The organism is Citrobacter braakii (genome assembly GCF_002075345.1).
GTDB lineage: Bacteria > Pseudomonadota > Gammaproteobacteria > Enterobacterales > Enterobacteriaceae > Citrobacter > Citrobacter braakii.
Genome location: NZ_NAEW01000009.1, coordinates 1 through 52,911 on the forward strand (window position 1 = coordinate 1; position 52,911 = coordinate 52,911).

Annotated in this window: 72 protein-coding genes and 2 pseudogenes (1 of these 74 only partly in view); 32 read left to right on the forward strand and 42 right to left on the reverse strand. The window is 53.8% G+C overall.

What is annotated here, in order from left to right:
• Positions 1–171: 171 nt before the first annotated feature.
• Complete coding sequence (locus BZK42_RS18270) at positions 172–1,254, reverse strand: tartrate dehydrogenase (protein ID WP_080859661.1); 1,083 nt, start codon at positions 1,252–1,254, stop codon at positions 172–174.
• Between the two features lie 103 nt (positions 1,255–1,357).
• Between BZK42_RS18270 and BZK42_RS18275 the strand changes: the two genes are divergently transcribed.
• On the forward strand, positions 1,358–2,275 hold the full coding sequence (locus BZK42_RS18275) for a LysR family transcriptional regulator (protein ID WP_016153377.1): 918 nt from the start codon (positions 1,358–1,360) through the stop codon (positions 2,273–2,275).
• Between the two features lie 85 nt (positions 2,276–2,360).
• Here BZK42_RS18275 and minE read toward each other — a convergent pair whose 3' ends face one another.
• From minE to minC, 3 genes are read right to left on the reverse strand one after another with little or no spacing between them, the layout of a single operon-like run.
• Positions 2,361–2,627, reverse strand: coding sequence for a cell division topological specificity factor MinE (minE, locus tag BZK42_RS18280; RefSeq protein ID WP_001185666.1), 267 nt, complete (start codon positions 2,625–2,627; stop codon positions 2,361–2,363).
• Between the two features lie 3 nt (positions 2,628–2,630).
• Complete coding sequence (gene minD / locus BZK42_RS18285) at positions 2,631–3,443, reverse strand: septum site-determining protein MinD (RefSeq protein ID WP_003020956.1); 813 nt, start codon at positions 3,441–3,443, stop codon at positions 2,631–2,633.
• 23 nt (positions 3,444–3,466) lie between these two features.
• Positions 3,467–4,174 (reverse strand): septum site-determining protein MinC, encoded by a 708-nt coding sequence (gene minC / locus BZK42_RS18290; RefSeq protein WP_016153376.1) that lies wholly within the window; start codon positions 4,172–4,174, stop codon positions 3,467–3,469.
• A gap of 126 nt (positions 4,175–4,300) precedes the next feature.
• Between minC and BZK42_RS18295 the strand changes: the two genes are divergently transcribed.
• The 3 genes from BZK42_RS18295 (at position 4,301) to BZK42_RS18305 (ending at position 5,862) form a co-directional block, all read left to right on the forward strand.
• Positions 4,301–4,594, forward strand: a complete 294-nt coding sequence (locus tag BZK42_RS18295) for a YcgL domain-containing protein (protein WP_016153375.1) — start codon at positions 4,301–4,303, stop codon at positions 4,592–4,594.
• A gap of 69 nt (positions 4,595–4,663) precedes the next feature.
• Positions 4,664–5,323 carry a fumarylacetoacetate hydrolase family protein gene (locus tag BZK42_RS18300; protein ID WP_016156786.1) on the forward strand — a complete coding sequence of 220 codons (660 nt, stop codon included), beginning with the start codon at positions 4,664–4,666 and terminating at the stop codon, positions 5,321–5,323.
• A gap of 92 nt (positions 5,324–5,415) precedes the next feature.
• Complete coding sequence (locus BZK42_RS18305) at positions 5,416–5,862, forward strand: cysteine cluster protein YcgN (protein ID WP_016153373.1); 447 nt, start codon at positions 5,416–5,418, stop codon at positions 5,860–5,862.
• Between the two features lie 29 nt (positions 5,863–5,891).
• Here the strand turns inward: BZK42_RS18305 and BZK42_RS18310 are convergent, their stop codons facing one another.
• From BZK42_RS18310 to nhaB, 3 genes are all read right to left on the reverse strand, one after another.
• Complete coding sequence (locus BZK42_RS18310) at positions 5,892–6,233, reverse strand: TehB family protein (RefSeq protein WP_016153372.1); 342 nt, start codon at positions 6,231–6,233, stop codon at positions 5,892–5,894.
• A 110-nt stretch (positions 6,234–6,343) separates the two neighbouring features.
• On the reverse strand, positions 6,344–6,874 hold the full coding sequence (dsbB, locus tag BZK42_RS18315; protein ID WP_003844060.1) for a disulfide bond formation protein DsbB: 531 nt from the start codon (positions 6,872–6,874) through the stop codon (positions 6,344–6,346).
• A 141-nt stretch (positions 6,875–7,015) separates the two neighbouring features.
• Positions 7,016–8,560 (reverse strand): Na(+)/H(+) antiporter NhaB, encoded by a 1,545-nt coding sequence (gene nhaB / locus BZK42_RS18320; RefSeq protein WP_080859662.1) that lies wholly within the window; start codon positions 8,558–8,560, stop codon positions 7,016–7,018.
• Between the two features lie 236 nt (positions 8,561–8,796).
• Between nhaB and fadR the strand changes: the two genes are divergently transcribed.
• Positions 8,797–9,516, forward strand: a complete 720-nt coding sequence (gene fadR / locus BZK42_RS18325) for a fatty acid metabolism transcriptional regulator FadR (protein ID WP_016153370.1) — start codon at positions 8,797–8,799, stop codon at positions 9,514–9,516.
• Between the two features lie 75 nt (positions 9,517–9,591).
• Here the strand turns inward: fadR and BZK42_RS18330 are convergent, their stop codons facing one another.
• Positions 9,592–11,124, reverse strand: coding sequence for a SpoVR family protein (locus BZK42_RS18330; protein ID WP_080859664.1), 1,533 nt, complete (start codon positions 11,122–11,124; stop codon positions 9,592–9,594).
• 322 nt (positions 11,125–11,446) lie between these two features.
• Here BZK42_RS18330 and BZK42_RS18335 point away from each other — a divergent pair, with 322 nt between their 5' ends.
• The 3 genes and pseudogenes from BZK42_RS18335 to BZK42_RS29705 form a co-directional block, all read left to right on the forward strand.
• The gene (locus tag BZK42_RS18335) at positions 11,447–12,745 is read left to right on the forward strand and encodes a D-amino acid dehydrogenase (protein ID WP_046275019.1); all 1,299 of its coding nucleotides are present in this window, start codon (positions 11,447–11,449) and stop codon (positions 12,743–12,745) included.
• Between the two features lie 12 nt (positions 12,746–12,757).
• On the forward strand, positions 12,758–13,828 hold the full coding sequence (dadX, locus tag BZK42_RS18340; RefSeq protein WP_016156782.1) for a catabolic alanine racemase DadX: 1,071 nt from the start codon (positions 12,758–12,760) through the stop codon (positions 13,826–13,828).
• A 53-nt stretch (positions 13,829–13,881) separates the two neighbouring features.
• A pseudogene (locus tag BZK42_RS29705) lies at positions 13,882–14,001 on the forward strand (hypothetical protein); the annotation flags it as partial.
• Here the strand turns inward: BZK42_RS29705 and BZK42_RS18345 are convergent.
• Both BZK42_RS18345 and ldcA read right to left on the reverse strand, forming a co-directional pair.
• Positions 13,945–15,675, reverse strand: a pseudogene (locus tag BZK42_RS18345) (potassium/proton antiporter); the annotation flags it as partial. The pseudogenes BZK42_RS29705 and BZK42_RS18345 overlap by 57 nt on opposite strands.
• A gap of 97 nt (positions 15,676–15,772) precedes the next feature.
• Complete coding sequence (gene ldcA / locus BZK42_RS18350) at positions 15,773–16,687, reverse strand: muramoyltetrapeptide carboxypeptidase (RefSeq protein WP_080859667.1); 915 nt, start codon at positions 16,685–16,687, stop codon at positions 15,773–15,775.
• Between the two features lie 98 nt (positions 16,688–16,785).
• Here ldcA and emtA point away from each other — a divergent pair, with 98 nt between their 5' ends.
• The gene (gene emtA, locus BZK42_RS18355) at positions 16,786–17,397 is read left to right on the forward strand and encodes a membrane-bound lytic murein transglycosylase EmtA (protein ID WP_080859670.1); all 612 of its coding nucleotides are present in this window, start codon (positions 16,786–16,788) and stop codon (positions 17,395–17,397) included.
• Positions 17,398–17,408: 11 nt separating this feature from the next.
• Here emtA and ycgR read toward each other — a convergent pair whose 3' ends face one another.
• A complete protein-coding gene (gene ycgR / locus BZK42_RS18360; RefSeq protein ID WP_016153364.1) occupies positions 17,409–18,143 on the reverse strand; it encodes a flagellar brake protein YcgR in 735 nt (244 codons plus the stop codon).
• Positions 18,144–18,343: 200 nt separating this feature from the next.
• Here ycgR and BZK42_RS18365 point away from each other — a divergent pair, with 200 nt between their 5' ends.
• On the forward strand, positions 18,344–18,598 hold the full coding sequence (locus BZK42_RS18365) for a GlsB/YeaQ/YmgE family stress response membrane protein (RefSeq protein WP_016153363.1): 255 nt from the start codon (positions 18,344–18,346) through the stop codon (positions 18,596–18,598).
• A 41-nt stretch (positions 18,599–18,639) separates the two neighbouring features.
• Here BZK42_RS18365 and BZK42_RS18370 read toward each other — a convergent pair whose 3' ends face one another.
• Genes BZK42_RS18370 through BZK42_RS18395 form a run of 6 tightly spaced genes read right to left on the reverse strand, consistent with a single transcriptional unit; the run spans position 18,640 to position 25,043 of the window.
• On the reverse strand, positions 18,640–20,610 hold the full coding sequence (locus BZK42_RS18370; RefSeq protein WP_080859672.1) for a TonB-dependent receptor plug domain-containing protein: 1,971 nt from the start codon (positions 20,608–20,610) through the stop codon (positions 18,640–18,642).
• 23 nt (positions 20,611–20,633) lie between these two features.
• Complete coding sequence (gene modD / locus BZK42_RS18375; RefSeq protein WP_047416626.1) at positions 20,634–21,491, reverse strand: ModD protein; 858 nt, start codon at positions 21,489–21,491, stop codon at positions 20,634–20,636.
• On the reverse strand, positions 21,488–22,300 hold the full coding sequence (locus BZK42_RS18380; protein ID WP_080859675.1) for a class I SAM-dependent methyltransferase: 813 nt from the start codon (positions 22,298–22,300) through the stop codon (positions 21,488–21,490). Before BZK42_RS18380 ends, modD begins: the two co-directional genes overlap by 4 nt.
• 9 nt (positions 22,301–22,309) lie before the next feature.
• Positions 22,310–23,071, reverse strand: a complete 762-nt coding sequence (locus BZK42_RS18385) for an ABC transporter ATP-binding protein (protein WP_080859678.1) — start codon at positions 23,069–23,071, stop codon at positions 22,310–22,312.
• Positions 23,068–24,027: a FecCD family ABC transporter permease gene (locus BZK42_RS18390; RefSeq protein WP_369707202.1), complete on the reverse strand. Its 960-nt coding sequence runs from the start codon at positions 24,025–24,027 to the stop codon at positions 23,068–23,070. The genes BZK42_RS18385 and BZK42_RS18390 overlap by 4 nt, the downstream gene beginning before the upstream one ends.
• Positions 24,028–24,053: 26 nt before the next feature.
• Positions 24,054–25,043: an ABC transporter substrate-binding protein gene (locus BZK42_RS18395; protein ID WP_143329706.1), complete on the reverse strand. Its 990-nt coding sequence runs from the start codon at positions 25,041–25,043 to the stop codon at positions 24,054–24,056.
• A 162-nt stretch (positions 25,044–25,205) separates the two neighbouring features.
• Here BZK42_RS18395 and BZK42_RS28740 point away from each other — a divergent pair, with 162 nt between their 5' ends.
• Positions 25,206–25,367, forward strand: coding sequence for a hypothetical protein (locus BZK42_RS28740; protein WP_158083366.1), 162 nt, complete (start codon positions 25,206–25,208; stop codon positions 25,365–25,367).
• Between the two features lie 5 nt (positions 25,368–25,372).
• On the opposite strand, the gene BZK42_RS18400 is transcribed toward BZK42_RS28740, so the two are convergent.
• From BZK42_RS18400 to BZK42_RS18495, 22 genes are all read right to left on the reverse strand, one after another.
• Entirely contained in the window at positions 25,373–26,008 is a 636-nt protein-coding gene (locus BZK42_RS18400) for a hypothetical protein (protein WP_080859681.1), read from the reverse strand.
• Between the two features lie 122 nt (positions 26,009–26,130).
• Positions 26,131–26,724: a Mor transcription activator family protein gene (locus tag BZK42_RS18405; protein WP_080859683.1), complete on the reverse strand. Its 594-nt coding sequence runs from the start codon at positions 26,722–26,724 to the stop codon at positions 26,131–26,133.
• Positions 26,721–27,155 (reverse strand): gp16 family protein, encoded by a 435-nt coding sequence (locus BZK42_RS18410; protein WP_080859685.1) that lies wholly within the window; start codon positions 27,153–27,155, stop codon positions 26,721–26,723. Before BZK42_RS18410 ends, BZK42_RS18405 begins: the two co-directional genes overlap by 4 nt.
• 201 nt (positions 27,156–27,356) lie before the next feature.
• Positions 27,357–27,800 carry a hypothetical protein gene (locus BZK42_RS18415; protein WP_080859687.1) on the reverse strand — a complete coding sequence of 148 codons (444 nt, stop codon included), beginning with the start codon at positions 27,798–27,800 and terminating at the stop codon, positions 27,357–27,359.
• Complete coding sequence (locus BZK42_RS18420) at positions 27,793–28,488, reverse strand: DUF2786 domain-containing protein (protein ID WP_080859689.1); 696 nt, start codon at positions 28,486–28,488, stop codon at positions 27,793–27,795. Before BZK42_RS18420 ends, BZK42_RS18415 begins: the two co-directional genes overlap by 8 nt.
• Positions 28,478–28,813 carry a hypothetical protein gene (locus tag BZK42_RS18425; RefSeq protein ID WP_080859691.1) on the reverse strand — a complete coding sequence of 112 codons (336 nt, stop codon included), beginning with the start codon at positions 28,811–28,813 and terminating at the stop codon, positions 28,478–28,480. Before BZK42_RS18425 ends, BZK42_RS18420 begins: the two co-directional genes overlap by 11 nt.
• A gap of 9 nt (positions 28,814–28,822) precedes the next feature.
• The gene (locus BZK42_RS18430; protein ID WP_080859693.1) at positions 28,823–29,101 is read right to left on the reverse strand and encodes a hypothetical protein; all 279 of its coding nucleotides are present in this window, start codon (positions 29,099–29,101) and stop codon (positions 28,823–28,825) included.
• A gap of 2 nt (positions 29,102–29,103) precedes the next feature.
• Complete coding sequence (locus tag BZK42_RS18435; protein WP_080859695.1) at positions 29,104–29,304, reverse strand: hypothetical protein; 201 nt, start codon at positions 29,302–29,304, stop codon at positions 29,104–29,106.
• Positions 29,288–29,485, reverse strand: a complete 198-nt coding sequence (locus BZK42_RS28380) for a hypothetical protein (protein ID WP_169922381.1) — start codon at positions 29,483–29,485, stop codon at positions 29,288–29,290. The genes BZK42_RS18435 and BZK42_RS28380 overlap by 17 nt, the downstream gene beginning before the upstream one ends.
• The gene (locus tag BZK42_RS28385) at positions 29,451–29,624 is read right to left on the reverse strand and encodes a hypothetical protein (RefSeq protein ID WP_158083367.1); all 174 of its coding nucleotides are present in this window, start codon (positions 29,622–29,624) and stop codon (positions 29,451–29,453) included. The genes BZK42_RS28380 and BZK42_RS28385 overlap by 35 nt, the downstream gene beginning before the upstream one ends.
• Positions 29,625–29,655: 31 nt before the next feature.
• Positions 29,656–29,844, reverse strand: coding sequence for a hypothetical protein (locus BZK42_RS18440; RefSeq protein WP_080859697.1), 189 nt, complete (start codon positions 29,842–29,844; stop codon positions 29,656–29,658).
• Positions 29,841–30,365, reverse strand: coding sequence for a host-nuclease inhibitor Gam family protein (locus BZK42_RS18445; RefSeq protein WP_080859699.1), 525 nt, complete (start codon positions 30,363–30,365; stop codon positions 29,841–29,843). Before BZK42_RS18445 ends, BZK42_RS18440 begins: the two co-directional genes overlap by 4 nt.
• Positions 30,366–30,387: 22 nt before the next feature.
• Positions 30,388–30,627, reverse strand: a complete 240-nt coding sequence (locus BZK42_RS18450) for a hypothetical protein (RefSeq protein WP_080859700.1) — start codon at positions 30,625–30,627, stop codon at positions 30,388–30,390.
• Complete coding sequence (locus BZK42_RS18455) at positions 30,627–30,914, reverse strand: hypothetical protein (protein WP_080859702.1); 288 nt, start codon at positions 30,912–30,914, stop codon at positions 30,627–30,629. Before BZK42_RS18455 ends, BZK42_RS18450 begins: the two co-directional genes overlap by 1 nt.
• Complete coding sequence (locus BZK42_RS18460) at positions 30,914–31,285, reverse strand: DUF2528 family protein (RefSeq protein ID WP_080859703.1); 372 nt, start codon at positions 31,283–31,285, stop codon at positions 30,914–30,916. The genes BZK42_RS18455 and BZK42_RS18460 overlap by 1 nt, the downstream gene beginning before the upstream one ends.
• Before the next feature lie 10 nt (positions 31,286–31,295).
• Positions 31,296–32,483, reverse strand: a complete 1,188-nt coding sequence (locus BZK42_RS18465; RefSeq protein ID WP_080859705.1) for an ExeA family protein — start codon at positions 32,481–32,483, stop codon at positions 31,296–31,298.
• A 12-nt stretch (positions 32,484–32,495) separates the two neighbouring features.
• The gene (locus BZK42_RS18470; protein WP_080859707.1) at positions 32,496–32,744 is read right to left on the reverse strand and encodes a hypothetical protein; all 249 of its coding nucleotides are present in this window, start codon (positions 32,742–32,744) and stop codon (positions 32,496–32,498) included.
• 32 nt (positions 32,745–32,776) lie between these two features.
• Positions 32,777–34,576: a DDE-type integrase/transposase/recombinase gene (locus tag BZK42_RS18475; RefSeq protein ID WP_080859709.1), complete on the reverse strand. Its 1,800-nt coding sequence runs from the start codon at positions 34,574–34,576 to the stop codon at positions 32,777–32,779.
• 2 nt (positions 34,577–34,578) lie between these two features.
• Positions 34,579–34,884, reverse strand: a complete 306-nt coding sequence (locus BZK42_RS18480; RefSeq protein WP_080859711.1) for a hypothetical protein — start codon at positions 34,882–34,884, stop codon at positions 34,579–34,581.
• 4 nt (positions 34,885–34,888) lie between these two features.
• Positions 34,889–35,842 carry a hypothetical protein gene (locus BZK42_RS18485; RefSeq protein ID WP_080859712.1) on the reverse strand — a complete coding sequence of 318 codons (954 nt, stop codon included), beginning with the start codon at positions 35,840–35,842 and terminating at the stop codon, positions 34,889–34,891.
• Positions 35,843–35,844: 2 nt separating this feature from the next.
• Positions 35,845–36,174 carry a helix-turn-helix domain-containing protein gene (locus BZK42_RS18490; protein WP_080859715.1) on the reverse strand — a complete coding sequence of 110 codons (330 nt, stop codon included), beginning with the start codon at positions 36,172–36,174 and terminating at the stop codon, positions 35,845–35,847.
• A 41-nt stretch (positions 36,175–36,215) separates the two neighbouring features.
• The gene (locus BZK42_RS18495; protein ID WP_079791690.1) at positions 36,216–36,404 is read right to left on the reverse strand and encodes a DNA-binding protein; all 189 of its coding nucleotides are present in this window, start codon (positions 36,402–36,404) and stop codon (positions 36,216–36,218) included.
• Between the two features lie 97 nt (positions 36,405–36,501).
• Between BZK42_RS18495 and BZK42_RS18500 the strand changes: the two genes are divergently transcribed.
• On the forward strand, positions 36,502–36,867 hold the full coding sequence (locus BZK42_RS18500) for a helix-turn-helix domain-containing protein (protein WP_080859716.1): 366 nt from the start codon (positions 36,502–36,504) through the stop codon (positions 36,865–36,867).
• Between the two features lie 307 nt (positions 36,868–37,174).
• Positions 37,175–37,510 (forward strand): YecR family lipoprotein, encoded by a 336-nt coding sequence (gene yecR / locus BZK42_RS29710; RefSeq protein ID WP_080859718.1) that lies wholly within the window; start codon positions 37,175–37,177, stop codon positions 37,508–37,510.
• A 41-nt stretch (positions 37,511–37,551) separates the two neighbouring features.
• On the opposite strand, the gene BZK42_RS18510 is transcribed toward yecR, so the two are convergent.
• Positions 37,552–38,322 (reverse strand): DNA adenine methylase, encoded by a 771-nt coding sequence (locus tag BZK42_RS18510; RefSeq protein WP_080859720.1) that lies wholly within the window; start codon positions 38,320–38,322, stop codon positions 37,552–37,554.
• A 243-nt stretch (positions 38,323–38,565) separates the two neighbouring features.
• On the opposite strand from BZK42_RS18510, the gene BZK42_RS18515 reads away from it, so the two are divergent.
• A complete protein-coding gene (locus BZK42_RS18515; protein ID WP_080859722.1) occupies positions 38,566–38,907 on the forward strand; it encodes a hypothetical protein in 342 nt (113 codons plus the stop codon).
• 19 nt (positions 38,908–38,926) lie between these two features.
• Here the strand turns inward: BZK42_RS18515 and BZK42_RS18520 are convergent, their stop codons facing one another.
• Together BZK42_RS18520 and BZK42_RS18525 are read right to left on the reverse strand one after the other, a co-directional pair.
• Positions 38,927–39,187 carry a hypothetical protein gene (locus tag BZK42_RS18520; RefSeq protein WP_080859723.1) on the reverse strand — a complete coding sequence of 87 codons (261 nt, stop codon included), beginning with the start codon at positions 39,185–39,187 and terminating at the stop codon, positions 38,927–38,929.
• 14 nt (positions 39,188–39,201) lie between these two features.
• Positions 39,202–40,077, reverse strand: coding sequence for a nucleoside/nucleotide kinase family protein (locus BZK42_RS18525; protein WP_080859725.1), 876 nt, complete (start codon positions 40,075–40,077; stop codon positions 39,202–39,204).
• A gap of 132 nt (positions 40,078–40,209) precedes the next feature.
• On the opposite strand from BZK42_RS18525, the gene BZK42_RS18530 reads away from it, so the two are divergent.
• The 18 genes from BZK42_RS18530 to BZK42_RS18610 all read left to right on the forward strand — a co-directional run.
• Complete coding sequence (locus tag BZK42_RS18530; RefSeq protein ID WP_080859727.1) at positions 40,210–40,569, forward strand: putative holin; 360 nt, start codon at positions 40,210–40,212, stop codon at positions 40,567–40,569.
• Positions 40,570–40,571: 2 nt separating this feature from the next.
• Positions 40,572–41,300 carry a transglycosylase SLT domain-containing protein gene (locus BZK42_RS18535; protein WP_080859729.1) on the forward strand — a complete coding sequence of 243 codons (729 nt, stop codon included), beginning with the start codon at positions 40,572–40,574 and terminating at the stop codon, positions 41,298–41,300.
• A complete protein-coding gene (locus BZK42_RS18540) occupies positions 41,290–41,931 on the forward strand; it encodes a hypothetical protein (RefSeq protein ID WP_080859732.1) in 642 nt (213 codons plus the stop codon). The genes BZK42_RS18535 and BZK42_RS18540 overlap by 11 nt, the downstream gene beginning before the upstream one ends.
• The gene (locus BZK42_RS18545; protein WP_143329709.1) at positions 41,928–42,230 is read left to right on the forward strand and encodes a DUF2730 family protein; all 303 of its coding nucleotides are present in this window, start codon (positions 41,928–41,930) and stop codon (positions 42,228–42,230) included. Before BZK42_RS18540 ends, BZK42_RS18545 begins: the two co-directional genes overlap by 4 nt.
• Positions 42,231–42,236: 6 nt before the next feature.
• Complete coding sequence (locus tag BZK42_RS18550) at positions 42,237–42,533, forward strand: VpaChn25_0724 family phage protein (protein WP_080859735.1); 297 nt, start codon at positions 42,237–42,239, stop codon at positions 42,531–42,533.
• A 1-nt stretch (position 42,534) separates the two neighbouring features.
• On the forward strand, positions 42,535–43,086 hold the full coding sequence (locus tag BZK42_RS18555; RefSeq protein WP_080859737.1) for a phage protein Gp27 family protein: 552 nt from the start codon (positions 42,535–42,537) through the stop codon (positions 43,084–43,086).
• Positions 43,086–44,771: a hypothetical protein gene (locus BZK42_RS18560; RefSeq protein WP_080859739.1), complete on the forward strand. Its 1,686-nt coding sequence runs from the start codon at positions 43,086–43,088 to the stop codon at positions 44,769–44,771. Before BZK42_RS18555 ends, BZK42_RS18560 begins: the two co-directional genes overlap by 1 nt.
• Positions 44,768–46,261: a DUF935 domain-containing protein gene (locus BZK42_RS18565; RefSeq protein ID WP_080859741.1), complete on the forward strand. Its 1,494-nt coding sequence runs from the start codon at positions 44,768–44,770 to the stop codon at positions 46,259–46,261. The genes BZK42_RS18560 and BZK42_RS18565 overlap by 4 nt, the downstream gene beginning before the upstream one ends.
• Positions 46,251–47,471 carry a PBECR2 nuclease fold domain-containing protein gene (locus tag BZK42_RS18570; protein ID WP_080859743.1) on the forward strand — a complete coding sequence of 407 codons (1,221 nt, stop codon included), beginning with the start codon at positions 46,251–46,253 and terminating at the stop codon, positions 47,469–47,471. The genes BZK42_RS18565 and BZK42_RS18570 overlap by 11 nt, the downstream gene beginning before the upstream one ends.
• Positions 47,468–48,046: a phage virion morphogenesis protein gene (locus BZK42_RS18575; protein ID WP_080859745.1), complete on the forward strand. Its 579-nt coding sequence runs from the start codon at positions 47,468–47,470 to the stop codon at positions 48,044–48,046. Before BZK42_RS18570 ends, BZK42_RS18575 begins: the two co-directional genes overlap by 4 nt.
• A 224-nt stretch (positions 48,047–48,270) precedes the next feature.
• Positions 48,271–49,395, forward strand: coding sequence for a hypothetical protein (locus BZK42_RS18580; RefSeq protein ID WP_080859746.1), 1,125 nt, complete (start codon positions 48,271–48,273; stop codon positions 49,393–49,395).
• A complete protein-coding gene (locus tag BZK42_RS18585; protein WP_080859748.1) occupies positions 49,392–49,778 on the forward strand; it encodes a capsid cement protein in 387 nt (128 codons plus the stop codon). The genes BZK42_RS18580 and BZK42_RS18585 overlap by 4 nt, the downstream gene beginning before the upstream one ends.
• A 12-nt stretch (positions 49,779–49,790) precedes the next feature.
• Entirely contained in the window at positions 49,791–50,717 is a 927-nt protein-coding gene (locus BZK42_RS18590; protein WP_080859750.1) for a major capsid protein, read from the forward strand.
• A 10-nt stretch (positions 50,718–50,727) separates the two neighbouring features.
• Positions 50,728–51,243 carry a gp436 family protein gene (locus tag BZK42_RS18595; protein WP_080859752.1) on the forward strand — a complete coding sequence of 172 codons (516 nt, stop codon included), beginning with the start codon at positions 50,728–50,730 and terminating at the stop codon, positions 51,241–51,243.
• Entirely contained in the window at positions 51,240–51,692 is a 453-nt protein-coding gene (locus tag BZK42_RS18600; protein ID WP_080859754.1) for a phage tail terminator protein, read from the forward strand. The genes BZK42_RS18595 and BZK42_RS18600 overlap by 4 nt, the downstream gene beginning before the upstream one ends.
• Positions 51,674–51,838, forward strand: coding sequence for a DUF7210 family protein (locus BZK42_RS28745; protein WP_158083368.1), 165 nt, complete (start codon positions 51,674–51,676; stop codon positions 51,836–51,838). The genes BZK42_RS18600 and BZK42_RS28745 overlap by 19 nt, the downstream gene beginning before the upstream one ends.
• On the forward strand, positions 51,831–52,583 hold the full coding sequence (locus BZK42_RS18605) for a phage tail tube protein (RefSeq protein WP_080859757.1): 753 nt from the start codon (positions 51,831–51,833) through the stop codon (positions 52,581–52,583). Before BZK42_RS28745 ends, BZK42_RS18605 begins: the two co-directional genes overlap by 8 nt.
• Positions 52,580–52,911, forward strand: partial view of a DUF6631 family protein gene (locus BZK42_RS18610; protein ID WP_080859759.1) — the 5' portion only. 136 nt of this gene lie beyond the right edge of the window; 332 of the gene's 468 nt are visible here — the first part of the coding sequence; it begins with the start codon at positions 52,580–52,582; its stop codon lies beyond the right edge, outside the window. The genes BZK42_RS18605 and BZK42_RS18610 overlap by 4 nt, the downstream gene beginning before the upstream one ends.

Sequence of the window (52,911 nt, forward strand, 5' to 3'; positions counted from 1 at the left end):
TCTTGTTAAACATTTGCAGTTGCCAGACCGCAATGTGTTTTAACAAATCAAAAGGGGTTTTAATAACTGGCCCAAAGCTGAAAGCTTTCCGGAACCCCCAGCCTAGCTGGGGGTTTTCTGTGCACAAAAAAGCCGCGTCAGTGACGCGGCTCATATTTCGTGGTTTGACCTCTAACGTAGTGCCTGACAGATGGCTTCTCCCACCTGTTGCGTGGTGGCGCTGCCTTTCATATCCGGCGTTTTCGGGCCACTGGCAATAACGTGCTCAATTGCCGCCAGAATACCGTCGTGGGCAGCCTTATAGTTGGCATCACCGTTGCCAAGGAAGTCCAGCATCATGGCGCCAGCCCAGATAGTGGCAATCGGGTTGGCGATGTTTTTTCCGTAAATATCGGGAGCCGAACCATGTACTGGCTCGAACAGGGACGGGAAGGTGCGTTCCGGGTTTAAGTTGGCAGAAGGTGCGATGCCAATCGTCCCGGTACAGGCCGGACCCAGATCGGAGAGGATGTCGCCGAACAGGTTGGAAGCAACCACAACGTCAAAGCGCTCCGGCTGCATCACAAAGCGGGCGCACAGTATATCGATATGCTGTTTATCCCAACGGATCTCAGGATAGTTAGCCGCCATTGCTTCAACACGCTCGTCCCAGTAAGGCATGCTGATGGCCAGACCATTGGATTTGGTCGCCGAGGTCAGGGTTTTGCGCGGGCGGTTTTGCGCCAGCTCGAAGGCGTAACGCAATATACGATCTACGCCGCGACGGGTGAAGATCGACTCCTGGATAACCATCTCGTGTTCCGTCCCTTCACTCACGCGTCCGCCGAGAGAAGAGTATTCTCCCTCGGTGTTCTCGCGTACGACGTAGAAATCAATGTCGCCTGGCTGCTTGCCCGCCAGTGGGCAAGGGACTCCCGGAAACAGGCGTACCGGACGCAGGTTGACGTACTGGTCGAATTCGCGGCGAAACTTAAGCAGCGAGCCCCATAAAGAGATGTGGTCCGGTACGGTGTCCGGCCAGCCAACGGCGCCAAAATAGATAGCATCAAAGGATTGCAACTGCTCATGCCAGTCATCCGGCATCATTTTGCCGTGATGGGTGTAGTACTCGCAGCTGGCCCATTCCATTTGCTCAAAGCTGAACGACAACCCCCAACGCTCGGCGGCTGCCTGTAACACATGAATGCCTTCAGGCAGCACTTCTTTACCAATGCCATCTCCGGGGATAGCGGCAATACGACAGGTTTTCTTCATAGCAGCTCTCACTTGTACGCCATCAAAATTGACTTTCCCCTTATCCTATAATTGACTGATTAAGAGTTAATCCCCCTAACTGGTGAAACATAAAACACAGATCATGAATAATCTGCCGCTGCTAAATGATTTACGCGTCTTTATGCTGGTTGCCCGTCGGGCAGGATTTGCCGCCGTTGCCGAGGAACTGGGTGTATCACCGGCTTTTATCAGTAAGCGAGTAGCCCTGCTGGAGCAGACACTGAACGTGGTGCTGCTGCACCGGACAACGCGGCGTGTAACCATCACGGAAGAGGGGGAGCGGATCTACGAATGGGCGCAGCGGATCCTGCAGGATGTCGATCAGATGATGGACGAGTTGTCTGATGCCAGGCAGATCCCGCAGGGGATGCTACGCATTATTAGTAGCTTTGGCTTTGGCCGTCGGGTGGTGGCTCCGGCGCTGTCTGCGCTGGCAAAAGCGTACCCGCAGCTAGAACTGAGGTTCGATGTTGAAGACCGCCTGGTGGATATGGTGAATGAGGGCGTCGATCTTGATATTCGTATCGGGGATGATATCGCGCCGAACCTGATTGCCCGCAAGCTGGCGACTAACTACCGTATTCTGTGCGCCTCGCCGGAATTTGTGGCGCAGCATGGGACGCCGAAGCAACTCAACGATCTCTCCACTTTTCCTTGTCTGGTTATCAAAGAGCGCGACCATCCGTTTGGTATCTGGCAAATGCGTAATAAAGAGGGCGCTCACTCAATTAAAGTTACGGGGCCTCTGTCGTCTAATCATGGCGAAGTGGTACATCAGTGGTGTCTTGATGGGCAGGGAATTGCCCTGCGTTCGTGGTGGGACGTTTGCGACAACATTGCCGGTGGACATCTGGTACACGTATTGCCCGAGTATTATCAACCAGCAAATATATGGGCGGTTTATGTTTCTCGGCTGGCGACGTCGGCAAAAATCCGTATTACGGTTGAGTATTTGCGCCGCTATTTTGCCGAAAACTACCCAAAGTTTACTTTGGAATAAATCCGCAACAGCTGGCAAGAAACTGAAAATAAAAAAGGCAGAATAATCTGCCTTTTTTGCAACTATAACTCACTGAGCAAAGCCGTTATTTAGACTCTTCAGCTTCAGGTAATGTCACGTTAAGTTCGAGGATAGAAATATCGCCGTCTTTTTGTTCAAGCTGTACGGTGACCATTTCGGGATCAATTTGTACATACTTGCAGATAACCTCGAGAATATCTTTCCTCAGTTGCGGTAAATAATGTGGCTCGGCGTCACTACGACGACGTTCCGCAACAATAATCTGCAGTCGCTCTTTAGCGATGTTCGCTGTGCTCTTTTTCCGCGAGAGAAAAAAATCCAGTAATGCCATAACTTATCCTCCGAACAGGCGTTTGAGGAAACCTTTCTTCTCTTCTTCAATGAAGCGGAAAGGACGTTCTTCTCCCAACAGACGGTCTACGGTATCAGCATAGGCTTTACCGGCATCAGCATTGATGTCGAGAATAACCGGCTCACCCTGGTTAGACGCGCGCAGGACTGACTGATCTTCAGGAATCACGCCAACTAGCTTGATTCGCAGAATTTCCAGTACGTCTTCCATGCTCAGCATGTCACCTTTATTTACGCGGCCAGGGTTGTAGCGCGTCAGCAACAAATGCTCTTTAATCGGATCTTCACCGTTTTCCGCACGACGAGATTTCGACGCCAGAATACCCAGAATACGGTCAGAGTCACGTACAGAGGAGACTTCCGGGTTAGTGGTGATAATCGCTTCATCGGCAAAATACAGGGCCATCAGCGCGCCGGTTTCAATACCCGCTGGGGAGTCGCAGACGATGAAATCGAATTCCATCGTTTTCAGGTCGTCCAGAACTTTCGCGACGCCTTCACGCGTCAGCGCGTCTTTATCGCGAGTCTGTGATGCCGGAAGAATAAAGAGATTTTCGGTACGCTTATCTTTGATTAACGCCTGATTTAACGACGCATCGCCCTGAATAACGTTGACGAAGTCGTAAACGACGCGGCGTTCACAACCCATAATCAGATCGAGGTTACGCAGGCCGATATCAAAATCAATAACGACAGTTTTCTTTCCCTTCTGGGCCAAACCTGTAGCGATGGCCGCGCTGGAGGTGGTTTTGCCAACGCCCCCTTTACCCGAAGTAACAACAATAATGCGTGCCATAGAAATTCCTTGTTAAAAAGGGATCAATTCAACGGTTGAACTGTCAAAGCGTTCTCTGCTAATTGCAGACGGGCCGCTTTGCCATAAAATTCTGCTGGGATTTTATCACTCAGCCAATAAACACCTGCGATAGACACCAGTTCTGCCGTCAGATGGGTACAAAAAATTTGCGCTTCACGATCGCCGCTTGCACCTGCCAGCGCACGGCCTCTCATCATTCCATAAACATGAATATTGCCATCAGCGATAAGCTCTGCGCCCGCACTGACGTGGCTTGTAACAATCAGATCACATTGTGGAGCATAAATGCGCTGACCGGAACGAACCGGCACATTTATTAATCGTGTTTTTGTGATGGGAGTAACGTTTTGCGGCGGAGCGACGGGAGCCGGGACCTCAACAGGCGCAGGACGAATAGCTTTTTCTTTACCTTCAGTCAGTAAAGGAAGACCCATTTCGTCGATTTCTGCCTTTAGTCTGGCGTCTTTGCATCCGCTAACGCCAATAATGCGCAATCCGGTAGACGCGACAACTTTCTGCAGCGCTGACCAGTTTACTGGGCTTTCAAGACCACTCACGTTAACCACCACGGGAGCATGTTTTAAAAAAGCCGGTGCCTGCGCGATTTTGTCTTCCAACGCCTGACGAATAACCTCGGGTTCTGCTTCATGTAAATGAACCACTGATAAGGTGAAGCTACTGCCTTTAAGCTCGATTGGCGTGTTTGACATCCTGGCCTTACTCAATTTGCTATTTATCATCCCCAGCGCGGGGTGATATTCCGAAGACTATAAGGCATGTTATAGTCAGTATTATATTGAGGCAAGCCACCATTCCGTGAATTCAGAGTAAAAGATATGTTTTGTGTGATCTACCGAAGCAGCAAACGTGACCAGACCTATTTATATGTCGAAAAAAAAGACGATTTCTCGCGCGTTCCTGAAGAACTGATGAGAGGATTTGGTCAGCCGACGCTGGCAATGATGTTACCGCTTGATGGGCGAAAAAAATTAGTTAATGCCGATCTTGAAAAAGTAAAACAGGCCCTGACCGAGCAGGGCTATTATTTACAAATACCCCCGCCGCCAGAAGATTTACTTAAACAGCATCTGGCAGCGGCAAAACAAAATACACCAGACGCTAAACGTTAAACTGCATCCGGCAGCAGCACGTTCCATCGATGCAGTACCTGAAATCTATGACTACGTTAGGGGAAAGTAATGTATCAACATCACAACTGGCATGGTGCTCTGCTGGATTATCCGGTGAGTAAGGTGGTTTGCGTAGGGAGTAACTATGCTAACCATATTAAAGAGATGGGCGGAACCACCCCGGAAGAACCGGTTCTGTTTATTAAACCGGAAACCGCGCTGTGCGATTTGCGCCAGCCGCTGGTGATCCCATCTGATATGGGGTCTGTCCACCATGAAGTTGAGCTGGCTGTGCTGATTGGCGCGACCCTGCGGCAAGCGACAGAAGATCATGTGCGTAAAGCCATCGCCGGTTATGGTGTCGCGCTGGATCTGACCCTGCGCGATATTCAGGGCAAAATGAAGAAGGCGGGGCAGCCATGGGAAAAAGCGAAGGGTTTTGATAACTCTTGCCCGCTGTCAGGATTTATTCCGGTGGCGGAATTTAATGGCGACCCGCAGGATACGATGCTTGGATTAACGGTCAACGGTGAAACTCGCCAGCACGGCTCCACGGCGGACATGATCCATCACATCGTTCCCTTGATTGCTTATATGAGCCGTTTCTTTACCCTCAAAGCGGGCGATGTGGTGTTAACGGGAACGCCAGCAGGCGTGGGACCTTTAAGCAGCGGCGACGAACTGGCCATCAGTTTTCACGGTCAAACGCTAACAACCCGCGTGCTGTAATCTCTGCTTGCCGCCTTTTCGGGCGGCAAAACTTGCATCAGCGTGCCAGACTGGTTATAAGGTGCAGCTTTATTGCAATAGCGGAAACCCTGATGAGCGACATACCTTTCTGGCAAAGTAAAACCCTTGATGAAATGACCGATGCCGAGTGGGAGTCATTATGTGACGGGTGCGGTCAATGCTGCCTGCATAAGCTGATGGATGAAGACACTGACGAAATCTACTTTACCAACGTCGCCTGTCGTCAGCTCAACATTAAAACCTGCCAGTGTCGTAATTACGAACGTCGATTCGAGTACGAGCCTGACTGCATCAAACTGACGCGTGATAATCTGCCGACTTTTGAATGGTTGCCGATGACCTGCGCCTATCGTCTGCTCGCAGAAGGAAAAGGGCTACCGGAGTGGCACCCGTTGCTGACAGGATCAAAAGCGGCGATGCACGGTGAACGTATCTCAGTTCGTCATATTGCGGTGAAAGAATCGGAAGTACGTGACTGGCAGGATCATATCCTGAACAAACCTTCATGGGCGGACTGAGCCGCCCATCGATTAGCAGGCGTTAAGGGTTAAGACTTTTTCGCCTGATACATCTCATCGGAGTGGTTGTCATCTTCCACCCAGAAGTTAATGTTGAATTGCGCATCGTCGCTTAATTCAACGCGATGCCAGTACTGCGGTGGGCTGGTTGCGAACTGACCGGCATTAATCACCACTTTCACTTCAGGTTCTTTTGCGTCTTCATTGGCAAAGCCATAATACGTTACCGTACCTTCCATCACGCAGAGCTGTCCAAACACGCCTGCTGCGGTGTTATGGTGAGAAAGAAGTGCTGCCGGGACGTTGTCTTTGGTAAAGAAGGGAGTAGAGCGTTTTACTTTCCAGTTTGCCGGGATGCGTAAATGGGACATCAGACATCTCCTTGGTGTGGCATCTATAAGATGCATTTAATATACATCTTATAGATGCCAGCAGGCAATGAATTTAAGGCAAAAAAAACGCTCCCGAAGGAGCGTCTCTGTTAGCGACCGAAGAGGTCACGTTTTTTCGGTTTAAACGGCTGTGCTATGACTACCAGCACGGCGACCACCAGGTAAGCGGCGAAGATCCCCAACAGCCACTGTGGCATTTCCAGGGTTAAAAAAGACCACTGGCGTTCAGCACAGTCACCGGATGCTAAAAACACCTGCGGCAGCCATTTGTCCAGCGGCAGCCAGCTCGGGAAGCGTGCGGCAAAATCACAGGTCATAAACGGTGATGGGTGCAACTGAATCATGGTGTGCTCATACGCTAACTGCAGTCCGCGCCAGGCACTGTAAATCCAGATAATCATCGCCACATAGCGCAGCGGCGTTTTTGGTGCGATAGCCCCCACCAGCCCCGCGCCCATCACGCCAAATAATGCGCTACGTTCGTAAATACACAACACGCAAGGTTTTAGCAGCATGACGTGCTGGAACCACAGCGCGACAAGCTCCAGCGCAAAGGCGGTTAACGCCAACAATAACCATGCACCACGACCTCGGGAGCACTGGTTTAAAAATCGCAACATAATAATTTCCCTGCAACATGCGTAGAGAGCGCAGTTTAAACCAATTCAATTTATGCGCCACTAGCAGGAATTGAAAATTTGAGTAATCGGATAATTATCATGCAAAAAGTCAAACCGGGCAGTGATTTGCCCGGTAAATTGTTATGAAAGTGTAGCTAACCAGCCCGCCTTGGTCATCCACTCAGTCACCGGAACAAGCGTGAACTCGACGCAAAGCAGACCAACCAGCGTCAGGACGAGAGTATAAGGCAGAGCCATCCACACCATGCGGCCATAAGAGAGTCGAATTAATGGCGCCAGCGCAGAGGTCAGCAGGAACAGGAATGCCGCCTGGCCGTTTGGTGTAGCAACGGAAGGCAGGTTAGTCCCGGTATTGATCGCCACCGCTAACAGCTCAAATTGGTTAAGGCTGATGGTCCCATGTTCCAACGCGGCTTTGGCTTCGTTAATGTAAATGGTGCCGACAAACACATTATCAGAGATAGAAGATAGCAGGCCGTTAAAGAGATAGAACAGCGTCAGTTGAGCATGTTCAGAGGACTGCAAAACAAACTGAATAATCGGTGAAAAGAGCTGTTGATCGATAATCACCGCAACGATAGAGAAGAACACGGTTAGCAGGGCGGTGAAAGGCAGCGACTCGGTAAACGCTTTACCAATCGCGTGTTCGTCAGTAACGCCGGTCAACGACGTGGCCAGGATAATGACGGACAGACCGATTAATCCGACTTCCGCCAGATGCAGGGCCAGGGCAACCACCAGCCAGATACCGATAATCGCCTGAACAATCAGTTTGATTTTTTCCTGACGAGTACGCTGCTGACGGCTTTGATCGTCAAACTGTTGCAGGACATCGCGGACGGTCTCCGGCAGCGTTTCGCCATAGCCAAACCAGCGCAATTTCTCAACCAGCATGCAGGTTAACAGGCCGCAAATCAGCACCGGGACGGTGACCGGCGACATGCGCAGGAAAAAGTCACCAAAATGCCAGCCAGCCGCTTTGGCGATAATCAGGTTTTGCGGTTCGCCGACCATAGTCATTACGCCGCCTAACGCTGTACCGACACCCGCATGCATCATCAGGCTGCGCAGAAAACCACGGAACTGCTCCAGTACGACCTTATTGTGCTGATCGATATGGCTGTCATCGAGCATATTGTTGTCTTCCGTGCGGGAAGAAGCGAAACGATGGTAGATACCATAAAAACCAACCGCTACGCTGATTACCACGGCAACGACGGTCAGCGCATCCAGGAATGCAGAAAGGAAGGCGGCGGCAACGCAAAATGCCAGCGACAGCAGCATCTTGGAGCGAATCGTAAGCAGTAGGCGGGTGAAAATAAACAGCAGCAACTGCTTCATAAAGTAGATGCCAGCCACCATAAACATCAGCAGCAATAGCACCTCAAGGTTAGCGGCAACCTCTTCACGCACATGTGTGGCGCTGGTCATGCCGATGATGACCGCCTCGATGGCTAGCAGCCCGCCTGGTAGCAGCGGGTAACATTTTAACGCCATCGCCAGCGTAAAAATGAACTCGGCCACCAACAGCCAGCCCGCAATAAAGGGATTGATGAAAAATATTACCGGGTTAACGACTAAGAATACGAGTAGTGCAAGTTTGTACCAGTCAGGTGATTGACCTAAAAAATTGCGCCACATAGCGCGGCCCCATGATAGCTCCATGGTGATTTCCCTACCTTTAAAAATGAAATCATGTTTTTATGTTTGACCGCAAAGCTTAGCGGGAGGAGGAAGTACAGGCAAGCTATTCACGCGACGGACAAGGCTGGCTGTGCTTCAGCGTAATCTGGAAAATGAAGCCTTGATCCACTTTTTCTTCATTGCGTCAGCTATCAGCCATGTAGCCCGTCTGGTATGATAACTGTAACTATGTTTTGCTGTGTAATGGAATTATCACTATGGTCATTAAGGCGCAAAGCCCGGCTGGGTTCGCGGAAGAGTACATCATTGAAAGTATCTGGAATAACCGCTTCCCACCTGGCACTATTTTGCCTGCTGAACGTGAACTCTCTGAACTGATTGGAGTGACACGTACCACGTTACGCGAGGTATTACAGCGTCTGGCGCGGGACGGCTGGTTGACCATTCAACACGGCAAGCCGACGAAGGTGAATAACTTCTGGGAAACCTCCGGGCTAAATATCCTTGAAACGCTGGCGCGTCTCGATCACGAGAGCGTGCCGCAGCTTATTGATAATCTGCTGTCCGTGCGTACCAACATCTCGACGATCTTTGTTCGTACCGCGTTTCGCCAGCATCCTGATAAAGCGCAGGAGGTTCTGGCAACGGCAAATCAGGTGGCCGACCATGCTGATGCATTCGCCGATCTGGACTATAACATTTTCCGCGGTCTGGCATTTGCCTCTGGCAATCCGATTTACGGTTTGATCCTCAATGGAATGAAGGGATTATATACCCGCATTGGCCGCCATTATTTCGCCAATCCGGAAGCCCGCGCGCTGGCGCTGAGCTTTTACCGTAAGCTGTCAGAACTTTGTGATCAGGGTGCTCATGAGCAGGTATATGAAACGGTGCGTCGCTATGGTCACGACAGCGGCGAGATTTGGCATCGTATGCAGAAAAACCTGCCGGGCGATTTAGCTATTCAGGGGCGCTAATCGCACCTTATCCGGCCTACGAAATGCATTGTAGGCCGGATAAGAGGTTTTCGCGTCGCCATCCGGCAATAAGATTTACAGACCGTTCATCCTCGGCGGGCAACGCTCCAGCAGCTCCACACTGCCGTCTTCATTCTGCTGCTCCAGCATCACGTCAAAACCCCAGAGCCGGTGCACATGCTTGAGCACCTCTTTGCGTCCTTTATCCAGCGGAGCGCGGTTATGCGGAATATAGCGCAAGGTGAGCGAGCGGTCGCCGCGCAGATCGACATTCCAGATTTGAATATTCGGCTCAAGGTTGCTCAGGTTATATTGCGACGACAGCCTGTTGCGGATCTCACGATATCCTTCCTCGTTGTGAATCGCGGAAATCTCCAGATAATTATGACGATCGTCATCCAGCACGGTGAACAGGCGGAAATCACGCATAACCTTCGGTGACAGGAACTGGCTGATGAAGCTCTCATCTTTGAAATCGCGCATCGCGAAATGCAGGGTTTCCAGCCAGTCAGAACCCGCTATATCCGGGAACCAGTATTTGTCCTCTTCGGTAGGCGACTGACAAATTCGTTTAATATCCTGGAACATGGCAAAACCCAGAGCATAGGGATTTATCCCGCTATACCACGGGCTGTTGTACGGCGGCTGGAATACCACGTTGGTATGGCTATGTAAAAACTCCAGCATAAACCGCTCGGTGACTTTACCTTCGTCATAAAGGTGATTAAGGATGGTGTAATGCCAGAAAGTGGCCCACCCTTCGTTCATCACCTGCGTCTGTTTCTGCGGATAAAAATACTGGCTGACCTTGCGCACAATGCGCAGCACTTCGCGTTGCCAGGATTCCAGCAGCGGGGCGTTCTTCTCCATGAAATACAGCAGATTCTCCTGCGGTTCAGAAGGATAACGTCGGGCTTCCGCAACGGTTTTCTCTTGCTCTTTCTTCGGCAGCGTACGCCACAACATATTTACCTGGCTTTGCAGATACTCTTCACGGCTTTTCTGTCGGGCTTTCTCTTCCTGTAGGGAGATTTTTTGCGGGCGTTTGTAACGATCCACGCCGTAGTTCATCAGCGCGTGACAGGAGTCGAGGAGCTTTTCGACTTCATCCACGCCGTAACGCTCTTCACACTGGGTAATATAGTTTCGCGCGAAGATCAGGTAATCAACGATGGAGCTGGCATCCGTCCAGCTACGGAACAAATAGTTGTTTTTAAAGAAGGAGTTATGTCCGTAGCAGGCATGCGCCATCACCAACGCCTGCATGGTGATGGTGTTCTCCTCCATCAAATACGCGATACACGGATTGGAGTTGATAACAATCTCATAGGCCAGCCCCTGCTGACCATGCTTATACAAACGCTCGGTTTCAATAAATTTTTTACCAAACGACCAGTGAGGATAGTTGATTGGCATCCCGACGCTGGAGTAAGCGTCCATCATTTGTTCGGAGGTGATCACCTCGATTTGGTGCGGGTAGGTATCCAGTCTGTAGAGTTTCGCCACGCGGTCTATTTCCGCCAGATAGACATCCAGCAGATCAAACGTCCAGTCGGGTCCATCGCTTAACCGTGTGCTGTCCTTGTTCATGGAATCAATCGTAGCCATTCGCGCACCCTCATTGTTGGCGGCACTCTCTGTCTGGAGTACCTCATTTCAAGCATAGATCATGGTGTTAAAAAACGTGCTGCGGCTGAAATTTTTTCTTTGCGATTTCTTGTTAGCGAGGCGTCGAAAAACGGTATGACCGCAAAATTTTATGCTGGATAAAAATAACGCACAGCAGGAGATACCAAAGCAGGGAGTTCCCCGCCATCACCGCCATATGTGAGATAAGTCACCATAAAAAAGCCATATGTTGAATAATATTTTCAACTGAGTTATCAAGATGTAATTAGATGATTGTTCTTTTACTGTTAACGGAGTGGCTATGCGAGTTGTCATACTGGGAAGTGGTGTCGTTGGCGTGACCAGCGCCTGGTACTTAAGTCAGGCTGGACACGATGTCACCGTCATTGATCGTGAGCCCGGTCCGGCACTGGAAACCAGTGCGGCGAACGCGGGGCAAATCTCTCCAGGTTATGCAGCACCCTGGGCGGCGCCAGGCGTACCGCTTAAAGCAATTAAATGGATGTTTCAGCGCCACGCGCCGCTGGCCGTTCGCCTCGACGGGACGCAGTTCCAGTTGAAATGGATGTGGCAGATGCTACGCAACTGCGACACCAGCCATTACATGGAAAACAAGGGCCGGATGGTGCGACTGGCGGAATACAGCCGTGATTGCCTGAAAGCGCTACGCGCCTCTACCGGTATCGAGTACGAAGGACGCCAGGGCGGAACGTTACAACTGTTCCGTACCGCTCAACAGTATGAGAACGCGACCCGCGACATCGCCGTCCTCGAAGACGCCGGCGTGCCGTATCAGCTCCTGGAAGCAAGCCGTCTGGCGGAAGTTGAACCGGCGCTGGCGGAAGTGGCACACAAGCTGACCGGCGGTCTGCGTTTACCGAATGACGAAACCGGTGACTGCCAGCTGTTTACCCAGCGTCTGGCGCTGATGGCGGAGCAGGCGGGTGTGAAATTTCGCTTTAATACTCCGGTCGATAAGCTGTTGAGCGATGGTGAGCAGATTTATGGCGTTCAGTGTGGCGAGGAGATAGTCAAAGCCGATGCCTATGTAATGGCGTTCGGCTCGTACTCTACGGCGATGCTGAAGGGGATCGTTGATATTCCGGTCTATCCGCTCAAAGGCTATTCATTGACCATTCCGGTGGCGCAAGATGACGGCGCGCCGGTTTCAACGATCCTTGATGAAACCTACAAAATCGCCATTACCCGCTTTGATAACCGTATTCGCGTTGGCGGCATGGCGGAGATTGTCGGCTTCAATACGGAATTGCTGCAACCCCGTCGTGAGACGCTGGAGATGGTCGTCCGCGATCTCTTCCCACGCGGTGGGCATGTGGAGCAGGCAACCTTCTGGACCGGGCTGCGTCCGATGACGCCGGACGGTACGCCTGTGATCGGGCGAACGCGCTTTAAGAATCTACTGCTTAATACCGGCCACGGCACGCTGGGCTGGACCATGGCCTGCGGTTCGGGTCAGTTGCTGAGCGACATTCTGTCTGGCCGCACACCAGCCATTCCTTACGACGATCTGAGCGTGGCGCGTTACAGCCCGGGGTTTACCCCATCTCGTCCACGGCATTTACATGGCGCACATAACTGATAAGGACGTGAGATGACTCGCCCAATACTGGCCAGCATTGACCTGCAGGCGTTGAAACAAAACCTGACCATTACCCGCCAGGCCGCGCCGGACGCCCGCGTCTGGTCGGTGGTGAAAGCCAATGCATACGGACACGGCATTGAACGTGTCTGGAATGCGCTGGGCACAACCGACGGTTTTGCCATGCTCAATCTTGAAGAAGCGATAACCCTGCGTGAGCGCGGGTGGAAAGGCCCGATACTCATGCTGGAGGGATTTTTCCACGCCGAAGACCTGATGGTGTATGACAAATATCGTCTGACCACCTGTGTACACAGTAACTGGCAATTAAAAGCGCTGCAGAATGCGCGTCTCAACGCGCCGCTGGATGTTTACCTGAAGGTGAACAGCGGCATGAACCGACTGGGTTTTTTACCGGAAAGAGTATCAACGGTCTGGCAACAGCTGCGGGCAATGCCCAACGTCGGTGAAATGACGCTGATGTCCCACTTTGCAGATGCGGAGCACCCGGAAGGTATTCAGGAAGCTATGGCGCGGATTGCACAGGCGACAGAAGGGCTGGAGTGCAGACGGTCGCTGTCCAATTCGGCCGCCACGCTGTGGCACCCTGAAGCACATTATGACTGGGTGCGCCCGGGCATTATTTTGTATGGCGCGTCACCTTCGGGACAGTGGCGGGACATCGCCAATACTGGCCTGAAACCGGTCATGACCCTGAGCAGCGAGATAATCGGCATACAGACGCTGAAAGCTGGAGATCGGGTGGGCTACGGGGGACGCTATACCGCCAGCGGCGAGCAGCGCATTGGCATTGTGGCGACCGGGTATGCAGACGGTTACCCGCGCCATGCGCCAAGCGGAACGCCGGTGCTGGTGGACGGCGTACGCACTACAACGGTGGGGACGGTCTCAATGGATATGCTGGCGGTAGATCTGACACCGTGTCCGCAAGCGGGGATCGGGACGCCGGTAGAGCTGTGGGGCAAAGAGATTAAAATTGACGATGTGGCCAGCGCCGCGGGTACGGTGGGCTACGAGTTGATGTGTTCTCTGGCGCTGCGCGTGCCGGTTGTGACGGTGTAACGTATCTAAAGCCGGATGTCGACGCTGATGTGTTTCATCCGGCTACACCGTTTATGCGACGCAGAGCGCAGACCGGGCAAGGCGCTGCTGCCGCCCGGCAAAAAGCATCAACGCGCCTCATCCTCATCTTCAGCAACGCGAACACCGACCTTCAGCACCGCATTATCTTCTTTCTCAGCAACCGTCCAGATCATGCCAGCAAATTCAACCTGGTCACCGACGACCGGCGCGGCACCAAGCAGATGCTGAACAATTTCACCCAGCGTTTGCTGTTTATCACGATACTCTGTGCCATCTTCCAGGCCATATATCAGTGCCACATCGGCATATTTTGCGCTGGCCTCGAGAATAAAATCACCGAAGAAGCGCTGGTCTAACGACACCGGCGGCGACTGGCTGAACAGTTTGCCGAGAGCAGGGAGATCGCGCTCACGACCAATGACGCACAAAACGTCGCCTTCGCGCAGCCGCGTACTGCCGGATGGGTGAAACAGCACGTTGTCACGAAACAGGGCGGCAATTCGCGTCTCTTCCGGCATATGCAAGTCGCGCAGTGCGGCTCCTACACACCACTTATCCGCGCTGAGCTGATAAACAAACTGCTCCCAGGGGTTTTCCGGATGAATATCCAGACCAATGCGCGAAACGGGCCAGCCGACGGGAGGAACCACCACTTTGGCTTTTTTGGCGGCCCAGGAAAGCGACGTTCCCTGAAACAGCAGCGAGATCAGAACCACGAAGAACGCGACGTTAAAGAACAGGCGCGCATTCTCCAGACCCGCCATCATTGGGAACACGGCGAGGATGATGGGGACTGCACCGCGCAGGCCCACCCAACTGATGAAAATGCGCTCGCGCAGATTGAAGCCACGAAACGGCAACAGTCCGGCGAAGACCGACAGCGGACGGGCAATGAATATCATCCATGCAGACAAAATCAGCGCAGGGATCGCGATAGGCAGCAGGTCGGACGGCGTAACCAGCAGTCCCAGCACCAGGAACATGGCGATTTGCGCCAGCCATGCCAGACCGTCGAAGTTTTGCAGAATGCCAAATCGGTTGCGGATGGGGCGATTACCCAGCAGGAAACCACACAGATAGACCGCCAGAATACCGCTGCCTTCCAGTGCAGTGGTCAGGGCAAAAATCAGTATCCCACCGCTTAAGGCCAGTAGCGGATAAAGCCCGGCAGGCAGTGAAATGCGGTTAATCATTTGCTGAAGCAGGTAGCCCCCACCGAGGCCCAGTATGATCCCTAAGCCGAACTGCTGGATAATATGCACCGCAAACATCCAGCTTAATCCAGTCTCGTGATTTTGAATCATGGCGATAAGCGTGATGGTTAAAAACACCGCCATCGGGTCATTACTCCCGGATTCAATTTCCAGCGTAGAGCCAACACGTTCGTTAAGCCCCTTGCCGCCGAGCAGGGAAAAAACCGCCGCGGCATCGGTTGAACCGACAATCGCGCCAATCAGGAGTCCTTCGATAAGATCCAGATGAAACAGCCACGCGGCCATCATGCCGGTGAGTCCGGAGGTAATCAGCACCCCGACGGTCGCCAGCGACAGCGCCGGGCCTAACGCGACACGAAATGAGCTGGCCTGGGTGCGCATCCCGCCGTCGAGCAGGATAACCGCCAGCGCCAGGTTACTCACCATATAGGCGAAAGGGTAGTTATCGAAAGGAATACCGCCCACGCCGTCGACTCCCGCTAACATACCAATAGCGAGAAATATCACCAGAATAGGGATACCAAGACGTGATGAGAATGAACTGAGTAAGATACTGCAGGTGACGAGTACGGAACCCAAAATAAAAAGGCTAATTATTGCTGCGGCATCCAACGTTCGGTTACTCCTGAATTACGCTGTTTCGTATTTATAAACCCTAACATAATAACGACAGAAACAGCGTTTTACTTAGCCCTGTTAACCGCTTTTTTTACGATTTAAGTGTCGGATGCCCGCTTAAGGTGAGCTGAGCGCCGTTTTTATCATTTTTCAGTACCGCTCTTGCCCCCAACGGCAAGGTGACGGTGCGTTGTTCATGACCAAAATCGAGGCCGTCGATCACCGGAACCGATAACCTGGCGCGTAGAAAATCACAAACTGAGTCAAGACTGTAACCCGCGTCGTAATCATTAGGTGCGCTGCCGCTAAAACTGCCGAGGATAATGGCGTTTTGTCGGGCCAGTATTCCTGCGTGATACAGTTGCAGCAGCATGCGTTCAATGCGAAAAGGATGCTCGTTAATGTCTTCCAGCACCAAAATGCCGTTTTCGATAGCGGGCATCCACGGCGTGCCCATCAGAGAAATGAGCATCGCCAGATTTCCGCCCCATAGCGTACCTTCGGTCGCACATGCCGGACCGTTACCTTGCCACTCGAGGGTAAATTGGGCATTGCGAACAGCCTGCCAGAAATGGTGCTCGGTAAATGCGTTCATCTCCTCGGCGCCAAAGTTAGCCGCCAGCATCGGGCCGCTGAAGCTAATCACATTCCCCTGCGCCAGCAGACCACACTGGATCGCGGTAAAATCGCTGTGTCCGCACAGCAGCAGCGGGTTGTGTTGCTGACGGTTCGCCAGCGCCTGCCAGTCAATCTCTGCCAGTAAACGGCTCGCGCCATAGCCGCCGCGTACTGCCATCACAATGGTATCGGGCGTGTTCAGATTTACGAGCGCGTTCACATCAGCAAGCCGTTCTGCTTCTGTACCCGCAAAACGCTGGCAGCGGCGCGCAATGACCGCTGAATTGTCGACCTGATGACCGGCCTCAGTAAGACGCGCCAGCCCGCGTAAGGCAGCCTGCTGGTTGATACAGTAGCCCGACGGGGCAATTAAGTGAAACCGGGACATGGCATTTCCTTGCTACAACTAAAACCAAATGTATATCATGCCGCGTAGGTATGTCGTTGTCACCTCAGCGACAGGTTCCGGCTATAAGGATAGATGACGTGAAATTGAGATGGTTTGCTTTTTTGGTTGTATTACTTGCGGGCTGTAGTTCAAAACAGGATTACAAAAATCCGCCGTGGAATGCTGAAGTTCCGGTTAAACGCGCAATGCAATGGATGCCGATCAGCGAAAAAGCCGGTGCGGCCTGGGGTGTCAGTCCACAATTGATTACCGCGATCATCGCCATTGAATCAGGTGGAAACCCGAATGCGGTCAGTAAGTCTAATGCGATTGGCCTGATGCAGTTAAAAGCCTCGACGTCAGGGCGTGATGTTTATCGTCGCATGGGGTGGAGTGGCGAGCCGTCAACCAGCGAGCTGAAAAATCCTGAGCGCAATATCTCGATGGGGGCCGCATACCTGAGCATTCTTGAGACCGGGCCGCTGGCCGGGATCAAAGATCCGCAGGTGATGCAATATGCGCTGGTGGTATCGTACGCCAACGGTGCGGGCGCGCTGCTGCGAACGTTCTCCTCCGACAGGAAAAAAGCCATTAATAAGATAAACGATCTCAGCCCGGATGAATTTATTGAACATGTTGCGGATAATCATCCGGCGCCGCAGGCTCCGCGCTATATCTGGAAGCTTCAACAAGCGCTGGATGTGATGTAATTCAGGTGATGCTAATCGCGCACCTTATTCGACTTTTCCCGGGCCTCGCGCTCGAGGGAAAAAATAATCCGCTGTAGGTTACGCTCCACCGCCGGGCCGACGTTGAGAAAACGAAAGCTCAGGCGGGGAGTGGTAATTGTTTCGTTTTTCCCGTCGATAACTTTGCGTTCGCTAATGGAAATTAGCTGGGCGTCCACCTGATACACTCCCCATTGCTCCATGTTCAGTTCAACCTGTGAAAAGCGCATGCCTTCTACCAGTCCCTCTGGTTTTGCCGTTTCTAACAGCCCGCCCATACCGCCAAGAGACAAATCGAATAGGCGAAAACACAGCGTGCTGTTATCCGGCATTTTTACCGTGCAGCGATAGGGGGGATGCAGTGGAGCACCGATACGGAAATATTCCCGACGCTGGACGAACCACAGAGATGGCGGCAATGATGAGATAAATGCGGGTAGTCGCTGGTATTCGCCTTTTTTCAGCTGTGGCAGGGTGAACTCCACTTTGGCTCCCTGCGTTTCGGCGATAATCGTAATTTGATTGGCTCGCTGCACGGCCTGGTTTTCATATTCCTGACTACCAAAATCCATGATCAGTTCATCCGGGCTGACCGCCAGTATTTTGCTGATGAACTGGCCACCTGACCAGGAGATACGCAGCGGAACCTGCTGCGAATTTAAGTCCCGGAGTACGCCTAACACCGCTAACGGATTTTGCTTCAGGAACTGCTCATTGTAGTTACTCACACCTAATGACTCCTGGATGCCTGGTTTATCGTTGGATTATCGGCATCAATCAACGGAACTTAATACAAATGGATGAAATTTTTTACCAAACCCAATGAATTAAGTCTGAGGGAAAAAGCACGTAGCGATGGCTTGCCTATACTTAACATGCTGGCGCAAGAATGTCTTGCGCGTGCGTTCACTGGAAAGAGGGCCTGGAAATGGGAATTATTACCTGGATTATTTTTGGTCTGATTGCGGGGGTTATCGCCAAACTGATTATGCCGGGGCGCGATGGCGGTGGATTTATCCTGACCTGCATTCTCGGTATTATCGGTGCTGTGGTCGGTGGATGGCTGGCTACGATGTTCGGTATCGGCGGCGATATCAGCGGGTTTAATCTCCACAGCTTCCTGGTGGCCGTGGTCGGCGCGATTGTTGTGCTGGGTGTCTTTCGGCTTGTACGACGAGATTAATCGAACGGCCCCTGACGGGGCCGTTTTTCTGCATTGTTAAGTCAGAACTGATACTCAATGCCCGCCCAGTAATTACGCCCCTCTTCAAAAAATCCTTCACTGTAAACGTACTGCGTATCGAACAGGTTATTGACCGAAGCGTTAACGCTAAACCCGTGACCAATGGCGTAATCAGCGCGCAAATGGGTAATGGCGAAACCAGCGGCTTTCTGCGAGCCGTCGGTATTGCTATAGCTCGACGAACGGGCCTCTTCGGACAGCGTAATGCTGAGTGGCTCCCACGGTTTCAGCGTCATCCAGGCGGTCAGGGTTTGCGTCGGCAGATCGGTAATCTTACCGATATCGCTGCGTTTGGCGTCCGCATGAATAAGGCCGTAGCTCAGCCCGACGTCCAGCATATCAAAAACTTTACCTTTAACGCCTGCATCCAGGCCGGTGTAATCCACCCGACCACTGTTTTGATTCTGGATGGTGTCGGCATCAATATTGTGCGAAAGAATCGCGTCGCTGATGCGGTTGTAATACACGCTGGCTTCGAATCCCCAGTTCTGGCTAAGTGAACCATTCCATGTCAGGTCGACGCTGCGGGCGCGCTCCGGTTTAAGCTGTGGATTGACCAGGGCCACCTGGTTATAGGCCGGTTTCGAGGTCGTGTAGCGTTCTTTTAACGTTGGGAAACGCGTTCTGTCAGAGTAAGACAGCGCTAATGTGTCTGAATTTTCAAAGTGGTATTTGGTCATCACCTGCCAGTTAAAGGCCGACTGATTGTTGTCATCGTAGTGCGTGACGCTGCCGTTTTTCTCGTGCTTCATACCTTCCAGACTGTCTCGCCAGTCATAGCTTATTCCCGCCACCACATCGACATTATCCGCCGCAGCCCACTGGTATTCACTGGCTACGGACCAGGTGCGGTCTTCGTAGCGGTCGTAAGCCGCATTCGGTGCGCCTTTCTCGCGGTGAACATCGTCCTTCCAGTTCACGGCGAAAGAGAGCAGATCGTTTTCTCGTATATCCGCAGCGAGCTGCAGGCCAGCCCCATCGCTATAGTCCGAATAATGGCTGTAGCTGCCTTTCTCATTTTTCAGGTCGGCCAGCGAGTTGTACATCATCAACGTATTTTCAAAGGTGTCGCGATACAGACGGCTTTTCAGGGTAAAACGGTCGCCCAGATGCGTGGTTCCCTGATAGTAATAGCTCTCTTTATCGTATTGTGGCCATTGCCAGTAGCGTGATTTCTGGCTGCTGGTTCCGGCGTACGGTGGATTATCTTTTTCACCGTCCTGATTTATATAGGTCAGCACATATTCATCATCTCCACGAGGGGTAAAGCCCAGCTTCACGATGCCACGCTTGTCATCAGCGGAAGAGTTGATCATCTTGCCGTGACTGCCCGCAACCGGGTTGTCCACGCCATGCGGTAATCCAAGAAAATCCTGCTTCAGCTGACTGCCGCTGAGCTGGATATAGCCGAGATCGTTACTGGCGCCAAATGAAGCGTGCATATCGTGGGCGTTGTCTTTGCTGCGACTCCAGCCCTGGCGATAGCCAATGCTGCCTTCAAGCGGTTTGGTCGGTTTTTTTGTAGTGATATTGATGGCGCCGCCCATCTGGTTTGGCCCCTGTAACAGAGACGAGTAGCCTTTGGAGACTTCAACCGAAGCGATATCGGATGTCAGAAAACGGCCTAAGTCGAGGTTGCCGTCATAGGGGATGTACATCGGCACGCCGTCGAAAAAGACGGGAACCTGACGGCTGTCAAATCCGCGCACTTTTACCTGTTGCTCGTTGCGGTTGCCTGACTTTTGCAGCACGACGCCAGGGACGACGCTCAGCGCCTGCGCCACGTTCTGTTTATCCAGCTGTTGTATCGTTTCCTGGCCGAGAACCGTGGTGGTGGCCGCGGAGACCGGACTAGACCAGACGGTCATGGTTTCGCTTTCCTGCCCAGCAAAAGCACTGTGCGCGAAAGCAAACGACAGGGCTGTGTAAAGACAACTTTTGTTGAAATTCATTATTTTTAGTCCATTTTTTGATGTTATAGGCCACGTGCGTCCGGGCTCAGGCTCACTTTGATATCCGCAGGTGGAGCGTAGTAAGGCGCGGAAGTGATAAAGAGTCTGATACCGCAGTCGAGATAACCCGCCAGCGAGGCGAGGGTAATGCCGCCGGTCAGCGCCAGCGTGCAATGGGGGGCCAGAGCAGGGGCCTGACGGGCAATTTCTGCCGCTTGCTCGGGGGTAAATTTGTCGAGTTGTAGGACATCTGGGGCGGCGCGTAGGGCGGCCAATGCCTCATCTGGCGTATCCGCTTCGACCACGATCTTTTTTTCTGGCGCATGGCTGCGTAAGCGCGCAATCGCGCCTGTCCAGTCGTTTGGGTTGGTAAGGAAACGGCGGTGATTAGCAAACAGCAGTACCGTTTCGGCGCATCCTCCCCGATGGATAATGCCCCCGGCGGCAAGTATTGCCTGAGTCGCCAGTAAACGCGTACCGGGAATGGCTTTGCGGGTGCAGGCAATCTGCCCATCGGGATAGCGTTGATGCAGCATGCTCAGCATCTCGACGAGATAGCCCGACACGCCGCAGCTCCACTCCAGTACATTTTGTACCGCTTTCCAGCCCTGGTGCAGCGCCGCCGCTGGTCCGTGTGCGCGAATCAGTCGCTGTCCGGCGTTCGCCCGTTCGCCATCGGACAAAATATCGGTGACGGTTAATCCCAATGAAGTCAGCATTTGTCTGGCAACAGCGGTACCGCTAACGCATCCGCCCTGGCGATGGCTAAACTCGATGACGCCTGGTTGGGCGCCGATACCCAGCGCGCGGGTGGTCAGATCGCCGCCCTGAATATCTTCCAGCAGCAGCGCGTCAATTTGCGCCTGCGAAAAGTAGATCATCGCAGCGCCTCCCGCGGGATGCTGTCCCACCAGATAAGCGCCCAGTCACGGCTGGCGGGGGCAATAGCGCGTGGATCCTGCTGTTGATACCAGTTTTCCAGACGTTCGACCTCGTCGGCGCTCAGTTCACCCATACTCCAGCGCACGTTTTCCAGAAAACGCGTCCAGATGCTGTTGTCCTGCTGACAGTTGGGACCGCGGATAAAATCAACGTGCGCGTGGATCCCCATCTGATACAGAACATTAAGCGCATAGATATAGTTGGGCAGTTCAATCACTTCGCGGCCCAGTGCGCGCTGAATGGTGGGAGAAACGAAAGATGAACTGACGAGGTGGGTGGTATAAACCCGCAGCCGGGCCTGATTATTCAGCTTGCTCATTGCCTGGCGCATATCGGCAACCAGCGTGGAGCGCGAGGCGACGGCGATATCGCACTGGGGTAAATCATCCCAGTGCTCTTCCCAGGCTCGTTGCACCCATTGTACGTGACGGGCGTTCATTTGTGCGGCGCGGCGGGCAGCTACGCTCAGCATTCCCTTGCTGTAATCTACGCCGTAAATTATTGGCATTTTTTTAGCCAGCGCCAGCGAGACTGTACCGGGGCCGCAACCCATATCAAACAGCGACTCTGCACCTTGCAGGTCGATTTTCCCCAGCAGTTGCAACAGATAGCTGTCGGTTAATGAGGCGCAATTCTCCGCCATTTTTTCCGCACGTTTGTCCCAGTGCTCCGGCTTTTTCTCGGTTCTGTTCGCCAACTGTAATTGCTTACGGTAAAGATCGGCAAAATCAATGTCGTCAATGAGCATGAGTATTCCTTAATTGAGTGAACCATAAAGATGGTGGGTAATTTGTGACGGTGTAACGCGATACAGCGCGGCCAGGCGGTCGGCGGCGAGCTGATGTTCAGGCAGCCCCTGCGACACCTCGCCGTTTGGTTCAACCCGTACCACGCTGTCGGCGATTGCCCGGGCGTGCAACGGGTGATGGGTCGACATCAGCAGGGCCATACCGGAATTTTTCAGCGTCACCAGCCTGTCGAGCAGACGGATTTGATGCCCAAAATCAAGGCTGGATGCGGGTTCATCCAGCAATAAAAGACGCGGACGTTGCGCCAGCGCGCGAGCGATCAACACCAGTTGCCGTTCGCCGCCGCTCAGGGTGTTCCAGCGTCGAAGTGCCAGGTGAGAAATCTCCAGCATCGCCAGTTGCTGATGTGCAATTTCACGCTCTTTAGCGCCGGGAACCGCAAATGCCGCCAGTTGCGGGGCCAGTCCCATCATCACCATGTCCAGCGCGGTGAAGGCAAACGCGCCGTCGTGCGCCTGAGGAACCCAGGCGATGGCTGCGGCGCGTTCCAGATCGCTGAGATGATTCACCGCGACGCCATCAAGCAGAATGTCACCGCGAAGCGGCGGAAGAACGCCGAGAATGGTGCGCATCAGGGTGGTTTTACCGCTGCCGTTAGCACCAATCAGACAACAGACAGAACCGGGCGAAACCTGAAAGGAGATATCACGTAACACGGGTTGTTTACTGTGGTATCCCAGCGACGCGTGGCGCACGAGTAATAGCGTCATGGGCGGTTTCCCCGCAGCAAAAGCAGCAAAAAGAACGGTGCGCCAATAAATGCAGTCAGGATCCCCAGCGGGATTTCCGTGCGGCTCAGCGTGCGGGCGAGGGTGTCGGTGAGCAGGAGTAGAATGGCGCCGATCCCCATGGACACCGGCAGTAACTGCTGGTGGTTATTCCCGCTGAGGAGTCTGCCGATGTGCGGCACCACCAGTCCAATCCAGCCGATAATGCCGGCAATGGCGACGGTACAGGCGGTGACTAACGTTGCGCAGACGATCAGTCCCAGCCGCAGTCGGGAGACGTTGATCCCAAGCGATCGGGCTTCATCATCCGACAGAGTGAGCAGGTTCATGCGCCAGCGCAGCAGCAATAACGGGACCAGTCCAGCAAGGATCAGCGGTGCTGAGAACCACAGATCGTGCAGAGTAATTGTCGATAAACCGCCGAGCAGCCAGAAGGTGATCGACGGGAGTTGGGTATACGGGTCGGCCAACGTTTTGATGAGTGAAATTCCCGCTCCGCAGACCGTACCCAGCGCAATCCCGACCAGCACCAGTGTTAACACCGGATCGTGACGCTTGACTCGCCGGGTAATCAGCCAGACACCGGCGACCACTAACAAACCGCCAGTGAACGCATACAGCTGAATAAACAGGATTGGTAGCCCCAGCAGGATTGCCGTACAGGCGCCCAAACCGGCACCGGCCGCCACGCCGAGGATATCCGGCGAAACCAGTGGGTTACGGAACATTCCCTGATAAGTGGTTCCTGCGCCAGCCAGCGCTGCGCCGAGTAACAATGCAGCCAGAATGCGCGGCAGTCGGATTTGCCAGAAGACGATTTTGTCCTGCATCGGGACGCCATCCCTGCCCGCAATAAGATCCACGACCTGTTGTGCATCGAGGCGATAAGCACCCGACACCGCGGCGATGCTCGCGCAAAGCACCACCGTCGTAATCATCAGAAAACCGAGGGTAGATGTTTTCATCAGACGCTCACCAGTTGTTGATACTGTGCGTCGCTTAACGTGGTGTGCCAGAACAGTTCACTGTAGCGCTGCATATCGGTTTTAAAGCCCGCTTCAACCTGTGGATCAAGCCAGGCATGCAGACGGCGTAACCCCAGCAAACGATTGATGCCGGGAGGCGCGTCCAGCCAGCCAAACGGCAGGCCGCTGAGAAACAGAATGCGCCGATCGGCAATCGCTTTGACTCCTTGCCAGACGGGATCTTCTCGCAGGTACTGTGCCGTAATCGCATCCTGTACCAGAATAATATCGGGCTGCCAGCTCAACAGGTTTTCCATTGAAACCTGCGCCAGCCCGTGCAGCCCAGGAATTTGCGCCACATTGTGTAATCCCAGTAGTTCTGCCGCTTCGGTATGCAATGAACCTTGTAATCCTGTTTCAAGTCCGCGGGCGCCGCGCGCGGCATAAAAACGCAGCTTTGCTGCGGGAGAGTGTGAAAACGCGAGGGCTTCATCAATAAAACGCTGGGCCAGTTTGGTCTGAGTCCTGGCCCGTGTTGCAACTCCCAGCGCTTCACCTGCCGCGAGTAGCTGTTGCGGGCTGAGCCGCAGTTCGCCATTAATCAGCAGCCAGGGAATTTGCGTTTGCGCGTTGACTTGTCTGGCCTGAGAAAGCCAGGTTTCATCGGCATTGCCGCAGTCAATCACCAGGTCGGGTTTAAGCGCCAGTAGCGCTTCAAGCGAGAGTGTGCTGGCGCGTCCCGCCAGCTTGCCCAGTTTCGGTAAAGCCCGAATGTCTTCGTGAAACGGGATGGCGGTCTGACGAGAAAAATCAAAGGATGAAAAACCAACCAGTTTTTCCGGCGCGACGGCCAGCAGCAGCATGTCGGCGGGTGCGCCTGCGCTGACCACGCGTTGGGTCGCCTCTGGCGCTGGGTGGCCTCCAACGGCAACGGTTAGCGGTGTTTGATGATCAGACGTGAGATATTTGGAAGGGTGACGTGAGATAATTCGGGGATATAGTGATTAATACGGGGACATAGAGGGACAGATTACTGTAATTAATTTTCAGTATGTGAAAGAAGAATTTCATCGTTTACTGCCCATTGAAACCATCCTTCTGACCGCACTAGAATCCAGTTTCCACAACTTATTCCCAGAAGGATCGTTCCAATGAACAACAAAACCGATAACAACTCACCCGTAGAGTATTCAGAAAATCCAAAGAGTGAAGACTACATTACTGTTGAAACAAATCTTGAACAGGATGAATCAGACAGACCCACTCTATCATCCACCGCTGATACCCCGCCAGCACCGCTTGGGAAAAAATAAATCTCTCAGTCGACTGAATGGTTCGCACAAACCCTTCTGATATCAATTCTGGCAATCTGATCTGCAGGAACCCAGGTTGCCAGCGCACCCCATGGAGAATCCACTGTATTATTATATTTTTCCCATTCATCACTGTTTGCAGGACTACGATGAGTAACATACAGCACAACATCTCCTTTATCGCCCAGGGTAAAGGGTCCGTTTGGTAATCCTTCATAGTTGCCGGGTAAGCGCGACAAAAGCCCAGAGCCATCTTTCAGAATTATATAAACCTCAGTAACCCGATAATCAGTATGACCAAACATCTGCTGCCATGCTGAGCTGGTGCTGTCTGACCAAGAAATATCATGGTCACGCAAAAATTTATACATCCATTTACGTCCGTACTTACGCCACCAGGCACCATTTGCAAAGGCGTACACTACAGCCGGGAATGCAGCAAAGTATTCTCCACACCCAACCCAGATAAAAGCCTGATACACCATTGCTGCGAACAGGCCAAAAATCAATGTTGAAAAAGTAACATCAATTGGCTTGTGATGGTCTTTCAGTCCCACGTTAGCAATGAAGTAGCCGATATAACCCGACGCCAGCGTTACCAGCGTGGCCCATGGTAAATTTATAAGGCTGGCATCAATCATAAATATCCTCCCATTACTGGCTATGTTAAGCCCCGGAAAAAGCAAAAGCACGCTGTAAAATCCACCGTGCTTTCATATTGCCGCCAGAAGCAATAAAAGCCGTTTAATACGTTTTAAAACCGTCATACCGGACTGAACAGATCGCCCTGATCGTCGTCAGATTCCTGTTTCCCTGATTTCACATAGGCAAACTGACCGTGCCAGTGGTTCGACATGTAGTTGGCCACTTCCTCACCCAGCGTTTTTGCCTGCGCTTCGTCAACCGTCAGTTGCTCACGAATACAGACTGCGCAGTGATCCATAATATCAGCCAGAACCAGCAGGTCAGCCTCAATAAAGTCGCTGACATCCTGATGACTGACGGCTGATTTATCGTCGAACATATCAACCTGCAGGCTTTCAATATATGCCTGACGCATTTCCTTGACGATGGTATAGACCCGTTGGATCGAAATACCGTATTTACGACCAAGCCAGGCGTGGTTATTGCCGTCGAAATTATCAAACAGTGCCTTATTACGTTTCAGTGTATTGTATGCAATCCCTTTTGGAATACGGATAACGCTGTTAGCCCAGACATGAGACATGCGATCTGCAAAGGTGTTGGCCACGCGGCACGCTGTCATCACAGGAATTCCCTGACGTTCGGTTAATATGGTGATAACGGCCTCCATGAGACCGTCCATCAACTCTTTTTGTGTGGTTGCGCCCATCATGTGCTCCTCGCCGCTTTTTTCAGGCGGTCTTTCTGCCAGTTCTTGAGTTTCTCAATAGCCGAGCTGGCCATCTCAGGCTCCAGCCACTGCAGGCCGTCGACTTTAGTTTCCCGTTTAACCCATCGCCGCAGCGCCTCTTCCGAACTGTCGCGCACGATGCCCTGTGCGTACATTTCCAACCATAAGGCGCGCAGTTTCCTGGCCTGTGGGTGATCCGCCAGTGGGCGTGTTGTGCGCGCCTTGCGGGAGGGTTTTACTTTAAAACCTTTGGCCTTCATTGCGGCCAGTACCTTATTAAGCTGGCCGGGGTTCATGCCGCTGGTGGACGTAATTCCGGTGATTGATAACAGCATCTGACGATAGGTGTCGGTATCGATGCCAAGTTTATTTTTGGCTATATGAATGAGCTGGATAAGCTTACCTCTTTCCATAGGGCCTCCATTTGCTCCACTGCGCCAGACGCTCTTCGTAAAGAGAAAGTGCCAGTGGCCATAACAGGAAAAGAAATAACCAGGCTGCGCCCCAGCGGAGAACAGAATGCCGGTAACGAGCCAGACTACCGGTGTGGTGATGGATTTGAACGGTGGTATATCCCATCCACACCCATGTCCAGCCTAAAGTCAGATAAAAACTCATAGTGACCTCACGATATGCGTATCCAGCGGCATGTAGCGCACCACATGATCGGTAATAAAGTCGCCGGTACTGCTGCTGGTGAAGGTTCGCTGGCCGGTATTCAGGGTGGCTATGACAAAGGGGGAATGACCTTTTTTCTGGCTGGTTTTATCCAGTTCGGCGACGACCGTCAGGCAACTGGTATCCCATTCAGCCTGAACCAGTATGACGACTTCATGGGGGAGTATCTTTCCCTCAACCCATGCGTGACTCTGACGCCGGGGCGTGTTTTTCGCCTGGTAAATACGGTAAAAGCCGTTAACATCATCAAGTATCTGCAGTTCCACGCCGCGACGCAGTACCGGGATGACGTCGACGGGAGTGTAGCCCAGCCGGTCGGCCAGCGTCTGGCAGGTGGCGGGGCCGTATCGGTTAATGAGAGAAGTAATTTTATTAAGCACCGGAAACCTCCGAATGACTGATGCGTTTCTGTTCCTGACCGTTTACCGGATGGTGAAGGCTGGCCTGCCTGCCTTCGAGATAGCCGCTATTCCGGGCGTTGTCGTTATCGCGGGTTTTGCCCGACTCGCGGGCATTGCGCGTAACGGTACGGGTGTATTTCTTCTCCAGCCAGCGTTCGGCCAGTTCCACCTCATGAGCAGTTCTGGCCAGCTTCTCAATTTTATTAAGCACCGCAATGATCCAGCCCTCGGCGAATTTGTCACCGCGTGCGGTTTTGGTGCTGTTTTTGATGCGTTTATTCTGGGTTTTAATAAAGTCTTTGCGGGCTTTAATTAACTGACGGCCTAATACTTCAAAGGTATATGCCGCCAGTTCCGGGCGGTTATATAAGCCGTAAAAGCTGACGCCGCAACCACCCAGCAGAATACAGTCCACCCCAAATGCATCTTTAATAACCTGCAGCAGGTACGCCATATAGCGCGGGGGATTGCTGGCCCCAACGGGCCAGTAATCGCAGATGGATTCATTGATATCGAGAATCTCAATATCATCCTGAGTAATACCGTGAGCGTCAGCCAGCTTCTGCGCGCGGGCCAGCGCAGCAGAAGCTTCATTGGCATTAGATGAACTGGTCAGCGCCATCAGCTTTTTAAGGCGTCGGATGGCCTTTTCTTTATCATCTTTCATTGTCGCTTCCCTTTGCTGGTAATTCTGTACGCCAGCCGTTCGCCTGCATAAATGCCAGATAATTAATGCAGTCGATGGGGTCGCCTTTTTCCAGGTGGTGGAATAACGCCTGCAGGCATTCCTCGCGTGTCCAGAAGTTGCGACCATCGCCAGTTTCTTCACCCTCAGCAGGTACGCGCCAGCCGTTGGTATAGCCGTATTTCTCCTGTGCCTTGTACAGTTTTTCCGCCATGGCATCGGCGGTATCCATTACCAGTTTTTTTGTATCGCGATGAAGATATTTCGGCATGGATACAGTAACGTCGGTTTTGCTTATATAGATCATAATGCCTCCTCATTCTAAGGGTGGTGCGTCAGAACCATCTACAGACAGGCAAATATCTTTACCCTCGATACAGTCAAAATCTTCGTTGAACTCATTTTCATAGTTATTCCGGCTATGTATGGTCAACGTAATTACCTGTTTTTTTGTTTTACCAATAACAGTCATCATGCTGCTGGTGTGGTAATTAAACCCCTTCAGCATGTCCTGAATGGTTTTTTCCAGTCCTTCTTTATCGGTGAGTTTGACGCTATTTGATGTATCGGTTACACAACCTTCAAGTGTTGGCATAATTACCTCTGCATTAAATGAACGGCGAAGAAAAAGCCCATCGTTAATCCTGTCCCGATAAAAAAGGCGTACCAGAAAAAGATGAGGCAATTACCTGATAGCTTGACCATCTCAGGCAGCACGTCATGAATGGCTTTTTTGAATGCCTGCAATTCGAAGCGCAGACGAGCTTTAATTCGCGAGAAATTAATCATCGTTTTCATCCGGTGTCTCCAGTAGTTCAAAGTCCATCACTGCAGGAAACAGGTTTAATTGCTGCCCACAGTGCGGGCAGGCCAGAATCAAATCAACCACCCAGGCGTCATCAACAGGAGACTGCATGATGTTGGCCTGAACGTGCTCGAGATATTCAGTCTCCTTCCTGCAGTGCTTGCACGTCAGCATTAGCAGCCTCCCGTTCTTTGCATTCATCAAGGCGTCGCTGCATTTGCGCCAGCGTCGATTCCTTATCCTCCGTGGTGTTAATCATCTCGAACAACATGGTAGTCACACCCGGTATTGAACCTTCCGTATCCATGCGCATGCTTTTATTCCAGATAGTTGCTTTCGCGCGATTAGTGTATTTCTGTTTTGTCGCCATTGATTTCTACCTCCAGTCCGCGCCCCAGTGTTATCAGTGTTCCGCCTGCACGCACGAATAACTTTGCCGCCTCCAGGTCGTTGCCGGACTCAGCAGCCCGCATGGCGCGGTTAATATCTTTCTCCGCCTTTTTACGCAGATGCAAAATGATGTCGAATTTCATTTCTCAATTTCCTGTTCAAATGGCGTAATGGAAAACACCTCTTTCCCCGACACAATAGAAATACCTTTTATATTCTCGACGGCTTTCTTGTCGGCCAGAATGGCGTCTTTATTAACTTCCTCCTTGCGACGGATAAAACGGTCGAGCTTTAATTTTTTCAGGGTCTCCAGTACCAGCTCCGCGCCCTTAATAGAGACGGATTCCGGTTTTGTTCGCCATGACACTTCACCGGTAATCAGGTTGGCGGTCTTGGTCTTACCGTCTTTGGTGATGTCTGCGCGATTGGCTTCGCACCATGTCTGAACACCTTTCTGCAGCACGTCGAGTTCAGCCCGCAGTGCCTCAATCTTCGGGGTGTTCTGGTTCATGATGACCGCTATCTGGTCATTGGCGTCGGCTTCAATGCGGGTTAATTCCCGCTGAATATCGCCAATTTTTTTAATATCAACGCTGGCCTGTTCTTTGGATTGCGGCGTGTAGGATGCCGCCGCAGCTTTAAGCCGCGATTTTGATTTCGCCATTTTTAATTACCTTTTAAGTGGGTTATTTAACTAATTCAAACTCTATATCTTCGGGTTCGCTAATATCCTCAATATCGTCATCGAAAACGACAAAGTCATATTTAAGGGCGATTTCTTTTATCTGCTCTTCAACTTCACGGGCAGACGACCATTCTGCGCAAATCTGCAGGTATTTATCGTAATCCGCCTTTTCCATCTGTACTGTTTTCCTGAATTCGACATCGGCCCTTGCTGTAATAACTACACTGACTGTATTACTCATTACCGTACCTCCCACGTTACGCGGCAGTTATTCACCTGAATCTGCCACCATTCATAATTACCCCGGTCATCATTGCCGGTGCCATAGCGAACGGCCTTACCTCGTTCCTGCGCCTGACGGCAGCGGTTGTCATAGTTAACCCGGATGCCGGGGCGCTGATAACCGTCGATTTCCACGCGCTCCACCGAAAAATCCATCGCGGTAAGCTGTGCGATAGCCGTACCCACCTGAGCCATTTGTTCCTGAATACGTTTGTTATCGCAGTTAATAATTAAGCGGCTGCGCATCACGATACCTCTTCAACTTCCATATCGTCGTAATGCACTCCCGGAACATCACAGGCCAGAATCTTAATGCCTTCGCTGCCGTTCATTGGCGGCCAGCCTTCCACATTGCCATCCTTAAACAGATCAATAAGCCCTTCAACGTTCCAGCCCTGGTATGTCTGTTCGGTAAAACAAAACACGGCCAGCATTTTTAATACCGTGACGGTAATGTCACAGTCACTGTCCAGATAACGGTCTTCTGCGTTAATAAAGAAGTTATTAATCTGGTGCAGTGACACATCGGTGCAAATGGAATGGTCGATCTCCACGGTTAATACCGGCGCGTCCTCGTGCGCATCCCAGATGATTTCATAGCGTTTTACATCTGACATATATTCCTCCTTAACGGATGTGTGGGTTGATGTTTTTTATTACGTCGCCGTTAACCACCGGCACGCCAATAGCTGCAGCTTCGTTAATGGCTGCAACCATCAGGTTGCCAATGGCAAGCGGGTAAAGGTTGCTGGCAAAAACGTCTGCCCCTGTATCGGGGTTCCTGCCTGCCTTAACGGTCATTTTGTCGCGGATGGCCTGAATGCCTGACTCGTCAATGAACTCGCTGACCTTGCGGCCTGTGCGATCGAACTTAAATGCCAGGAAGGCTTCAAGGTCATCGCCCAGTGGCTCAAGTCTGACCATCTCGCAGCGCTGAACCACTTCACGTACCGAGGCGTTGCGCTCGCTGAGTTTGTCACGCAGCTCCTGCTGGCCTATCAGGATGATGGAAAGCAGGCGTTTAAAGCCGTGCTCCAGCTCCAGAAAGCGCTTGAGGTGTTTCAGTGTGGGAACCGGTAGCGAGTGGGCTTCTTCAATAATCAGCACGTGGCCGCACTGGGAACTTTCGGCGCTGGCTTTCAGGGCCTGATGCACCTGCGCGAACCGGGCTTCCGGTGACTGTTTCGGGCGTTCGCCTGGTGCTACCGCACGCAGAATAGCCTCGGCGATGCTGGCAGATTTCAGGGTTTTGCCGGTGCGATCGTTGTCTTCCATCGCCAGAACGTAGGGTTCGACGACCACAGTGCCAGCGCTTTCGCGGTGCAGACGGTCAATCAGGTCGCGGCGCAGGGTGGATTTACCGGAACCGGACTCGCCCCACAGCGCCAGCATGCCACCGTGAACCGCCGTCTGGAACATCACCTCGCGCACATAGCGGATATCGGACGTGGTGAACATGTCCGCCGCGCTTTGAATGGCGGTGTCGTCGAACGGGTTAGTGAATAACTTAAACGCCTTTTTCGCCTTCTGGCTTAATGACTGTTTTTTGAGTAACATGCTGTCCTCTCCAGTTGTTTGTTGTACCTGAGTAATGGCTGTTGCCTGCGGCCTGACCTCATCAAAACTGTGGGTGGTGTCCACGTTGTGAGACGCAAGCAGTTCAGTGATCCGCTTCCTGAGTTGTTCGGTGTCACGACGTGGCCACTGCCCGTGGTTTACCAACTGCGCCAGCGCGGTTTTTGATATCCCCAGTTCACCGGCAATCTTCGCCATGCTCACCGGCAGATACTGCAGCTGTTGTTTCAGTAGCAACATCGTTTATTCCTCTCAGGCTGCGGCCTGTGCCATGTCGGTACATCCGACCAGCCAGTCACTTGATACACCTGCGTTGTTGACGAAATTCACTGTCAGGCGGTCACACGGATACCAGTCGTAGTGCGTGATGGTGACGGTCATGCCGCTGACAAGGTTCGGGATACCGCGCAGGCAGTAGCTCTTCTCCCGGAAGCGCACTGTCAGGTCATGGCGCACGGCGCGTTTAACGGCGATTGCGAGGGGTTGGGTCTGATTTGTCATAGGGTTCTCCTCTTCATCTATATAAAGGAAGGCTATTTGCCTGCCGCCAGGCTGACCACGACGCTGTCGCTCATGGCCAGCAGTTCCTGCATAATGGCGTCCAGCTGCTCTTCGGGGATGCCATCAGGGTAATGATCCACCAGGTACTGGTAGTGAGTGGGATTCCACTCGCGCCGCAGCGCCTCAAATCTTGTGCGTAATGCCATGGCTGCTTTGACGTGGCTCATGGGTGCTATCTCAATCTGGTGGACCCGCACCGCAGGTTGGGCTTCACGGCCTCTTAATGGCAGAACAGCTACCTTGCTGTGTTCGGCCTCTTCAATTTCTTTGTAGGGATTGAAACGACCATCGAATGGTATTGCGCCGGACTTGCGGGCTTTGTCGGTTTCATCGTTGTTGTCTGTGCCATACAGCGCATGCTCGACTTCGGCGCGGTTGATCTGGGTATCGGTTACTGGCATATGGCCATATTTCTCGCCAATGACGGGCGCGTCCACCGCATATCCCCATTGATCTTTCTCAACGGCGTAGACCGGGATGTAGTTTTCAAAGCCGTCTTCGTCAGTAACAATGATGCGGGCTTCGTTCTCGTGCCACGGATTGCGGGTAACGAGCAGCTTGTCGCCAACGCAGGCGTGCGGAATATTCTCGACACTGAACTCCTGACCACGGAACGATACGCGTAGCTTGCTGGTGATAGTGCGTTCTTCCGGTGCGGCGATAGCCAGTTCACGGCAGATGTCTGGTGATGGCGCTTTCACCAGTTGTTCAGCGGTGATTTTATTCCATGCATCAGTGCGGCTCGTTTCATGCCGACCATGAATGCGCGTCAGGTTGTAGTTCATGCGCCAAAGACGGGCGTAGTGGTTGAGTTGTTCAATGGTCTCAACTCGGACAAAGCGCAGACCGGCTTCAAAGTCACACTCAATAATGTCTCGTGATTTTTCGACGGCCCCCGTAGCGCGGGCGTTGCGGGCTTTATGCTGCAGGCAGCGTATACCGAGTGCGCGGCACATATTGAGCATCGGGGCTGATACCAGCGCGGAGCCGGGGTCGGTAAATAAAATAGAAGGGATGCCGTGAAGTACATCCATTCCGCCACGTTCCTGCATGGCGTTAATCATGACGTTCAGGAAGTTATCGGCACTTTCGCCACCGAAGCGGTACTCAACGTATATCCAGTTGGTGGTGTGATCTATCAGTTCGAAAGACCACACGCGATCGTTAACGATGCGATCAAGGTTTTTGGGCTTGTTTTTGTAGAATGTATCCCTGTCCATAACGCGCAGACCGGTATCACCCTTCGCTTTTTTATTCGGGTTTTTCAGGTAGTACAGCACGCAAATAGACGCGTCTATCTGCCAGACATGGTTAGGATGCAGGCTTTTCAGTTCCAGCGATGGTGTCGGGTGCTGTAACTGGTCATAGTGCAGACGGTAGCTACGCAGCGCCCGGCTGATGGCATCGGTGGACAGCGGGAAAAATTCACCGGTCTCTTCATCAGTGCGACCTGCCATAATCATGCCGTTTGCACGCAGGGCTTTAACCACGCTTTCCAGGCTGTACAGGCGCTTGTCATTGTTGCGCCGGGACTCCAGCCACGCACCTGAAATCACCAGCGCCTCTTCACGCGTCAGGGCGCTACAGCCCGCATCAGCGCGTTGCTTGCGCTGTGCGGCAGGCTGAAATGCTTTCAGCTTTTTGAGTAATGTAGCGCGTGACATACGGAGTTCCTCGCAGGCTGCTTTGTATATCGCTTCTTTGCGCCCATGACCGGCGTGCCGGGCGGCATCTGCATAGTGCATCAGGCGCTGATTCAGGGCGGCGTTCATGGTCAGTTACCTTGTGGTTCGGCGCGGTCTGTGGGCAGCAGACCTTTCATTTTTTCGTAGTCATACACGCCTGTGCCGAGATAAAACTCCACCTCAGACCAGTTGTCTTTTTCGGCAAAGCGGATAATGTGATTAATCCAGTTTCTGGCCAGCGTGGCGGCTTTCAGAAATTCATCACGCTGCACCTGCTGTGCCGGTGTACGGCGGAGTTTGATAATTGGTGAAGGCAGACAACCATTCTCTTTGGCAAATTCGTTAACCTGCTGACCAGATGTGCGGAGCATGTCTTTAATTTCCTGTGCTTTCATCGCATTATTCCTCTTCATTGCCGTTGGTATTATTTTCGTTAAGCCATGCTGGCGGCGTGTGTTCGGTGACCATGTCCGGGATATCGAAGCGAGTGACAATGTCATCCAGTTCGCTGCGGATTTCGCAGACGAGGCCCGCCATAAAGCTGCTGTGGTCAACGCCACGGTCAGCGGTATCCTTCTCCAGTTCTGCAAACGCAGCCTGTAATGCGCCCAGCAGTTCACGCGCTATCTTGCTGCTGATAGACGTCGCTTCCAGGCGGGTACGTTCAGCCAGTTCGTTGTCGGTGATGGGCTTGAAGCGTTCTTCATGCAGCTTGTCTTCCAGCTCATCGCGGGCGGCCTTGAGGTCGGCGGCACGCTGGCGACTGGCTTCGAGGTCGGCTTCTTTGTCGGCGAGTTTCTGCGCCAGCTTCTCTTTTTCTTCGTTCTGGCGGGCGATCAGTTCTTCAGCCAGATCCAGCAGGCTTTCTTTGTCATCCTGCTTTGCCGCCTCAATGAGCGCGGTTCTGGAATCCTCCGGCAGCTTGCGGAACTGGCGCAGCTCGCGGTAGCCGATACCCATACGGGACATGGATTCAAGGGCTTCTTCGCCGAAGGTGCGAAGGTTGGAGATGTCTTGATTGGCCTTTTCATCAGATATGCCTAGAAGGTTACAAAACTCTACCCATGTGCCACTTAACTCCAAACCGTTTGGAGTAGTTTTTCCTTTAAGACATTGATAGAGTTTATTTTCTTTGACGTATGCTAATTTCGAACTCCAAACGGTTTGGGAAAATTTACCAAATGCCTCAGCCATCTGAGCTTGACCTAAAAGCTGATTCAGTAGATCACGTTCTTCCTGCGCCTGAATTTCATCAGTGGATAGCTGGGGGATGACCGGAATATCAAAGTCAATGCCCGGTGTGGCGTCAGGAAGTTTGGCAATGCCAGATTTTTCAACGGGTTTACGTGCCATGATTATTTACCTGCTCCTGCAATTAAGATTTTTTGCTTTTGCTCAAGGCGCTGTTGGATGAGCTTATCTTCCCGAATGCACTTATAGGCAATCTGCAACATTTCCATGGAGTGGGCGTAGCGCTGGGTATTACTCCCTTCCGGCGTGTAAACCTCAATAATCAGATCCTCTTCCTGAAGGGCATCCAGCAACTCAGATATGCGGGTGGCGGGAATACCTGCCGCATCAGCGATTTCGCCTGCTGTCATTCCGGTGTTGGTTCTCCCGGAAAGCACCTTCAGTATCCGGGCAGTTCGTGCCGCTGACGGGGACTTGCCTGCGGGTTTTGCCATTTGGTCCTCCTTCCTAATTACTGAAAGACTGTTACAATAAATTAAGCGGCAATATTGCTGGTTTTGAGGCCGAGTTTAACGGCGATCTCGTAAGCTTTGCCGTAATTGGCTTTGCACTGACCGTTGAGTACCTGGTAGACCTGATTCCGGTTGAAGCCATGTTCTTGCGCCCAACTGGTAACGGTCTTGCCCTGCTGACGGAAGCGACGTTTGACCTGTTCTGGGGTCATGGTTAACTCCTTTGGTGTGTGATTATCATTTATTATGTGTGATTATGTTCCCGATCGGGAATAAAGTAAAGTTATTTTGTATCTATTCGGGAATTTTATGGTTAAGAAAAATACTCCACCTGTTGAAAATGAGTTATCTGGTCGACTGCAGGTCGTTCGAGGGAAAATGACCCAAGATGAGTTTGCTAAAGCCTTGGGTGTGGGTAGGACTACATTGATTCGCTATGAGAGCGGTGAAAGGGTTCCTGATGCCAACTTCTTACAGGCGCTATCTTTGAAATTTAACGTCGACCCCAGTTGGCTTTTGCTGGGGGCTGGGAAAGCTCCCGAACGGGAACAAGTAACACCGGAGAAGCAAGCACTTTTAGATGCCTACGATGGTATGAGTGAGGAGAATAAAAGAGCGATTCTCCAGATTGGCGAATCATTGTCACAACCAAAACCAAGCAAATTCGCTAGTTGATTGCAATGTCATCAATCTACCTCGTGGCCCACCTGAGTACCTGCGGTCAAGAAAGTATGAGCGGCTCCCATCAGAGGATGTAGCCCCTCCTGACAATGTAACTAATATTTTTAAATACAAAGAGAGAGGTGATGACAGCAAGAAATGACACAGCTATCTCATTTGCGACAAAATTACTTACCTTGCTATTGAATTTTTTCACCTGCAAACATTAGGTTTTTCATGTTCTGGCCAGAATGCGAAAGCCTGAGTAGGAGTTAATGTAACGGTTTTCATATAATTACCACCATTCAATGGAGATGTTTATATGAAAGCAATCCCTAAAGCGCCTTCAGTGATTTCTGTTTTGTTCGCTTTTTCTGCCCCGCTCTTCCTTTCAGGGTGCATCAGTACTGTGACCGACCTTTCGGCGTCAGGGGGGAGTCGAGCTGATGGGACGGTTGTAATGTCTACAGAGTACGGAGAGTTTGATTCTATTGACATCAATAAAGAAAAAGCTCTTGCATCAGCTACGAGACGCTGTCAGTCATGGGGTTACAGAACAGCACAACCTTTTGATGCTGGATTCAGTAAGTGCAGTGATTTTTCTGGCTTTAGTTGTACAAGATATATTTATTCAATTAGTTACCAGTGTATTGAATAGCTTTCTGTTAGCCCGTGCTGTGTGGGTACGGGCTGAGAATTTTAAAAGTTCCTGATAATCAGTTCCCGCTTTGGCTTTGCCTTCTCTGTTGTCTGCAGGTTGTACTTGATACCTACCGACTGCATCTCAAGTCCCGCAAAGGTTTCGCGCATCTCCGGTATGTCGTTCACCGAGACGATCATTTTCCCCTGCATGCTGGTGGCCAGCTGCGCCATGCGCTCATATTCCGCGAGTGGAAAATCCACGCCATAGCCTTCCGTTCCCCAGTATGGCGGGTCGCAGTAGAACAGCGTATGCGGTCGATCATAACGCTCAACGCACTGCGTCCAGTCCATATGCTCAATAATGGTGCGTGCCAGACGCAGGTGCGCCAGCGACAGTTCTTCTTCAATGCGCAGCAGGTTAAATCGCGGTGCGCTGGTGGTGGATGTTCCAAAGGTGTGATCGGCAACCTTGCCGCCGAACGCCTGCTTTTGCAGGTAGTAGAAACGCGCGGCACGCTGGATATCGGTCAGCGTCTCTTCCGGCGTTACCTGCAGCCACTTGTATATCTGGCGACTGACCAGCGCCCATTTAAACTGCCGCACAAACTCTTCCAGATGATGCTTGACCACACGGTACAGGTTCACCAGCTCATTGTTGACGTCGTTGATAACCTCAACGCGGCTGGGTTCCTTGAGAAAATACAACGCCGCTGCGCCGCAGAACGGCTCCACGTAGCAGGTGTGTTTGGGGAACAGTGGCAGGATGTGCTTCGCAAGACGGCGTTTTCCACCAATCCACGGCACGATCGGGAGTGAATTCTCTTTCATTTACTGTAAGCCTTTTTCAATAGTTGAAAAATACCACCTGATGATGGCAGGCTCATTCTGTTCTCGCGGGAACGGAAGAGCCCTGGTTGACTCACAGGTGAGAGCTGTGGGTTGATGACCTGTCGGTGGTTTAGGCACCTCCCGGCAGGTCGCTCTTTTCTTCTTATCTCATGAAAATAACTGTATCGCTGTTAAAGTGCTTTAAGTAACGCGGCTGGTAATAGTCATTGAAGGAGCGGAAGTATGTCCGGGTTGCAGGAATTCACTGTCGAAGAGGCTCTTCGGCTTCATGGCAGACAAATAAATGAGTTATCGGGTCAGGTGATAAGACTAAAAATACAGAATGAAATTCTTCAGGGGTTTGTCGGTTGCCTGGCTCTGGTGGGGCATGAGCCAGAAATACTTGAACGAATCTGGTGTAAGGCTGGAGCCCATATTGCGCGGACTATTTTTGATAATTACGCAGACACAATGAAACATCCTGAACTCAAAAAAATTGTTGAGGAAGAAGTGAAGGCGATTCTGGTTAATAAGACATTAATGAGTGAAATAGTGTCCATTCACACACCTGACGCTGGTGACTGATACGTCAGGTGTGCTGTTGTCAGCTTTTTGTTGCCCCTTCGATTATCGCCATGATTTCCGCCCTGAACTCCTCCGTAGAGGCTCTGCTGTCATATGTGGAGACAGCCACAGAACGGGAGGCGAGTATCTGACGTGCTTCCTGATGGAAGTTTTCTTGTGAGAACACATCACAGATAGTTTCCATGCTGCTGCGGAAGGGCTCAGAAAAAGGAAATATGACGGGTGTGCTGAGCCGGATTAATCGTTGATCATCACCAGCCCTCTGTTTTTTCTGTCGCATTTTATTCCTCCTGGTCAGCACGAGATGACTTCATTGATTTCCCCTGAGTCTTTTGCGTCAACTGTTGTCTTTTTTTTCGTAACGTTAATTTTGTTATCAGGTACAGGCCAGTGAATGCCCTCCTGTACCAGGTCGCCCATTTTGGGAGCAGGTTCGGTCGCCGGGCGGAATTCTGTTGCTGAGAAGTGGAATTGTCCGTGTATCCGGCCTGTGGCGCTGAATTTTATCCAGCCTAATGCAGAACCATCAGGGTGAAATAACGGTACCCAGAATCCCTCCCGATCCCTTTGGAGGTAACCAGCATATGCAGATGCCAGCGATACCCGCAATTCAGGCTTATAACCAGGTTCCACCCAGACCTGCGTGTCGTCCCATTCACCCAGACCATGATAACCTTCCATAACTGACTTCCGGCGCAGCGTAATACGGGGAGGAATACCCGGTGACGTTTTCACTTTGTATTCAGGCTCATTGACGTTGAAGGTGGTATTCCCGTCAGGTTTTTGGTCATGGTTCAGCGCCATATCCAGCAGCTCATGAAAGTCCCCGCACATCGTCAGTGAGTGACCTGTCGCATCCTGAAACTGATACTGCGCAAACCATGCCAGTGCCTCGCGGTAACTCATATCACGCACCGTCCGGCCCGGACGACTCTCCGGCAGGTTAATTTCTTCCAGCTTAAAAATGGTCCCGCTGCGTGGGCTGTGCCAGGTGGTGTAGTCTGCGTTACTCATGCGCCTTTCCGAATCCAGTTCCGGCGAGTCAATAATGACTTTATCGCCGTGGATGAGTTTCAGCGCATCGGCAATCAGGGCCAGTACGCGGCTTTTACCCGAACCTGTCGGGCCTGATACGGTAATGGTGATGGTGGGGTTGAGCGTGGTGGTCATCGGTTCTGTCCTCCGGGGTGAGTGTTTCGCCCATCCTGCGTACTCTTTCCGGCTGCCACTATTAAAGCCCTTTAAAAGCGATTTACAGCCAGCTTTGTAATGCTGTCTCCATCACTCAAGGAGACACATTCAATGAAAAAACTCAAACGCCTTTCCCGTCTTGTTGCCGCCACACCCCGCCCGCGCCTGTGGGGCTGGCTGCTGGCCGCTGCCGTGATGTTCCTGGTGATTGCCGCCGTGTCGCCGCAGCAACTGCCGGTGGTGATTTACAAGCTCTCACTGATTTCTCTTGCTGCCGTGCTCGGCTACTGGCTTGACCGCTCGCTGTTCCCCAAATCCCGTCCGGGGCAGTTTCAGCGCCACGTTCCGCAGCTGATGAATCTGGGACGTTACCCGGTTGAGGTGGGGTGTCATATGGTCTTTGCGGCCACCCTGATCCGTCGCGCGATCATTGTTGCGGCGGTGTGTCTGTCTGTCGCGATGGGGTTATGACCATGATTTTTCACTGGCCGCAAATTACGTGGGTTGTGCTGTCATTGCTTACGCTGGGTATCTTCCTTGCAAAACACGGTGAGCCACATAACGACAGATACAGCATCTGGCTGCAACTGGTTGCTGAGATATTTATGGCCTGGCTGCTGTGGTGTGGCGGGTTCTTCTCGCAGGCTAACGCTGCCGGACCGCCGACCGCCGCCCTGAAATACCGCAGCGACGTGATACGCGCCTCCCGCGTGGACTGGGGGCTTAACGCGCCGGTCGCCGACTTCGCCGCGCAACTGCACCAGGAGTCCGGCTGGAATCCTGCTGCCCGTTCGCCGGTGGGTGCACAGGGACTGGCGCAGTTTATGCCATCGACCGCTGACTGGATTGCCGGTGTTTTTCCGGCGCTGTCATCCCGCGAGCCGTACAACCCCGGCTGGGCCATCCGGGCGCTGGTCAGTTACGACCGCTGGCTGTGGCAGCGCGTAGCCGTTCCTGACGGCTGCGAACGTATGGCGATGACACTGTCAGCCTACAACGGGGGTCTGGGCTGGGTGAATCGCGATCGCAGGCTGGCACGGACGCGTGGGCTGGATGATGCCCGCTGGTTCGGTGCGGTAGAAACTGTGAATGCCGGGCGCAGCGCGGCTAACTGGCGGGAGAACCGCCACTACCCGCAGCGCATTCTGCATACGCTTGCCCCGCGTTACCTGTCATGGGGAGGAACAAGCTGTGTGGGGTAAATGGCTGAAACGCATTCCGTGGGGCGACCTGTTGCTGCTGCTGGTTGTAACCGGACTCCTTGGCTGGGTGTGGGTTAAGGGATACGACAGCGGCCATCTCGATGCGCAGCGTGACGGTGATAAGGCGCTGGCGCAACTGCAGTCACAGTTTGATACGTACAGACGCGAAAGCGCCGAGCAACAGAATGAAGCGCTGCGGACTGTCGTGGCCCGCTATAACGCGCAGGTCGCCGCCGCCCGCCAGGCGGACGCAGACTTTCAGGCAAAAAAACAACAACTGGAGCGTGAGAATGCTGACCTTAAAAAACAGATTGCGGACGTCACCCGTCAGTGGGTGGATGAGAAAGGTAAGCATCATCCCATTGAGTGCGTGTTTACTCGCGGCTTCGTGCAGCAGTACAACGCCGCCTTCGGGACCCGCCCCGGTGACGGTGGCGTGTCCGTTACCACCGGTTCCGCCAGCGCTGGCAAAAAGGCCGGGGCAACTGATACCGCTGTCGCCCGGTTACGCGAATCAGGTGTCAGTCAGGCCGACGTTTTAGCTAACGTCATCGACAATGCCCGCCAGTGCCGGGTCTGGCGGGAACAGGTGAACGGTCTGCTGGATTACACAGAGGGATTACACCAATGACGATAAATGACCTGAGTTTTGACTGGAACTTCCTGCAGTGGGTGGTGATGGCGGTGGTCGGTGTTTACACCTGGCTGATTGGCCGTCAGTCCGCCAGCGCGCAGGAACTGATGGACCTGCGCACCCGCATTGTACGCCTGGAAGAGCAGATAGCGCAGGTGCCAACCCAGCAACAGGTCGCCGCCATGATGAGCAAACTAAGCAGCGCCGAAGCCCACATGAGCGGACTGAATGAAAAGTTTGATGTGGTCTCGCGCCGCCTTGAGTCAATTAACAATTTTCTGCTGCAGAACAAGTGAGGGGTTATGAAGTTTGTTGATTTTCTGCGTGAAGACTGGCGGCTGGTTATCCTGCGCATTCTTTCTGAGATGCCGGGATACAGCTCCAACAGCTCGGTACTGTACAGCGCTCTGACGCAGTACGGCCACAACCTGAGCCGTGACCAGGTGAAAACGGAGCTGCGCTGGCTGGAAGAGCAGTCGCTGATACGCGTTGAGGCGCTGGAATCCGTTCTGGTGGTCTGGCTCACCGAACGCGGTGCTGATGTGGCTGCCGGTCGCGCCGTGGTGCCGGGGGTAAAACGTCCCGGCGCGGGAGGCTGATATGGGCCGGAAATCCACGGTACACAAGCTGCCGGAAGAGATACGCAGCCACATTGAGCGCCGGTTGCGCGAAAACCGCCTGACGCTCGATGAGCTGATTGAGGATTTACGAACCGCGTTTCCGCAGACATCCGAACTGCCCGCCCGCAGCACGCTGGGCCGCTATAAAAAATCCTTTGACGAGGTGGTCGGACGGATGCGCGAACAGCAGCAGATGGCGCGGATGCTGGTCGATGAGCTGGGCGAGAACCCCGACGAACGCGCCGGTCAGATGCTGGTACAGTCCATTACCGCGCTGACCAGCCATGCCGCCATGCTGGCACAGGATGAGCAGGAGCCGGATATTGACACGGTGCGCTATCTGGCCCGTGCCGCAAAAGACATTCTGCAGGCCCGTAAAATCAGCTTTGATGAGCGACTGGCTATCAAAAAGCAGGCCCGCGAAGAGCAACTGGCCGAGCAGCAGGAGAACCTCAAAGCCGTCGCCCGCGAACGGGGCATGGATAAAGAAACCGTGGACTTCTGGAAACGTCGCGTACTGGGGGTGGGCTGATGACCATGAAACCCTTAGCCTCCACGCTGCGTACGCTGGAGTGGGATGAACTGCCCGCGAGTGTGCGCGAAATCCCCGACAACTTCGACCCGTTCGGTGACGGCGTGCTGATGAAGCATCAGGCGGAGTGTCTGGCGCTGGAGGCAGATATTATCGCCGTCCCTAAAGGGCGCCGTACCGGTATCACCTTCGCCTGGGGGCTGAACTCCGTACTGATTGCCGCCGCCAGCAAAAGCGCCGGTGGCGATAACGTCTACTACATTGGCGACACCAAAGAGAAAGGCCTGGAGTTTATCGGTTACGCAGCGAAGTTCTCCCGCGTCATCGCCGAGCAGCAGTCGCAGGAAATTTCCTCAATTGAGGAGTTTTTGTTTGAGGATCAGGATGAGAACGGCAACACCCGTCAGATTAATGCCTACCGTATCCGCTACGGCAGCGGTTTTCAGGTGGCTGCGCTCTCCTCCAGGCCTGCCGCTATCCGTGGTCTGCAGGGAGTGGTGGTCATTGATGAAGCGGCTTTCCATGCTGATGTACAGGCGGTCATGGAAGCGGTCGCGGCGTTGATTATCTGGGGTGGACGGGTGGTGGTTATCAGCTCTCATAACGGCAAAAACAATCCCTTTAATCAGTTCTGTAAAGATATTGAGGCCAGGCGATACGGGGAGAATGCTGTCGTGTTTACCGTGACCTTTGATGACGCAGTGGCTAACGGCCTGTATGAACGGGTTGCAACCATGAAGGGATGGGATATCACGCCGGAAAGTAAAAAAGCCTGGTACACCAGAATCCGTAACGCCTATGGCCCGCGTAAGTCTGCCATGCGCGAAGAACTGGATGCCATACCGCGTGACGGTAACGGTATCTGCATTCCCGGCGTCTGGGTGGAGCGGGCCATGCCCGATGAGCGCCCCGTTCTGCGCCTGACGATGGATGATGACTTTATCTCGCTCAGTGAGAATGAGCGCCTGTCCTGGGGAGACGCCTGGATTGAGCAGACGATCGCGCCGGTGATGCGTGAGGTGCTGGACCCGCAACTGCGCCACGTCTTCGGGATGGACTTTGCCCGCCACCGTCACTTCTCGGCGGTCTGGCCGATGGCCATCACGCCGTCCCTGAAACGCACGGTGCCGTTTGCCATCGAGCTGAATAACGTCCCGTCGGCACAGCAGGAGCAGATAGTCTTCTTTCTGATAAAACACCTTCCCCGTTTCTGCGGCGGTGCGATTGACGCCACCGGGCCGGGGATGGTGTTTGCTGAATACGTCGCCGATCGTTTTGGTCGTCCGCGTATCGCCGAGGTGATGCTGAACCAGAAATGGTACGGGCAGTGGATGCCCAAATTCACCGGCGCATTCGAAGACGGGACGATTGAGGTTCCGCGCGATGACAATATCGCCCAGGATTTGCGCATGATTGAAAACGTCAACGGTATCCCGATGGTCGCGCCACTGGAGCGTAAGGACCTGAAAGATCCGGAACTGGTCAGGCACGGAGACTCGGCAATTGCCGGATGCCTCGCCTGGTACGCCACGCTGAACCTGTCGGCGGAAATCGAATTTCAGTCAACCGGTGAGCGGAGTGTTTACCAGGCGTTGTCCGGGTACGGCGGCGATAACGGCGGTGAATTCACGCAGACCGGGTTTGGTACCGTGCGCGGGCGTAACGATTTCGGAGGGTTTATATGAGTCTTGTCAGCAGGATCAAGAAGCGGCTGAAACGGCCTGAGACCGGGCGCGAAATCGCCGCCTCCGGTGACGACAGGGATATCACCCGTCCGTGGGTGGGCGCGCTGGCGCTGGCGGATGACAGCGTGTTACGCAGCCGGGGTGCGCAGGATTTGCAGATTTACCGCGAGGTGCTCAGCGATGATGAGGTGAAAAGTGCCTTCACCCAGCGTCAGGACGCGGTGATTTCGCGTGAAATCAGTGTGAAAGCCGGGGGCGAACGTCCTGTAGACGTGGCGGCAGCCGAAGCCATGCAGACGCAGATCGAGTCGCTGGGCTTCGATCGTATCACCCGTCTTATGCACTACGGCGTGTTTTACGGCTATGCAGTGGCCGAGATTATCTACGGCGTGCGCGATAATCTGCTGTGGATCGATGAGGTGAAAGTGCGCGATCGCCGCCGCTTTCGCTTCACTCCCAAAGGGGAGCTGCGCCTGCTGACGCCGGATAACATGATGGAGGGTGAGCCCTGTCCTGCGCCGTACTTCTGGTCGTTTGCCACCGGCGCGGATCATGATGACGAACCCTACGGGCAGGGGCTGGCGCACTGGCTGTACTGGCCGGTCTTTTTCAAGCGTAACGACATCAAGTTCTGGCTGATTTTTCTCGACAAATTCGGTATGCCGACTGTAGCCGGTAAATACCAGGAAGGGGCAAGCGAGGAGCAAAAAAGAGACCTGCTGGCGCTGACCCGCGCCATCGCCACCGACAGCGGCGTTATCATGCCGGAGGGGATTTCGCTTGAGATCATGTCTGCGGCGCGTTCCGGTGCGGCGGACTACCAGGCGATGTATGACGCCATGAATGAGGCCATCCGTCGTATTACTGTGGGACAGATTTCCAGCTCAGGCGGGGCCAGTAAGGGGATTGGCGGGGATGAGTCCCTGCAGGAAGCCATACTGACCTCCATTGCCAAATCGGACGCGGATGTGATTTGCGAGTCGTGGAATCGCGGGCCGGGGACGTGGTTTACGGAGTTTAACTTTCCCGGCGCGGCGGTTCCGCAGGTGTACCGTGTCTTTGAGGAGCCGGAAGATCTGACCGAACTGGCTTATCGTGACCAGACCATCGCTGACACCACCGGCTACCGCCCGACGCTTGCTCAGGTGAAAGACACCTACGGCGGCGACTGGGAGGAAAAACCGGCAGCGGACACACCGCCGCCCGCTCCGCCCGTGGCGGAATTCGCCGACACCGGGACCGGTTCAGATGTCACCAGCCTGCAGGCGCAGCAACTGAATACTGCCCTGATGCCGGTCATGGACGGGTGGGTGCAGCAGATTCAGGATCTGGTTAACCGGGCGGAGAGTCTTGATGAACTGCGCAGCGGGATTGATGCCCTGTTGCCCGAACTGAGTCTTGACCAGTATGCTGATATCATGGCGCAGGCAATGACGGCAGCGCAACTGGCCGGACGGTATGAACTGATGGAGGAACTGCATGGCCGGTGACACATCCTGGATATCCCTGCCTTTTATGGAGCAGATTGGTTTCCTGAAACAGAAGGTGAACGTGAAAACGGAGGGCTGGACCGACGTCTACGGCCCGGAGCATGACACACAGTTTATGGTCGCGGGCGTCAACCGCGACGATCTGCTGGCCGATATCCGCGCCGCCGTGGAGCGTATTCCGCAGGGACAGACGCTGGAGGGATTTCGCAAAGAGCTTTCCGGCCTGATTGCCCGCTACGGCTGGAGCTTTAACGGTGATTTCAACTGGCGCTCGCGCATCATCTATGAGACCAACCTGCGGACCAGCTACATGGCAGGCCGTTTCGCGCAGCTGATGGCGATCCGCGACACGCACCCGTACTGGCGCTATGTTCACAGCGACGCGGTGGAGCATCCCCGGCAGTTGCATCTGGACTGGGACGGTCTGGTGCTGCGCTGGGATGACCCGTGGTGGGAAGCCCATTTCCCCGTTAACGCCTGGGGATGTCAGTGTGGCGTGGAAGCGCTGACGGAAGACGATTTACGCGCACTGGGTAAAAGCGGGCCGGATACCGCACCACCGGTGAATTATGTCACGCGGATCATCGGTAAGCGCAGTCCGGGCGGGCCGCGCACGGTGATTGTACCGGAGGGGATTGATCCGGGGTTTGAGTACACGCCGGGGCGCAGCCTGCTGATAAGTGAGGTTCCACCTCCCAGAGGCGGTAATCCGCTGAGTATCCACGCCATCACGCCGCCGGATACCCTGCCGGAAAGCGGTCAGCCACCGTTGCCCGCCCCACAGCCTGAGCCGGAGGCCTGGCAGGGAAACGTCATTGACAGCTTCCTGAAAACCTTTCAGGCGGATGTGACCCCGGCGGCCTTTAAGGATATGAGTGGTCACCGGCTGGTCTTCGGGCGGGAGATGTTCATGCATCCGGATGATGAGCGTGGTTTTTCCGTGTCCGGAACCAGCCTGCAGTGGCTTTCTCAGGCTATTCATGACCCGGATGAAATCTGGGCGCAGGTGGTATATCTGGAAGCACTGAAACGGGCGGTGGTGCATTACCGCTATCTGACGCGAATTCAGTCATCGCGGGATACGATACCTTTCAGTGTGGTGTTTGAGACCGGCAGCGACGGCTGGGCCGGAAATGTGTCCACGGATGAGGCGCTGCTTCAGGCTCTTCGTCAGGGGGTGTTACTGTACCGCCGGGAGGGTGCGCAGTGAGCGGCGTCACACTGACCCTGGATTATCAGGATGCGATGCACATTTTGCTGGGTATGGAGCAGCAACTGCGCCACCCGGAGCCCATGCTGGATAAGATGGGGGAAGCGCTGCTGCAGTTTCATCGCCAGCGTTTTAAGGACCAGGAGAGTCCGTCCGGCGAAGCGTGGCAGGAACTCTCCCGGCGGTATAAGAAACGTAAAAAGCGCAACAGGGATAAAATACTGGTGCTTGACGGCACGCTTCGCAATACCCTGCGCTGGCAAATCCGGGGGAACGAGCTGTTGTTTGGTACTGACAGACCCTATGGTGCCATTCACCAGTTTGGCGGAACCATTGAGATAGCGGCCCGCAGCCAGCAGGCTTATTACCGGCAGTTACGCAGCGGGCGGGTTAAAAACCGTTTTGTCCGTAAAAAACGCGCTAACTACAGCGAGTGGCATACTATCGGGGCATACAGTATCCACATGCCTGCGCGCCCCTGGCTTGGTGTGTCCGGTACGGATAAAATCCGCCTGGTGGATATTGCCCGTAACCACCTCTACCGCGAACAGAACCGCCCTGATATGGACGACTGAATCTCCGGCCCGTGACGCAGTTCTGTGCGTCCGGCAGGGCAAGGTTGCCCTGTTATCATGAAAGGCCGTTTATAAACGTTTTTAAACGCCTTCCGGGCGGGGTATTACCGTGCATCGCCCTTTCCACCGTCAGTCTGATGCTTTTCGTTTTTAAAGCGCTTTAATAGTCGCTTTCCATCCTGTTCCTTCACACTGCGGGCTATCCGACTGTGAAGGACATGTTTATGACCACCCAATCTGCCGCCACTCTGCCGGTTCTGGCTCCCGGCACGCATACCGCGATGGACGGGCGCAAAATTACCGTCACGCTGAATGACTGCGTGGATATGGCCAGCCAGTACGATTCGACACTGTGCGAAGCGCCTTTTGTTATCGGCCATCCGAAACTGACCGCTCCGGCCTATGGCTGGGCAAAACGCTTTGAAGTCCGTGACGGCATGCTGTGGGCGGAGCCAAAACAGGTTAATCCGGGATTTGCCGAGGCGTTCAACGCCGGTGCCATCAAAAAACGTTCCCTGGCGTTCTGGCTGCCCAACTCACCGGGCAATCCGAAGCCCGGACACTACTATCCCCGTCACGTTGGCTTTCTCGGTGCCGTGCATCCCGCTGTTAAAGGACTGCCTGATGTGCAGCTGGCGCACTTCGACGAGTACACCGGGGACGATGCGCCGGTGGAGTTCGCGATGGAATGGTTTGATCCGGATTTGTTACCGGAACTGTTTTCCGGCCTGCGCGATTACCTGATTGAAAAAGAGGGCGTCGGGCGCGCCAACGCCATTCTGCCGGACTACCGTCTGAACCGGCTGACCGAACTGATGAAACGTGAATTTAACCCTGACCCTGTTATGTATGCCGAGGACATTACCGTGGAAAAAGAAAACACCACCGACGCACCGGCGGAGTTCGCCGAACGTGAGGCCGCGCTGGCAGACCGTGAGGCCACCCTTGCCGCGCGTGAAAACGCCATCCGGGAGCGCGAGGAAAAGGAACGCCGCGATGCCATTGCCGCATTCGCTGATGAACTGGCAAGTGACGGACGTATTCTGCCGCGCCAGAAAAATGCCGTGGTTGAGGTACTGTCCGGCCTGTCCGGTGAGCCGGTAGCCTTCTCCGACGGCAGCAATACCGTCACCGATACCCCGGAGGCGCTGTTGCGTGAAATTCTCTCAACAAAACCGGCTGTGGTGGAGTTCGCGGAGAAATCGCCCGCCGGGAATGACCCGGTGGAATTTGCTGACGCCGGCGCGCTGGCGCAGGCCGCCAGTGCGTACCAGTCAGAGCAGGCTGCGAAAGGTCACTTCATCAGCGTTACCGATGCGGTTAACCATGTTAAGGGAGGTCAGAAATGAATATTCCGGGACTCACCACCGCCCATGTTGCCGGAGATGCCATTGCTGCCCGGCGTATGGTGACACGCGATACGCAACCGGAAACGGAACCGGAAAGCGTGGTTACCGCCACCAGTGGCAAATCGCTCATCATCGGTGTCACCACCGCCATCAGCAGTGACGCGGGAGACCATGTTGATGTCATTCGCGGGCAACTGGCGCTGGTGACCTTTGGCGGCACAGTGAAATCCGGTCAGCCCCTGACCGCTGACGCGGAAGGCCGTGCCGTTCCAGCCGCTGCCGGAGACTGGTATCTGGGGTTTGCGGAATGTGACGGTGAAGAAAATGACACAGGCTCTGTCTGGATTGTACCGGGTCAGATCGCCGCTGCTGCAGCTAACTAACGGGAGTTATCCATGAAAGCACCTTTTCCGGTTGATCCGCATCTGACGGCGATCACCATTGCATACCGTAACACCAGCCTGATTGCTGACAGCGTGCTGCCGCGCGTACCGGTCGGAAACCAGGAGTTCAAGTGGTGGAAGTACGATCTGAGCGAAGGCTTTACCGTTCCGTCGACGCTGGTTGGCCGTACCTCGCAACCCAACCAGGTGGAATTCAGCGCCAGCGATGAGACCAGTGCCACGAAGGACTATGGTCTTGATGCGCCGGTACCCAATGCGGATATCCGCAACGCACCAAAAAATTACGATCCAAGAGGACGGGCCACCGAGGCCACCACTGACCTTATCCTGCTTGACCGTGAGGTGCGCACCAGCCGCCTGGTGTTTGACAGGAAAAGCTACCCACAGGCCAATCAGGTATCACTGGCCGCCGCCGACCAGTGGGACAAAGACAGCAGCACACCGATAAAAACCATTTTTCCGGCGCTGGATAAGCTGATTATGCGCCCGAACGTGGCGGTGCTGGGGCGCGCCACAGCCACTGCGCTGCGTATGAATAAGTCCGTCGTTAAAGCTTATAACGGGACGCTGGGCGATGACGGGCTGGTGCCGCTCGACTACCTGCGCCAGCTTCTGGAACTGGATGAAATTCTGGTGGGGTCCGCTTTTGTCAATATCGCAAAACCCGGGCAGAAGCCGGTTCTCGTCCGCGCCTGGGGAAATCATGCCGCCTTTATTTACCGCAACCGCCTGGCGGATGCGCAGAGCGGCGTGACCTTTGGTTTCACCGCTCAGTTTGGTCCACGCGTCTCCGGCTCCATTCCGGACCCGGATATTGGTCTGCACGGCGGCGAGCGCGTGCGCGTCGGGGAGTCGGTCAGGGAACTGATTGTTGCCCCGGACTGTGGCCTGTTCTTTGGTAATGCTGTGGGTGGATAAGGAGAATGCGATGACTTTCATCACGCTGGCCGATCTGGCTGAACGTCCGGGAACGGTGGAACTGGCCCAGGTGGCACAGCAGCCGGGTGAGCCGGTGGCTTCACCTGCGGTTCTGGCAATGCTGATGCGCGGTGAGGATATGTCTGCGGTGCCGGAGGCTGAGGCGAATGTGGCCCGCGCCGCCGCAGAGCGTATTTCTGACGTGATGGAAGAGGCGCAGGCACTGGCTGAGGGATATCTGCGTCAGGGCGGGTATCCACTACCGCTGCCCCGGGTGCCGCTCATCCTGAAGGGCTGGACGCGGGCGATTGTCCGCTACCGCCTGCATGCACACCGTCTTTCTGATGAAAAAAGCGATCCGATTGTCCGTGACTATCGCGACGCGCTGAATCTGCTGGGACTGGTGGCTGCGGGAAAATTCAGTCTTGGTCTGGGGGATACGCGACCCCCTGCGGGCGGCAGACCTGCCGTCAGCGGACCGGGACGTACGTTCAGCATGGACAGCCTGCGGGATTACGGCAAATGAACAGCGCGCCTTTTGATACCGGCCTGATTGTTGCACGGCTGAAAGCGTTGTCCCCGCAGCCATTCAGCCAGATAGGGTCCGTTGTGGAGTACAGCAAAATTACCGACCTGACCGGGTTTTCCACGCCGTCGGCGTATGTCCTTATGGGGTCAGAGAAAGGCAGCGTTGATGCACAGCGGCGCGTACAGGTGGCGGAATGCCTCGTGGGCGTGGTGACCGTTGTGCGTAACTATGCGCCCGGCGCAGACGGACTCACGCATGAGCTTCACCCGCTGATTGCCACCATCCGGGATGCGCTGACCGGCTGGCTGCCGGATCGTCGCTGTACCACCCCGGTACAGTGGGTTCAGGGCGATATCCTGGACTTTGATGCCGGAACGCTGGTGTGGATGGATGTATTTCGGGTCAAACACATAATTGGAGGCAATGTATGCCGGACGTCACCCTGACTGCCCCTCATACCCATGCAGGGGTGCAGTATGACGCGGGGGCCACCATTACCGTCACCCTCGCCGAAGCACTGTGGCTGGAGGCGCATCAGGTTATATCCCCTGATGCCATCGAGGAGTTAAACGAGGAGAGCGAGCATGAATGAAACCTACTATTACGGTCAGGGTAAACTGTATCTGGCAAAACGCAACGCCAGCGGCAGGCCCGGCGCATACCGCTGGGTGGGCGATGTGTCCAAACTGGAGCTGGCGCTCAGCGTGGAAACCCTGACGCATAAGGAGTCTTACTCCGGTCAGCGTGCCACCACCCGCCGTCTCATCACCAGTAAGGATGCCACGGTCACCAGTACCTGGTTTGAGTTCTCGGCAGAAAATCTGGCCACGCAGCTCTACGGCGAGCGCGCCATCGTTGCGGCCGGAACGGTCACCGGGGAGGCGCTGCCTGACAACATTCAGGCGGGAGACCGTCTGGCGCTGGCACACCAGAACGTGTCGGATGTGGTGATTGGTACCCTGAAGGAAGGGACTGACTACACCGTGGATGCGCTGTACGGCGCGCTGACGTTTCTGACACCGCAGGCGAAAGCAGCAGGCGTGAATTACAGCTACACCGGTGGCGTGAACACCACCCTGTTTACCCGCCAGCCTGAAGAGCTCGCCCTGCGTTATGAAGGGATCAACCTTGCCGAAGGCGGCAAGGCCGTGGTGGTGGAACTGTATAAAATCCAGTTTGATCCGGTCTCCGCTCTGTCGCTTATCTCCGCTGATAACGATGTGGCCGGACTGGAGACCAAAGCCGGTGTGCTGTTCGACGGTGGTATGGGCAGTGACCCGCTGCTGGGCAATTTTGGACGCGTGATCCACGTGGCTGACCGGAGCGAAACCGTATGACGCGCCCGGAAACTGCGACAGCATCTTCCATGGACGGGGATGATGATCTGAGTGTCCTGCTGCCGGAGCGGTCATTCACGCTTGCCGGTGAGACGGTCACTCTCCGGGAGTATTCCCTGAAGGACACGCTGACCCTGCATGCGGTGCTGGCCCCGGTGGTGGATGCACTGGCAACGGTGACAGAAAATGCCTGGGCCAGCTATGAAAGGGTTGAGACGGTACTGGCTGCGCAGCATGAGGCGGTCATCATTCTGGTGGCGCACAGTATCAATAAGCCGCCGTCTTTTGTGGAGGACCTTTCAGGAACGGAAGGGATGACGCTGATGGA

Coding starts and splice junctions, on each gene's coding strand:
- BZK42_RS18270 (WP_080859661.1), bottom strand. CDS start 1,254: ATGAAGAAAACCTGTCGTATTGCCGCTATCCCCGGAGATGGCATTGGT.
- BZK42_RS18275 (WP_016153377.1), top strand. CDS start 1,358: ATGAATAATCTGCCGCTGCTAAATGATTTACGCGTCTTTATGCTGGTT.
- minE (WP_001185666.1), bottom strand. CDS start 2,627: ATGGCATTACTGGATTTTTTTCTCTCGCGGAAAAAGAGCACAGCGAAC.
- minD (WP_003020956.1), bottom strand. CDS start 3,443: ATGGCACGCATTATTGTTGTTACTTCGGGTAAAGGGGGCGTTGGCAAA.
- minC (WP_016153376.1), bottom strand. CDS start 4,174: ATGTCAAACACGCCAATCGAGCTTAAAGGCAGTAGCTTCACCTTATCA.
- BZK42_RS18295 (WP_016153375.1), top strand. CDS start 4,301: ATGTTTTGTGTGATCTACCGAAGCAGCAAACGTGACCAGACCTATTTA.
- BZK42_RS18300 (WP_016156786.1), top strand. CDS start 4,664: ATGTATCAACATCACAACTGGCATGGTGCTCTGCTGGATTATCCGGTG.
- BZK42_RS18305 (WP_016153373.1), top strand. CDS start 5,416: ATGAGCGACATACCTTTCTGGCAAAGTAAAACCCTTGATGAAATGACC.
- BZK42_RS18310 (WP_016153372.1), bottom strand. CDS start 6,233: ATGTCCCATTTACGCATCCCGGCAAACTGGAAAGTAAAACGCTCTACT.
- dsbB (WP_003844060.1), bottom strand. CDS start 6,874: ATGTTGCGATTTTTAAACCAGTGCTCCCGAGGTCGTGGTGCATGGTTA.
- nhaB (WP_080859662.1), bottom strand. CDS start 8,560: ATGGAGCTATCATGGGGCCGCGCTATGTGGCGCAATTTTTTAGGTCAA.
- fadR (WP_016153370.1), top strand. CDS start 8,797: ATGGTCATTAAGGCGCAAAGCCCGGCTGGGTTCGCGGAAGAGTACATC.
- BZK42_RS18330 (WP_080859664.1), bottom strand. CDS start 11,124: ATGGCTACGATTGATTCCATGAACAAGGACAGCACACGGTTAAGCGAT.
- BZK42_RS18335 (WP_046275019.1), top strand. CDS start 11,447: ATGCGAGTTGTCATACTGGGAAGTGGTGTCGTTGGCGTGACCAGCGCC.
- dadX (WP_016156782.1), top strand. CDS start 12,758: ATGACTCGCCCAATACTGGCCAGCATTGACCTGCAGGCGTTGAAACAA.
- ldcA (WP_080859667.1), bottom strand. CDS start 16,687: ATGTCCCGGTTTCACTTAATTGCCCCGTCGGGCTACTGTATCAACCAG.
- BZK42_RS18365 (WP_016153363.1), top strand. CDS start 18,344: ATGGGAATTATTACCTGGATTATTTTTGGTCTGATTGCGGGGGTTATC.
- BZK42_RS18370 (WP_080859672.1), bottom strand. CDS start 20,610: ATGAATTTCAACAAAAGTTGTCTTTACACAGCCCTGTCGTTTGCTTTC.
- modD (WP_047416626.1), bottom strand. CDS start 21,491: ATGATCTACTTTTCGCAGGCGCAAATTGACGCGCTGCTGCTGGAAGAT.
- BZK42_RS18380 (WP_080859675.1), bottom strand. CDS start 22,300: ATGCTCATTGACGACATTGATTTTGCCGATCTTTACCGTAAGCAATTA.
- BZK42_RS18385 (WP_080859678.1), bottom strand. CDS start 23,071: ATGACGCTATTACTCGTGCGCCACGCGTCGCTGGGATACCACAGTAAA.
- BZK42_RS18390 (WP_369707202.1), bottom strand. CDS start 24,027: ATGATTACGACGGTGGTGCTTTGCGCGAGCATCGCCGCGGTGTCGGGT.
- BZK42_RS28740 (WP_158083366.1), top strand. CDS start 25,206: ATGAACAACAAAACCGATAACAACTCACCCGTAGAGTATTCAGAAAAT.
- BZK42_RS18400 (WP_080859681.1), bottom strand. CDS start 26,008: ATGATTGATGCCAGCCTTATAAATTTACCATGGGCCACGCTGGTAACG.
- BZK42_RS18405 (WP_080859683.1), bottom strand. CDS start 26,724: ATGATGGGCGCAACCACACAAAAAGAGTTGATGGACGGTCTCATGGAG.
- BZK42_RS18410 (WP_080859685.1), bottom strand. CDS start 27,155: ATGGAAAGAGGTAAGCTTATCCAGCTCATTCATATAGCCAAAAATAAA.
- BZK42_RS18420 (WP_080859689.1), bottom strand. CDS start 28,488: ATGAAAGATGATAAAGAAAAGGCCATCCGACGCCTTAAAAAGCTGATG.
- BZK42_RS18425 (WP_080859691.1), bottom strand. CDS start 28,813: ATGATCTATATAAGCAAAACCGACGTTACTGTATCCATGCCGAAATAT.
- BZK42_RS18430 (WP_080859693.1), bottom strand. CDS start 29,101: ATGCCAACACTTGAAGGTTGTGTAACCGATACATCAAATAGCGTCAAA.
- BZK42_RS18435 (WP_080859695.1), bottom strand. CDS start 29,304: ATGAAAACGATGATTAATTTCTCGCGAATTAAAGCTCGTCTGCGCTTC.
- BZK42_RS28380 (WP_169922381.1), bottom strand. CDS start 29,485: ATGCTGACGTGCAAGCACTGCAGGAAGGAGACTGAATATCTCGAGCAC.
- BZK42_RS28385 (WP_158083367.1), bottom strand. CDS start 29,624: ATGCGCATGGATACGGAAGGTTCAATACCGGGTGTGACTACCATGTTG.
- BZK42_RS18440 (WP_080859697.1), bottom strand. CDS start 29,844: ATGAAATTCGACATCATTTTGCATCTGCGTAAAAAGGCGGAGAAAGAT.
- BZK42_RS18445 (WP_080859699.1), bottom strand. CDS start 30,365: ATGGCGAAATCAAAATCGCGGCTTAAAGCTGCGGCGGCATCCTACACG.
- BZK42_RS18450 (WP_080859700.1), bottom strand. CDS start 30,627: ATGAGTAATACAGTCAGTGTAGTTATTACAGCAAGGGCCGATGTCGAA.
- BZK42_RS18455 (WP_080859702.1), bottom strand. CDS start 30,914: ATGCGCAGCCGCTTAATTATTAACTGCGATAACAAACGTATTCAGGAA.
- BZK42_RS18460 (WP_080859703.1), bottom strand. CDS start 31,285: ATGTCAGATGTAAAACGCTATGAAATCATCTGGGATGCGCACGAGGAC.
- BZK42_RS18465 (WP_080859705.1), bottom strand. CDS start 32,483: ATGTTGCTACTGAAACAACAGCTGCAGTATCTGCCGGTGAGCATGGCG.
- BZK42_RS18470 (WP_080859707.1), bottom strand. CDS start 32,744: ATGACAAATCAGACCCAACCCCTCGCAATCGCCGTTAAACGCGCCGTG.
- BZK42_RS18475 (WP_080859709.1), bottom strand. CDS start 34,576: ATGAACGCCGCCCTGAATCAGCGCCTGATGCACTATGCAGATGCCGCC.
- BZK42_RS18480 (WP_080859711.1), bottom strand. CDS start 34,884: ATGAAAGCACAGGAAATTAAAGACATGCTCCGCACATCTGGTCAGCAG.
- BZK42_RS18485 (WP_080859712.1), bottom strand. CDS start 35,842: ATGGCACGTAAACCCGTTGAAAAATCTGGCATTGCCAAACTTCCTGAC.
- BZK42_RS18490 (WP_080859715.1), bottom strand. CDS start 36,174: ATGGCAAAACCCGCAGGCAAGTCCCCGTCAGCGGCACGAACTGCCCGG.
- BZK42_RS18495 (WP_079791690.1), bottom strand. CDS start 36,404: ATGACCCCAGAACAGGTCAAACGTCGCTTCCGTCAGCAGGGCAAGACC.
- BZK42_RS18500 (WP_080859716.1), top strand. CDS start 36,502: ATGGTTAAGAAAAATACTCCACCTGTTGAAAATGAGTTATCTGGTCGA.
- yecR (WP_080859718.1), top strand. CDS start 37,175: ATGAAAGCAATCCCTAAAGCGCCTTCAGTGATTTCTGTTTTGTTCGCT.
- BZK42_RS18510 (WP_080859720.1), bottom strand. CDS start 38,322: ATGAAAGAGAATTCACTCCCGATCGTGCCGTGGATTGGTGGAAAACGC.
- BZK42_RS18515 (WP_080859722.1), top strand. CDS start 38,566: ATGTCCGGGTTGCAGGAATTCACTGTCGAAGAGGCTCTTCGGCTTCAT.
- BZK42_RS18520 (WP_080859723.1), bottom strand. CDS start 39,187: ATGCGACAGAAAAAACAGAGGGCTGGTGATGATCAACGATTAATCCGG.
- BZK42_RS18525 (WP_080859725.1), bottom strand. CDS start 40,077: ATGACCACCACGCTCAACCCCACCATCACCATTACCGTATCAGGCCCG.
- BZK42_RS18530 (WP_080859727.1), top strand. CDS start 40,210: ATGAAAAAACTCAAACGCCTTTCCCGTCTTGTTGCCGCCACACCCCGC.
- BZK42_RS18535 (WP_080859729.1), top strand. CDS start 40,572: ATGATTTTTCACTGGCCGCAAATTACGTGGGTTGTGCTGTCATTGCTT.
- BZK42_RS18545 (WP_143329709.1), top strand. CDS start 41,928: ATGACGATAAATGACCTGAGTTTTGACTGGAACTTCCTGCAGTGGGTG.
- BZK42_RS18550 (WP_080859735.1), top strand. CDS start 42,237: ATGAAGTTTGTTGATTTTCTGCGTGAAGACTGGCGGCTGGTTATCCTG.
- BZK42_RS18555 (WP_080859737.1), top strand. CDS start 42,535: ATGGGCCGGAAATCCACGGTACACAAGCTGCCGGAAGAGATACGCAGC.
- BZK42_RS18560 (WP_080859739.1), top strand. CDS start 43,086: ATGACCATGAAACCCTTAGCCTCCACGCTGCGTACGCTGGAGTGGGAT.
- BZK42_RS18565 (WP_080859741.1), top strand. CDS start 44,768: ATGAGTCTTGTCAGCAGGATCAAGAAGCGGCTGAAACGGCCTGAGACC.
- BZK42_RS18570 (WP_080859743.1), top strand. CDS start 46,251: ATGGCCGGTGACACATCCTGGATATCCCTGCCTTTTATGGAGCAGATT.
- BZK42_RS18580 (WP_080859746.1), top strand. CDS start 48,271: ATGACCACCCAATCTGCCGCCACTCTGCCGGTTCTGGCTCCCGGCACG.
- BZK42_RS18585 (WP_080859748.1), top strand. CDS start 49,392: ATGAATATTCCGGGACTCACCACCGCCCATGTTGCCGGAGATGCCATT.
- BZK42_RS18590 (WP_080859750.1), top strand. CDS start 49,791: ATGAAAGCACCTTTTCCGGTTGATCCGCATCTGACGGCGATCACCATT.
- BZK42_RS18595 (WP_080859752.1), top strand. CDS start 50,728: ATGACTTTCATCACGCTGGCCGATCTGGCTGAACGTCCGGGAACGGTG.
- BZK42_RS18600 (WP_080859754.1), top strand. CDS start 51,240: ATGAACAGCGCGCCTTTTGATACCGGCCTGATTGTTGCACGGCTGAAA.
- BZK42_RS28745 (WP_158083368.1), top strand. CDS start 51,674: ATGCCGGACGTCACCCTGACTGCCCCTCATACCCATGCAGGGGTGCAG.
- BZK42_RS18605 (WP_080859757.1), top strand. CDS start 51,831: ATGAATGAAACCTACTATTACGGTCAGGGTAAACTGTATCTGGCAAAA.